Genomic DNA, 57,671 nt, shown 5'->3' with positions numbered 1-57,671 from the left:
CCATTTGTACCCAAAAACGTAAATCTCCCCCCAAAAAGGCATCTTTACTATCTGTTGAACTCAATGGTAAAGCTGTGAGAAATTTAACCGCCGCGCTAGGGTTTAGACAAAAACCTTCAATTCTCCAAGGTTGTAAATATTGTGGTGAATTGAGATCAATTCCTAAACTAGCAGAATGCACGGGATAAATTACCGTATCATTTTCTATAAAATTAGTTATTGACGCTATTATTTGTGAGTCGGTAGGTATAGTTTTTTCTGTTTTAGTGGCACTTTTACGAGGTTTTAATTTACTAACAGTAATCGGCGATGTTTGATTATTTCCCAGATATTGAGAAAGTGCTAAATTATTTGCTTCAAGCCATTCATTTAACTCCGTTGGTGACATTGCCAAGGGATTTAATGGTATTTCTGCTGAGGTAATAGATTCAATGTTAATCTGAAAAGTACGCCAAGTTTCTCCCCATACAAATAAACAATTATTGTGTTTTTTGTTCAACCAAATACCGTGTAGGATTGCCATATTTCTAGTACGCTAATTTTTGGACAGAGCTAATATTTATTTATGAAATAATTTAAATTTATTAATTTAGGAATTAAATCTGCTTCCTGACTCCTGACTCCTGTACGGGCGTATCCCTACGACTCCTGACTCCTGCCTCCTGCTGCGATGTTCAATTTAGTCTGTGAAACTAATATATCTAACAGAAGCCGTCTATAGTGCATAAATGTTAGGATTGCCACAGAGAGAGAATAGCGTGCATAGAAGGAAAAAAAACTGAATGGCAGAAGTTGATAAGTCAATATCCTTTGATGGACGGGATATTCGGCTGAAGGTTGGACTGTTAGCCCCCCAAGCTGGTGGGTCGGTGTTGATACAATCGGGGGATACAGCTGTTTTAGTCACAGCTACGCGATCGCAAGCCAGAGAAGGCATTGATTTTCTTCCCCTCACGGTAGATTATGAAGAAAGATTGTATGCAGCGGGGAGAATCCCTGGTGGGATCATGCGCCGAGAAGGTCGTCCACCAGAAAGAGCGATTCTTACCAGTCGTCTGATCGACCGTCCCCTCCGTCCTCTGTTCCCTTCATGGTTACGGGATGATTTGCAAGTCATTGCTTTCACCATGTCAATGGATGAGCAAGTACCACCCGATGTGTTAGCTGTCACTGGTGCTTCTATTGCCACCCTGATTGCCCAAATTCCCTTTAATGGACCAATGGCAGCAGTGCGGGTAGGCTTAGTGGGTGATGATTTCATTATTAACCCCACTTATGCAGAAATTGAAGCTGGAGACTTGGATCTCATTGTCGCCGGTTCACCAGATGGTGTCATCATGGTGGAAGCGGGAGCAAATCAGCTACCAGAGCGAGATATTATCGAGGCGATTGATTTTGGTTACGAAGCAGTGCGGGATTTAATCCAAGCGCAGTTAGATTTAGTGGAAGAACTAGGTCTAAAAATTGTCAAAGAAGCACCACCGGAAGTAGACCAAACACTAGAAAACTATATCCGCGATCGCGCAAATGCTGAAATTAAAAAAATCCTAGCGCAATTTGAGTTAACCAAAACTGAACGTGATGCGGCTTTAGATGTTGTCAAAGATGGCATCAAAGCTGAAATAGAAGCCCTACCCGAAGAAGACCCAATTCGAGTAGCTGCTACAGCAAATAGTAAGGCACTTGGTAATACCTTTAAGGATATCACCAAATACTTTATGCGCCGTCAAATCGTTGAAGATAACGTGCGCGTTGATGGTCGCAAACTAGATGAAGTCCGTCCAGTTTCCTGCCAAGTTGACGTTTTACCCAAGCGGGTACATGGTAGCGGTTTATTTAACCGGGGACTAACCCAGGTCTTAAGCTGTTGCACTCTCGGCACACCAGGAGATGCCCAAAACCTCAATGATGATCTGCAAGTAGATCAACACAAGCGTTACCTGCATCATTACAATTTCCCCCCCTTCTCAGTTGGGGAAACCAAACCGATGCGTGCGCCAGGAAGACGGGAAATTGGTCACGGGGCTTTAGCAGAAAGAGCGATCTTACCGATATTACCGCCAAAAGAACAATTCCCCTACGTGATCCGCGTAGTTTCAGAAGTTCTTTCTTCTAACGGTTCCACCTCGATGGGTTCAGTCTGCGGTTCTACCCTCGCCCTCATGGATGCTGGTGTACCCATTCTTAAACCCGTCAGCGGTGCAGCAATGGGCTTGATTAAGGAAGGAGACGAAGTGCGCGTTCTCACCGATATTCAAGGCATTGAAGACTTTTTGGGTGACATGGACTTCAAGGTTGCAGGTACTGATGCTGGTATCACAGCTTTGCAAATGGATATGAAAATATCCGGTTTGTCTATAGACGTAATTAAACAAGCTATCGAGCAAGCTAAAGCTGCCCGGTTGCACATTCTGGACAAAATGCTCCAGACTATCGACACCCCACGTCTTGAAACCTCACCTTTTGCCCCACGCCTGTTGACGATCAAGATTGATCCCGACATGATTGGTTTAGTCATCGGGCCCGGAGGTAAAACCATCAAGGGAATTACTGAAGAAACTGGTGCAAAAATTGACATCGAAGATGATGGCACTGTCACCATTTCTGCTGTTGATGAAAGCAGAGCGAAAAGAGCTAGAAACATTGTCCAAGGCATGACTCGCAAGCTGCATGAAGGTGATGTTTACGTTGGTCGTGTGACACGGATTATACCTATTGGTGCGTTTGTGGAATTTCTGCCCGGAAAAGAAGGCATGATTCACATTTCTCAATTAGCTGACTATCGTGTTGGTAAAGTTGAAGATGAAGTAGCAGTCGGTGATGAAGTGATTGTCAAAGTGCGCGAAATTGACAATAAAGGTAGAATTAACCTGACACGCTTGGGTATACACCCAGATCAAGCAGCTGCTGCGCGGGAAGCTGCGGCGGTGAATCGTTAATAACGATTAAGGATTTTAGATTTTGGATTAGAGATAAATCGCAAATCTAAAATCCGCGATGCCTTTACATTAGGCATCGCCGTATGATTTTTTTAATTATTATGAATAGAGTCCGTTAACTGGCGGTTACGTGAATTAAGCCTACTCAGAGACTTCTTAAAGAAGTAGGGGATCTCGTTATTCACAAATGATTAAGGATTGCTATAACTGACAACTGATAACTGAATATTTACCTTGGCCTGCCCAAAGTCGTGATATAAAGAACAGCTTCATCAGCAGGAATACCCAAAACATCATTAACTTGATCATCAAAGAAGCCACCGATACCACTAACACCTAAATTCAAGCGGATGGCTGCCAAATTGAGCTTTTGTCCTAAATGTCCAGCATCTAGATGTAAATAACGGTAAACGCGATCGCCATATTGAGCAATAGCCGTTTTCAAATCAGCAGTATGAAATATTACTGCTCCTGCATCCCGTCCTAGTTCCTGCCCCAAACAAAGAAAATGTAACTCACGACGAAAATTCTTAAAGCGAATTTGTCTTAATTCTTGGGCTTTAGGTGCATAATAGTAACAACCTGAATCGAGTCCTTTCACACCAGACACAGCAATAAATGTTTCAATTAAATTCAAGTCAAAGTAATCGGGAGTAGTATCTAAATTTTGATCAAGATAATTTTGTGTTTGGTAGGTGAAATCGAGCAAAGATTTAAGTTCATCAAAAGTTAAGTTATCGCCACTATAAGCGCGAGTAGAACGACGTTTATAGATAGTATTTTCTAACTCCAAAAGATTTTTACCCCAGTCAATTGGGGCAGTGACAGTAGAAATTTTGTCACAAAACGGGAAATTATATTTATCCTCTAAGGTTTTTTCTGGTTTGGTTGTTGTTAAATTATTTTGTGCAGTAGTGCTAGATTGAATTTGGGTATGAAAATGAAAATATTTTAACAGTTCGCCATCGGGAATGGAGGGATAATTAGTGTCAGTAGACGAAGGTAAAGCAGTTTTTCCCAAGGGCAAATTTTGCTTAACATCTAATAAATCTGCTAAAGCTAGAACAACAGTTGCACCTTCTTGTTCTGGATCAATATAAAGTAGATCATTGACGGCTTCATCAACAAAACCACCGATTAAATGAGGGCGATAATCAGTAATTGCACCAGCTAACTCTATGTTACCTAGAAGATGTCCTGTATCTAGAAAAATCCGCCGATAAGCCCGATCTTCATAACGCCATGCTGAACGATAAAAAACAGCAGTAGTAATAATAGCCAGTTGGGTATTTTCTAAACTAGGATGCCATAAACAAGCTGTTTGTAAAGTCGTCCAAACATCATTTTCCCAAAACTGCATCAGAGAATGAGTTCGACACTGATAATTGTAGAGTCCAGCAGGTAACAAAGGCGTGCCACGAGAAACTAGATATACTTCAGCCGGGTATAACCCCCCTGCACTGGGAGAAGAGCGCAAATATACCGCACTGCCCATAGAAGGCATTTTCGCAGTTAGTCCATAACTGTGAAATAGCAGTTGAGAAAGTCTTTGCCACCATTTAGCATCTGGGTTATGAGCAAACACCTCTGGTTTTTCTTGCAGATAGGGTTTAAGGTCAAAATCAGAGCCAATTTTGTACTCTTTAAACGGTACAGGCTGTTTAGCCCAGTCTAACCTTTGACTTTTAGATGCCAGCGTCTCTGGGTCATATTTAGTACGCTCATGGTAATGTTGGGCAATAGATTGGTGTATTTCTGGCATAGTAATTTTAATATCCTCAGAAAGTTCTATTTTTTGATCTTGACATTCATCTACCTTATTATTTCGTGCTGATGGGTACAATCTTTGGAAGAGATGGGGAGCAGGGGAGCAGGGGAGCAGGGGAGATAATTTTCAATTACCAATTACAGATTATGAATTATCAAATGATACCTGTACGTAAAACTTTATCAACAGCGGATGTAGAAATTTCTTACCTGGAATGGAACCAAGCTGAAGAACCATTACTACTGTTACATGGTATGGCTGATAATGCCTTAGTTTGGTCTAGCTTGGGAGACTATTTAGCGGCTGATTATCATATAGTAGCTCCGGATATGCGTGGTCATGGTGAGAGTAGTAAACCGGAGCAAGATTATAGTTTTGAGAGTGCGATCGCAGACCTAGAAGCATTAATGGATAAACTAGGATGGACTGCTGCTCATGTTGTTAGTCACTCTTGGACAGGGAAATTAGCCGCTATTTGGGCAAGACGAAACCCAGCACGCTTAAACAGTATCACTTTGGTAGATCCTATTTTCATCTGGAAAATGCCCCGTTTCCTGAAATTAACCTTTCCTCTGTTGTATAGCGTCTTACCCTTCCTGAAAACTATGGGACCATTTGCCAGTTACGAAGAAGCAGAACAAAAAATCAAACAACTCAGTCAATTTCAAAACTGGAATTCTGTACAACAGCAAGTTTTTCAAGCAGGAATTGAACAAAAACCCGATGGAACTTGGGGTAGCAAATTTACTATTGCTGCCCGTGATGGTATTTTTGATGCAGTATTAGAAGTCCCAGGTTTTATTACTCCAGTTGATATACCTGCCCTCTTTATTCAACCCGACAAAGGAGTAAACCGCCAAAATTGGCAAATTCAACCCTACAAAACCAACCTCATAAACCTCACATTTAAGAAAGTTCCTGGAAATCATTGGCCATTTTTAACCCAACCAGAAGAATTTAATCAAACAGTAGCTAAATTTTTAGCAGAACAAAAATGAGTTTGGTCATTAGTCATTGGTCATTAGTCATTAGTTAATAATTATCTTATTACTTATTATCTGTTCCCTGTTCCCTGTTCCCTGTTCCCTATTCCCTATTCCCTATTCCCTGTTATGAGTCTTTGTATTAATCCAGTTTGTCCTCAACCCAACCACCCAGACAACGACGAAAACCGCTTTTGTCAAAGTTGTGGTTCTCAATTGGAATTATTAGGACGTTATCGGGTACTGCGTTTATTGAGTGATAAAACAGGATTCAGTAAAGTGTATGAAGCCTACCAACAAGACACACCAAAAATTCTGAAAATTCTCAAAGAAGAATTAGCAAATGATAACAAAGCAGTATCTTTATTTCAGCAAGAAGTAAACGTTTTAGAACAATTACATCATCCGGGAATTCCCCAAGGAGAAGGGTATTTTTCCTATCAAACTAGAGCAGGTTTAACTTTGCATTGTATGGTGATGGAAAAAATTGAGGGACCAAACCTAGAACAATGGCTAAAGCAACAACAAAACCGCCCCATTTCTGAAGGACAAGCTATAGCTTGGTTAAAACAATTAACGGAAATTTTATTATTAGTACATAACCACCAATATCTACATCGAGATATTAAACCATCTAACATTATGATTCGCCCAGATGGACAATTAGTATTAATTGATTTTGGCACAGCCAGAGAAATTACTAAAACTTATATAGCGAATAATGGCAGCATGACATCTATTTCTTCATCTGGTTATAGTCCCAGAGAACAAATGAATGGTCAAGCCTTACCCCAATCAGATTTTTTTGCTTTAGGACGCACCTTTGTATTTTTATTAACTGGATGTCAACCTGCTCAATTATATGATGCTCATCTGGATGTCTTAAAATGGCGACATTTAGCAAATCATGTTTCATCATCGCTATTAAATTTTATTGATTGGTTGATGGCGAATGAAGTTAATCTACGTCCTAAAAATGCCAGAGAAATATTAGACAAATTGACGGATTTAGAAAATCCGTTAACAGGAAGTAACGCAGCAACAGTAAATGTTGTCGGTGGTTTTTCTACAGAAATTCTTAACCAAACAACCACCAACAAAACAGTTAAACCACCACAAAAACAATCAGAAAAATTACCATTATTAGCCCTGTTCACTGCGTTAATTGTTTCCTTATTACTGCTGTGGACAGTAGCACTAGCCAGCCGAAATACTAAATTTACAGTTCTTCCTGCTGATTATGGACAACCACCAGTTAAAAAAGGCAACGTTGATTATTTTCCTTATGAAGAAGGTAAAGATAGTCAAGGTAGAGTTGCGGAATTTAATATAGCAGTTCTATCTGTAGAATATAAATGGCAGTTAGGCAGTACATACCAAATAAAATATAATGATGAAACGATTACCCTTGATTCCTTAAAATCTAAGCTAGAGGAAGAGGGAATACAGAGAATAATGGAAAATCCTAGCGAAATTATTTCTGTAGGAACAGCATCTTGTGAGGGTGATATAACAGCAGAACAAAGTAGGGCTTTAGAACGTTCTAAACAAATTCAACTTTTAGCCAAGAAGTTATTTAGTAATACATCTAGCGTTAAAAGTTATCGCTTATTAAATCTTGGTCAATTTCAGAGAAAAGATTGTCAAGCAAGTCAAGATTCAACCGCTTATCAACGCAGTATAATTATCATTGGAGTCAAGAAACAAGCCGAAGGAGTAATATTAGATGAAGCTTTAAAAGATAGATTAGAGAAAAAACCATTTGCTGATTTTAAATTAGAAGATTATTCATTAGGTTCGACAGATAAATTTAAAACCATACCCAGTAATTTGTAATATTCCTCATCCGCTGGTTTCTCTGCTTGAAATAAATCTTATTCCCATTATGGTCAAAAAAGCAGATATTAGCACCAAAAAACTAATCAGCCTCGCCCCGGAAAATTGGGTAAAATGGGTGACACAAATTCCCGATATTATCACCGGAGAAATCCTCAATTCAGAATTTCAATGGTTAAGCAGGGAAAGTGATGTATTAGTTAAAGCTACTAGTCCGCAGTACGGCGAATTTCTCTTACTCAACGAGTTACAATTACGATATAAGCCAGAAATGCCTAAACGAATGCGGGCTTATGCAGCACTAGCAGAAGAAAAATATGATCTTCCTACCTACCCGGTATTAATTAACATTCTCAAAGAAAGCGAAGCAGAAATTCCTACCTGCTACGAATCAGAATTTGCGGGTTTACAAGCGTGTCAAGACTACAGGGTGATCAATCTTTGGGAAGTTGATGTTGAAATAGCGTTGAGTCTACCCATTCCTTCACTGCTTCCCTTTGTACCAATTCTCAAAAATGGTGGTGAAGAATCAAAAGTCAGACAAGCTTTACAAATGCTTCGTGCAGATGAACAATTAAGCCAATTAGAAACTGTCATGGCTTTTTTTGCTACCTTCGTATTAGATAGCGTTTTAGTTCAGCAAATCATGAGGTGGGATATGGTGGTATTACGCGAGTCTCCCTGGTATCAACAGATTTTAAAAGAAGGTGAACAAAGAGGTGAACAAAGAGGCGAACAAAGAGGTGAAAAACGGGGTATAGTGTCAGCTATTGAACTAAGTTTAGAAATAAAATTTGGTAATGAAGGTTTACAACTAATGCCGGAAATATCACAACTTGCTGATTTAGAAGAGTTAAAAAATATTCAAAGGGGCATTCTGACTGTAAATACTGTCGATGAATTGCGAGAATTTATGCAGAGAAATTAAACTTCTGCAATTTCAGGTAGGGTGGGCAATGCCCACCCTATGAAATAATCATGGTTATAGGATTTTATTTTCGCAATACGATCATGGTGCAAAATATCAGGAAGTTAGATTTAAATAAATAATTAGGTGGAGGATAACAGTGTTAGAAAAATCTTTCTTCTATCAGGAAATTCTGCACAAAGGTAGAGAAGAAGGACGGCTAAAAGAAAGGCTGTCAGGGATTGAGTTAGCTTTAGATGTTAAATTCGGTGCTGAAGGTTTAGCATTAATGCCAGAAATATTACAGTTTTCTGATTTAGACATTTTAAGAACTATTCAGAAAGGCATTCTGATTGTAAATACTCTAGATGAATTACAAGAAATAATTCAAAGTATTCAGACACCACCAAACGAAATCACCGAACATGAACACTCTTAATTATAGTGATCCGATTTGATTTATGAATTTTTCGTAGAGGCAGGGAACAGGGAACAGGGAACAGGGAACAGGTAAGAAGAGTTTCCGTGTGTACTGAGTCTTGTATGGCTACGCCACGCAAGCTATCAAAAATCAAATAGTAGTCCTATATAAATTATCAATTATGAATTATTCAAGCTCCCATTCCTGAATACTGCTTTAATCCTGCACGCCATAACAAGCGATTTGCACCTAAAAATATGAGTAACCAACCCAAAATTGACAAAAACCCCCTGGTTAAATCTACTGGTAAACCTACCAAAATACTGGCAGGAAAATTAATCAAATAGGGGAATGGTGTAAACATGACCACGTTTCGCACAGCTTCTGGAAAAACTTCTAAAGGTGCAATCATACCTGATAAAAACATAAAAAACAAATACCAAAAATTTTCTAAAGCTGTTGCTCTTTCTGTCCAAAAAGCAAACATCGCAAAGGTATACTGAATTAAAAACCTCAACGCAAAAGCCAGCAACGCCGCTAAGATAAATAAAAATAAATTAGATACACTCGGCAACCAAAAAGCTTGGGGATATAATAAAAAAAATAATCCTATGAATAGAAATACAAAAGGCAACCGGGCGAATCTTTCAGAAACATGGTTGGCAATATGATGAAATACTGGATCTATAGGTTGTAATAACCGGGGTGATAGTTTACCTTCTACTACCTCTTTTTCAAACTCATAAATCACCCACACAACAGTAATTTGTCTAACCAGAAAAACAGCAAAAAAGTACCGGATAAAATCTACAGATGTCAAACCAAACTTTCCTCCTTCTGCGGCTTTTATCCAGACACCCATGAGAATTATGGGTAAGGAACCAGATAAAATCCATAATATGAGTTCTGAGCGATATTCCAGCATATAGGCATAATATACGGTTAGGAAAATCAGTATTTTTTTGAGAATTTTTTTCATTTTTAATGGGTAAATTCTGGTTAGGAAAACATAAAAATTCAGCACTGATTATACAACACCAGATTGAAAAACTCTGCCTATTACTTCTTCTATGGGTGGTTCAGTGACTGTTAAATCGACCACATCTAAATCAGCTAAAATCTGTGATACTGTGCGAGTTAGTGCTTCTCTCTGGACTATAAATCTGACTGTTCGTCCTTCTAAAAGTTGAATATCACCATAAGACATTAGTTTTTCTGCTGGTAATGCTTGAGCTAATTCCACATATATTTCTCGGTAAGGTGCGAAGTTTTCTAATAGTCCATCTAATCTACCATCATACATTAATTTTCCTTGATGAATTAATAGCACGCGTTGACATAAAGCTGTGATATCTGCCATGTAATGGCTTGTTAATAATACTGTTGCTTGATAGAGTTGATTGTATTCTCGTAAAAAATCCCTTACTCCTACTTGAGCATTTACATCTAGTCCTAAAGTTGGTTCATCTAAAAATAATACTTGGGGACGGTGTAAAAGTGCCGCTAATAGTTCGGCTTTCATCCGTTCACCCAATGAAAGTTTTCTAACTGGTTGGTTAAGCTTACCTTCTAGAGATAGCATTTCTGTTAATTCACCAACTCGTCGATGAAATTCTTGATCAGAAATATTGTAAACTGCGGCATTAATTTTTAAGGAATCTATTGCTGGTAAGTCCCAAATTAATTGCTGTTTTTGTCCCATGACTAGGGTGATTTTTTGCAAAAATGCTTCTTGACGACTAAAGGGAATCTGTCCAGCAACTTTGACTTTTCCACTAGAGGGATGAATTAACCCGGTAAGCATTTTTAAAGTAGTAGTTTTCCCTGCGCCGTTAGGTCCCAAAAAACCGACTACTTCCCCTGGTTCGATGGTAAAAGTAACATCCTGAACAGCATTAATATTGCGATATGTACGGCGAAAAAAGTGGGTGATAGTTCCACGAATACCAGGCTCTTTAATCGCTACTGGATAGGATTTACTGAGGTTTTCTGCTATGATTATTGACATAAAAAATATTTCCTTCTACTGTCTGTTTTTGAGTTTCTACCTCCTACTTAAGGATCACACAGATGGCGATCAGAAAGCTTCTCTCTGGGGGAATCATTTTTTGCTAATTCTTGATTATTCTGTAAATAATCCCTGATCCAATTACAAGCATAATTTAATTCATTGAGAGCAAGAATTTTGGGTAAGTCCCAGATAATTGCAGTGCGATCGCCACTAACAGAAACTATATTTTTACCATCAGAAGTAAAGGTTAAGGAAGACACGACCGCACGATGACCAAATAGGGTAATTATTGGTGTACCATCAAGATTCCAGAGATTGATTGTGTTATCGTCACTAGCAGCAGCTATCATTCGTCCATCTGGACTAAATTTGAGCCTGTTCAATCTGGTTTTTGACTGGACTAATGTTTTTAATAACTGACCATTGCGTTGCCATAATTTGATAGTACCATCCTCACTTAACGATGCAATTAGGTTGCCATCGGGACTAAAGACAACATCAAAGACTTGGCTATTATGTCCTTTTAAGGTGTTTAATAGTTTACCCTCTCTATTCCATAGACCTACTGTTTTATCATAGCTGGCAGTTGCTAATATCTGACCATCAGGACTAAAGTCCACACGAGCAATAGGTTCTCTATGTGCATTGATAGTTGTTTGTAACCGAAAGCTAAACGGTTTTTTATTATCTCTTTGCCAAAGTCGTAGGGTTTGATCAAAACCAACTGAAGCGAGAAATTGACCATCAGAACTTAAGGCAATATTTTCGATTGGTGCAGTGTGTCCTGGTAGAGTCTCTATCAGAGTGCCATCTATGTTCCAGATTTTGATAGTTTTATCATAACTGGCAGTTACTAAATACTTGCCATCAGGACTAAAGAGAACGGAGGTAACTCCATTTTCGTGTCCTTTAAGACTTCTAAGTAATGTACCATTAGGTTGCCAAAGATTAATGACATAATCCCAACCTGTGGTAGCAATGATTTTACCATTAGGAGTAATGGCAGCTTCTGTTAAGTTGAGTTGATGTCCTCTTAAAACTGTGAGTAAGGGATTTTCTAACTGCCAAAGTTTAACGCTACTATCTAAACTACCTGTGGCTAAAATTTTACCATCAGGACTCCACGCGATCGCCCAAATTGCTTGTTGATGTCTTTCTAAAGTTCCTAAATCTTTACCATCCAGACTCCACATTTTTACTACTTTATCCCAACTGGCAGCAGCAATGGTTTTACCATCAGGATTAAAGGTAATAGCAATTACTGAATATTGTCCTTCAAAAGAGTTTATTTTTCTACCATCAAGACTCCAAATCTCAATCTTTTTATTATTACCACCTGTAGCTAAAAATTTACCATCAGGAGAAATTGCTAAACCTCTGACAGCATCTTTACCACGATTAAAGGTAACTAATTTTTTCCCGTTTCTACTCCAAAGTATTGCTGTGCCGTCAAAACTACCTGTTACTAATTTTTTCCCATCAGGAGTAAATATTACCTTATAAATATTTAATTTATGAGCTTTAATAATAGTCAGTTTTTCCTCTGCTAAATTCCACAATCCTAAGTTACCATCATTCATGCCAATTGCCAGCAGTTTACCATCAGGACTAAAAGCTATGCTTTGAACTTGTGCATTAACAGAAATAGTTTTCAACTCTTGTCCATGCAATGACCAAAGTTTGACAGTTTTATCAATACTACCGGAAGCAATAATCTTACCATTAGGACTAAAAGCAACTGTCAAAACAGTGGAATTATGACCTTTAAATGTGCGTATTAGTTTGCCATTTTTCTGCCATAAAGAAACTCCATCTCGATTAGTAAGTGCTATAATTTCGCTATCAGGACTCCAAGATACATCCCAAATCAAACTGAGATTATGCCCTGAAAAACGATTCCATTCTTGCGCTCCATAACTCGCTTGACGCAAAATATTATTTGTTAGTTGTTCCAGGTCAGGATGATTAATTTTTAACTCCTTAAATTCTCTTTTGGCTTTAATTGCATCTTGTAAAGCTTCTAATCCTTGATGAGACTTAAATCGAGCTTCTGATGAAGATGTTAGTGCTTCAATTTCACTGATTTTTGCTAATCTTTCGCTCTGACGAGACTGACGATATAACCAGAAAGTTATCCCTCCTAAACCAACAGCAGTTAAAAAAGCTATACTAATTACACCCAAGAGGAATTTTTGTAAGCGAGCATTTTTTTGTTGTTCAAGCAGTTGAATTTCAATACTTTTAGCTCTTTCTGCTACTAAAATAAGTTGTTGTTCTCGGTGTTGCAATTCTGCACTTTTAGCTAAAAATTGATGATCTAAATTGGTTAAACTTTTATCCCAAGCCCAAGCTTGAGCATCTACTAGTGCTTGTCCTCTCAATAAGCGAGATTCATCAGTTTGTTGGGAAGTTAACCACGCATCAAAAGTCTGAGAGTAGGGACGTAAATTAGCTAATTGTTTTTCTACCCAATTTAAATTAAATACTTCTGCATAAAGGCGATTTTTAACAGTTAATAATCCTTCTTTTTTGACTACCAAACCAGAAAGGAGCAATTCTATTTGCTCTCTACTCTCATCAGTGGTTACTTGGAAATCTTGCAAAATTTGCTGGTAAATTCCCAGTAATCCTCCTGCACGTTGTTGATTGTAAAGTATTCTGTCTCTTATAGTTCTTAAATGTTCAGGTTCATCTTGAGATTCCCAATCGTTAATAATATATTTATTAATAATATTATCTATCCAAAAGTCTTCACTACCTCCAAGAAAATCAAGGAATTTAGCCTCTGCTTTAAATTCTAGCCCAGTAATTAAATTACATATTTTTTGAGTGAGAAAAGGCTGTCCTCCTGTCCAAGCTAACACTTGTTTTATTATTGCTTTTGGATTCGGAAAAAATGCTTCAATTCCTCTAATTAAAGACTCTATTTCTTCTATATTAAATCCTTTTAATTCAATAGCTTTACCAATATTAAAAGGTGTTCTTTGCGGATCTTGAATTAAATCAGATGGTGTGGCTACTCCAAAAATCGCAAATGTCAGTCGATTGTATTCTGGTTCAATTGCTCTTTGATTGTAACAATATCTAATTAGTGCGAAGAAATCGTCTACACTAAAATCTAAACTGAGAATACTATCAATTTCATCAATAAAAATAATTAGTTTTTCTTCGGGAAAATGAATCAGTAAATCAGCAATAAACCTGCTTAAATTTTGCAATAAAGAAATATCATCTCCTGCTTGCCACCATAATTTTAAATTTAATTTACCTAATAGTTTAAATCCTCTCCATAAATCGGCAACTATACCTTTATACCATTGACTTGGGGTAATATTCTCACTGCCAATATTAGTCATATCAACAGTTGTACATTTAAATCCTTCCTGTTCTAAACGATGTTTTGTTCTCACCAATAGAGATGATTTACCCATCTGACGACAGTTGAGAACATAGCAAAATTCCCCTTGTCTTAAAGCTTGATACAATTCTATATCTGCTGCTCTTTCCACATAACTAGGGGCGTTATTTGTCAGGCTACCACCAACTTGATAGATGTAATTATTCATATAGTAATTCTATTTTATTTGTGATAGATTGAGTGGTTTAGCTATACTTAATAACCAAGGGAATAGCTCACATAGAAATATCATTGCTAACTCAATTGACAATAACCAAATTGGGAACTCAAAATAGTGCAATCGCGCCCCATTTGCTTGGCTTGATATAGTGCTTGATCGGCTGCTTCAAATAATTCTTGAAAACCAAGAGATGTTTGAGGAATAATACAAGCAATTCCTAAGCTAATGGTTACTCTAATTATATTTTTTTCTTGACTATATTTTGTGAAACTAGGAATTTTAATTTCCCATGATCTGACTTTTTCTCTAATTTCTTCCGCAATCATCATCGCTCCTTTAGCGTCAGTCTGTGGTAAAATTAAAGCAAATTCTTCACCACCATAACGAGCGACTAAATCACCTGGACGTTTAATTACTGAATCAATTATTTGAGCAACTTGACGTAAACAATCATCACCAGCTTGATGTCCATATGTATCATTAAAAAGTTTAAATTTATCTACATCTGCTAATATCAAAGATATGGGTTCTTGGATACGTTCCATCCTTCGCCATTCTATGAGGAAACGATTATCAAAATACCTCCGGTTAGCAATTTGAGTTAGTGTATCAATATTTACTAACATTTTTAATCTTTGATTTTCTTCTTCTAGTTGTTGTAAACGAATAACATTCTTGTTTTCTATAATTAAGTTTTCTTTTTGGAAAAATAAACGATACATTTCACAAGCAGGTTGAAAATTATCACCTTCTAATTTTTTAATAAGTCCCAAACTGTCTAATTTATAAATTAAATTAGCAGATATATGGGGACACTCTTGAGAATTTATAATTTGATAATATGCCTTAGATAATTCTGGATCGCTTTGTAATATCGTCAACAAACATAGTAAATGATTGGTATAAATGCCGTTGTAACTGATAGCAGTTGCCAGTAGTTCTGGAAAAGAAATTTTTTCTTGCCGGAGATGATATAAACCTAGATGAATTAAATAAGGATGTCCACCAACAAGCTGCATTAATTGTTGTACAGCACCACTATCAAACCAATTCAGTTCGTGCTGTCTAGCGAATTCTGTTACTTGATCCGCATTAAATTCGGAAATTTTTATGGACAACCCCACATTAAATGGAGATTGATTTACATTTAAAGGAATATAAACTTCTGTAGAGTGAATTACTACCAGACGCAATTTTTGCCAAATTTGAGTTTGTTTAGCTTGTTCATGCCAACTTCTTAACAAAGACAGAAAATCCTGAGCAATTTGCGGATGTTCAAAAATATAATTTACTTCATTTAACACTAAAACTAATGGACTCTGAATTTGTTCTAATAAATACCCCTCAAAATAAATTGAAGCACTAATCTTACTCCCGATCTCCTCATCCCAATAATCGTTTAGATTTGGTGCAAGGGACAACTGACGAGCAACATTAATACAAAACCAACGTAAAAATTTGTGAAGACTCACAAAAATTTGGCTATCTGCCTGTTTAAAATCTATAGTAACTATTGAGTATCCCTGATTTATAGCTTGGTGAATCAGCCGTAACATCAAGGAACTTTTGCCCATATTGCAAGATGCTTTAATGCGAAGTAACCCCCCTGGTTTGAGTAATTCTGCATAAGCATCGCTTTCCATTGGAGGACGTTCAATATAAAATCGGGAATTGGATGGTAGTGGATCACCAGGTAAAGGGATATTTTCCTCATCAATCTGGAATATACCTTGTTGATTTAACATGAATATTTATTTTTGGATATCAGAGCTAAATACCTAAATAATGCGCTATCTAATGATACAACTCGTAAAAGGTAATTAGGAAAAAGCAATTTGATACCAGAGGAAAATCTAATCATCACTATAATTTTCTAGTGATATTGCAGCACCATCCTTTTATGACTGAAAATAAATTTAAAATAACCGTTAAAGTAACATTATCTAAGTATTTTGAAGCTTCCGTAAGCCGCTTGGGAAAATTAGATATAAAACTTAACAAGTCACAATCTGGCACTGCTCACCTTACCTGAGTTAATATCGCTACCTTAAACGCCCTGAGCGTAAAATACTAATTATTAACCATAAACCTAATAAACTAGCGGCTGCAAATAACACACTGCTAAGATAAGATAATTGAGATGTTGTAGCTCTATTAGAAATAATGGCTGCTCCCATTATCAGTGAACCTACTAAGATACTAAAAGAAAGGCGATTGGCGGCATCGTCCATTGTCCGCCGCACACCGTCTAATCCTCGCAATGATAAATTCCACTGGAGAGTTTCCGATGTTACACGGTCTAATAATAGTTCAATTTGGCGGGGAGATTGTAAGGAGAGACTTTTGATATCTAAAGCAGTGCGTAAGAGCGATCGTAGAGGACTATCTCCTAATAACTGACGACCAAACAAATCTGTAATTAATGGTTTAATTTCATCAAATAAATTTACTTCTGGGTTAAAAGTACGCGCTACCCCTTCTAAGTTTGCTAATGTTTTGGCATATAAACCCATATTGCTGGGTAAGCGAATTTTATTATTGCGGGCAATTTGTAAAATTTCATAGATTATTTGACTGAAATTTATCTCAGTCAGGCTGACATTATAATACTTTCGCAGCATTCGCTCATAATCATTTTCTAACCGAGATAAAATCACTGGTTGAGCAGAATCTGAGAGTTGCAAAGTTAACTGAGCGCATCTTTGAGCATCTAAATCAACAATTGCTAACAACATTTCTGTTAAGATTTGCTGAGTGCGGGGATCAAGTCTGCCCACCATGCCACAGTCTAAAAGAGCAACACGCCCATCCGTGAGATAAAATAAATTGCCAGGATGGGGATCAGCATGAAAGAAGCCATCAATATATAGTTGCTGAAAAAATACTCTAAATAATAAAGTAGTTACAGCTTTTCGTTTGGTGATGAGGTCTTGACCGTTGTCGTTTATACTTAAATCTGCGGACAGCAAAGGTACACCATCTAACCACTGCATCACGAGTAGTTTTTGTGTAGTCAAATGCCAGTAAATTTCTGCAACTACAATTTGTGTGGGATCATACCAACGACTTTGGGATAAGTTGCGTCGTAGTTGGTCTGTGTAGCCTGCTTCTCGTGTAAAATCTAATTCTGCTTCCAAAGCTTTAGTAAATTCTTCAGCAGTAGATTTGATGTCATAAGTTTGCCCAAAATCAGTCCGGGCGACCAAATCCGCGATACCTTGAATTAAGGCGATATCCTGAGCGATGGTAGTATCGATCCCCGGTCTTTGGACTTTGAGAGCAACTTCCCTGCCATCATGGAGAGTAGCGCGATGGGTTTGGGCAATTGATCCCGCTGCTACAGGGAAATGATTAACTATGCGAAAAGTTTCTTCTAGTGGGCCTTTTAGCTGTTTGCGGATAACGACTTCTACCTCTGACCAAGGAACAGGGGGTACTTCATCTTGTAGAGTTGACAGTTCTTCTATATACGCAGCACTTAATAAATCTGGACGGGTAGAGAGTAGTTGACCGAGTTTGACATAAACCGGACCCAAATCCACTAAAATATTTTTTAATACCGCAGGTGTAGGTAGTTGAGGTTCATCAGTTTTGCCACCAGTCAGCAGGCTTCGCATATAGTCCCAGCCGTTGCGGAGGACTACTTCAATAATTTCACGTTGTCTGGGTACAGTTTGGGTTAAGAACATTTCTGGGGACTGGGGATTGGGGATTGGAGATTGGGGATAGGGTTATTAACCTCCCCGTCTCCCCTTTCTTGGCTCAATACTGTTGATCAAGCTGAAAGTAGCAGAATAGAATAGATTGTCTATTTATAATTGAAAACAGGACTATTGAGCCTCTACCAACAGTTTTAACTTTTACATGAGATCAGTAAATCGGGGATCACTTTGTAGGGTTTTGAGGATCTGCTTAATTTCTTGAGTACGTTCCTTTTTAACTATCAGCGTAACATTGCGATCGCGCACAATTACCACATCCTCTAACCCAATCGTCACAACTACATCATCTGGATTGGCAGCATAAATAATTGCCCCTTGAGTATCTAGTCCTACATGGGTAGCTAATTCAACATTAGGATTATCCTCTGTTTTCAGTAGGCGTTCGATCGCATTCCAGTCGCCTAGATCATCCCAACCAAATTCCACCGGCAAAACGTATGCTAGACTTGTCTTTTCCATCAGCGCATAATCTATACTTTTTTTAGGCAACTGCGGATAAATATCAGGGCCATACTGTTTTAAAGGTTCGATAATTTCTGGGGCATGGGTATGCAGTTCGTGCAGAACCACTCCAGCCCGAAACACGAACATACCACTATTCCAGCTAAACCGTCCCGTTGATAAAAAATTCTCGGCTGTTTCCCGGTTGGGCTTTTCAGTAAAGCGGTTGACGTGATAAGCTGGCAACTCATTAAAGCTACCAATCTTTTCACCTTGTTCAATGTAGCCGTAACCAGTGGAAGGGAAAGTAGGCTTGATCCCCAAAGTGACAATCGCTGCTGTGCTAGTCGCTAACTGGGTAGCCGCACTTAAGGTATGTGCAAATACCTCTTGATCCGCAATCCAGTGGTCAGCAGGGAAAAAGCCAATTACAGCGTCTTTTCCGTAACGCTTGTTAATTTCCAAACTTGTCCAAGCAACGGCTGCGGCTGTATCCCTACCCTCTGATTCAATCAGCAAATTTTGCTCTGGCAGATCGGGTAATTGTTGTCGTACTCCTTGCGCTATTTGACTAGAAGTAATGACCCACAGGTTATCCCAACCGCCTGCGAGTGTTAGCAGTCGATCAGCGGTTGCTTGTAGTAGGCTTCTAGAACTGCCATCGAGACTTAAAAATTGCTTAGGTCGGTCTCGGCGACTAAGAGGCCAAAAACGCTCACCTTTACCACCAGCAAGAATTACAGGGATAAATGAACTATTCATGTTGTCATATACACCTACTTCAGAACAATACAAGTGTACAGTCATTCAATTTTAGATTTTGGATTTTAGATTTTGGATTGTCTCAACTAATAAATCAGTATCATTGAAACTAAAACTGCTGGGACAGCAACACCCGAAAAATCTAAAATTTGCACAGATAGATACCTCTAACTCTAGCGACAAGATTTGTAGCTTGCATTAACATACCTTTAGGGAGTGGTTGAGTGGGGAGAGAATTGTGATAAAACAAGTTCAATGGTCGGAAAATCAGGTCATACCTCAACAAACAGGAGCCTTAGATCAAGAGGCACAACCGCAACAATTTCAAAGAATAGAAAATCAGGTTATACCTACCCCAGCACCAGGATCGGAGACAGGGGTTAAACCAAAACAGCCAGCAAATAATCCGCGTAACGTCGTCGATTCAGTGGGTGCTATCCCTAATGAACTCTACGATCGCTTAGGGTTGACAATGCCCCGCTGGCTATTGTGGATATTAACCTTTGTTGTTGGCATCATTTTATCGGGGTTACTGGTATCAACTTTGGCGCTATGGACTCCCCTATGGAGTAATTTAGATCAGGTCAAAGATGACGATTTTGGATCTACCAGCAAAGACCAGCTAAAAGTACCAGGGGATTTATGGAATAAACTTTCCCAGTACCAGCTATCAAAACCCATGAATATTTTAGTCATGGGAATTGAACCAGTGAAAGGAACTGTTGACGGTTCCCCAGAAAGTTTTGCTGGTAGCAGCGATACCATGCTGTTGATCCGACTAGATCCTAGTGATAAATCTATCCGGGTACTCTCAATTCCCAGAGGGACAATGATTGCCCTGCCAGAACAGGGATTAACAAAGGTGTCTGAAGCTAATGCCAAAGGTGGTCCAGTATTAGCCGCAAGGGTAGTTAGTCGCACCTTGAGTAATGCCCCTATTGATCGCTATATTCGCATCTCTACTAGCGGCTTGCGGCAATTAGTTGATCAGTTGGGTGGGGTAGATGTATTTGTACCCCAAGCGATGAATTATCAAGATAATTCCGGTGGTTTATCGGTGAATTTAGTTAGCGGTTGGCAAACCCTCAACGGTGAACAAGCAGAACATTTTGCTCGTTTTCGAGAATCAAATGTAGGTGATCTGCCCAGAGTGCAACGGCAACAAGCACTGATAACCGCTTTAGTTCAACGTCTCAATAGTCCGACCACTTTACCCAGGTTGCCCCAAATTACTCGCATTATGCGAAAGTATTTTGACACCAACCTCAAAATGGAAGAAATGATGGCATTGGCGAATTTTTCCGTGAATGTAGAACGGGATAATTTCCAAATGGCCATGCTACCCGGTACGTTCAGTAAATTCAGTAAAGATCCTGATAGCTATTGGTTGAATCTCACTGGACAACAAAGCTTATTGAATAATTATGTTGGGGTGAATATACCTGGTCTTAAACCAGATTTACGTCCAGTTTCTCGCCTCAAAATCGCTATTCAAAATGCTTCCAATCAACCTCAGTTAACGGAAAACGTTATTACCTATCTCAAATCAAAAGGTTTTACAGATATTTCCACAATTCCTGATTGGCCTGATACCCAGCGCCAAACTCAGATAATTGTCCAGAAAGGAAACCCACAACCAGGAGTGGAACTGCAAGGAGTTTTAGGCTTGGGTCAAATTGAGGTTTCCGCAAATGGTGATTTAGGATCTGACCTGACAATTCGCATTGGTAAAGATTGGAAATAGTCATTAGTCATTAGTCAGTATTGGTCATTTTTCTCGTTCCCATACTCTGTATGGGAATGAATTATAGAAGGCTCTGCCTGATATTAAAGCAGAGGCAGAGCCTCTGTAACGACATTCCCAGTCTCAGACTGGGAACGAGACAAACGAGATAACTGAACAACTGACAATTAATAAACTTATGAAAAAATTTTTGTTGAGATTTTTTAGTTTAATATTGATTTTGATATTAGCTTGGTTGTGGATAATTATTAATCCTAAACCTGCTTTCGCGCAAATCAATACCATTAACTATAACAACGCTTCTTTAGAAAATCGTGACTTTTCTCATACTGATTTAACAGGAGTCAATTTTGTGTCCGCAGAAATGCGCGGGACAAATTTTCAAGGTGCGAATTTAACTAACGCCATGTTAACAAAGGGTGTGTTATTAAAGGCAAATTTACAAGATGCGAATTTAACAGGTGCTTTAGTTGATCGAGTTACCCTAGATGGTGCTAATCTAAAAAACGCTATTTTCACAGAAGCCACTTTAACCCGTAGCCGCTTTTATGATGCGGATATCACAGGTGCTGATTTTACAGACGCTTTGATTGACCGTTATCAGGTGTCGCTATTGTGTGAAAGGGCTGATGGTGTTAATCCTGTAACTGGTATTTCTACAAGGGATAGTTTGGGGTGTAAGTAGGTGACAGGTGACAGGTGACAGTGAAGAGAGCAGGGGAAGAATATTGATCTTTTGCCTCTTGCCTTTACCCAATGACTAATGACTAATGACAACTGACTATTAATATTCGTGACTCAACAACAACAAGATCAAAAACCCTCTCGTTCTTTTGCTGGCATTGCTGGTATAGTTGCCGCAGCTACCTTAATTAGTAAAGTATTTGGTTTAATTAGGCAACAAGCCATAGCGGCTGTTTTTGGTGTTGGTGCTGCTGCTACGGCATACAGTTACGCCTACATTATCCCCGGTTTTCTGCTAATTTTACTCGGTGGTGTCAATGGTCCCTTACATAGTGCCATTGTTAGCGTTTTAGCCAAGCGCAAACGAGAAGAAGCTGCACCCTTAGTAGAAACAGTCACAACCATAGTCGGTGGGTTATTGTTGGTGGTGACAGTTGCTCAGATTTTTTTGGCAGAACCAATTATTGATATAGTTGGTTATGGTTTAGAACCTAGCACGAGAGCGATCGCCATTCGTCAACTACAAATAATGGCTCCCATGGCCTTATTTTCCGGTTTAATTGGCATTGGTTTCGGTACTCTCAATGCAGCAAATCAATATTGGTTACTATCAATTAGTCCTTTATTATCCAGCATTACCGTAGTTGCAGGTATTGGGATTTTGGCTTTGCAATATGGCAAAGATATCATCAAACCAGAATTCGCTTTAATCGGTGGCATGGTATTAGCTTGGGGAACTTTGGCCGGAGCAATTTTGCAATGGTCAGTGCAGTTAATTGTGCAGTGGCGGTTAGGTTTAGGAACATTAAAGCTGAGATTTGATTTTAAATCTCCCGCTGTTCAAGAAGTAATTAAAATCATGACTCCGGCAACAGTTTCTTCGGGAATGATGCCGATTAATGTTGCCACAGATTTATATTTTGCCAGTCCCATTAAAGGTGCAGCCGCAGGTTTTAACTATGCCAATTTATTAGTACAAACTCCATTAGGGATTATTTCTAATATTATTTTACTGCCTTTATTACCAATATTTGCCAAATTAGCAGAACCGGAAAACTGGCCAGATTTAAAATTACGCATTCGTCAAGGACTTTTATTAACTGCGGTAACGATGCTACCTTTAGGGGCATTAATGATAGCTTTATCTGAGCCAATTGTGCAGGTAGTTTATCAACGGGGTGCTTTTAAACAAGAAGCAACTGAGCTAGTTTCTTCCTTATTAATTGCCTATGGAATTGGAATGTTTGCCTATTTAGGGCGTGATGTTTTAGTTAGGGTATTTTATGCTTTAGGTGATGGACAAACACCTTTTAGAATTAGCATTTTTAATATTTTACTCAATGCTGGTTTAGATTTTATTTTAGTTAAACCTTTTGGTGCGCCTGGTTTGGTGTTAGCTACAGTTGGGGTAAATTGTAGTTCAATGTTAATGTTGTTGTGGTTGCTAAATCGTAAATTGAACGGTTTACCTTTGCGGGAATGGAGTTTACCAATTATGGGTTTAACTGCGGGTAGTATGGGTGCTGGATTTGCAAGTTATGGGACTTTGGTTGCTTGTCAGCAGGTTTTGGGGAATAAGGGTTTAGTTGTTTTAATAGTTGAGTTGTGTGTTTCTGGTGCAGTGGGAATTGGGGTGTTTGCTGTTTTTGCAGCTTGGTTGAGAATACCGGAGGTTAATAGTTTTGTGGTGAAGATGCGGCAGAAGTTTTTGAAGAGGTAGGTTTTGTTTTTAGATACTATATTTACCTAGAGATAAAGTTTGAATAAAAGTGCGAGATTCAGGAACACTCTGAAAAATTCTGCCTATGCTTTCTGAGTTGATAAAATCTAATGCTTTTTTATTAAATTCTTCATCGCTTAAAGTTTGCAGTTCAGTAGTACCATAAAGTAATTGTTTCAATTCTCTTGGTTTTTTACCATAAGCTTCCTTAATTAATTTTTGGGTATCTATTTTGGCAGCAGCTATAAATATTTCTGTAGAGGGAAAAACAACAATTGGAATTACTACAGGTAGATATTCGTGGGTATACCCTTCTCTTGCTTTCGCTCGATAAAATTCTTCTATACTTCCTACTAATATTTTAGATATACTAAATCTCCAATCTTTAAAATAGTCATCAGGGTTAGAAAATGTATGTTCACTATCAGCAGTAAGTAAGATAATATCTCGATTAGAAATTAGTTCTAGTTCACTTTCAAAGTCTGCAAAAGCACCATAAAGAGTGTTTGTGACTGAATTTTTAAAATCTAAAGCCTGTTTACCTGTTAAATAGCAACCGTCTGTAATTTTATTGGCTTCTCGACAATATTTTTCTACAGCATCATGAATAGTTTGCCTCCTTAACTCGATATAGTTAAGAGTTACATTGTTTTGCTCTCCATCAGATAAAATACACTCAGAGATTTTTCTAAAAATTGCTATATCAGTTGCTCCATCTCCAACAATGCCTATATTTCTTTCTAGCATCACATTTGCCCTAATTACCCACCTAATTAACCAATTGTCCCTGAATACCAAAGTTCTGCTAATTGATACTTTGGTATCTCAACTATCTTTTTACCTGTAGTTTCATCATCTATGATCTCACCTTCTACAGTGCCTATACCTACAAGTGTTTCCAGAGATGTATTAAGATTTCTGACATCACTCTTCCTATTACGTTTTTCCAACCGCACTGTATAGACATGATCTAAATGATTATGAAATTCGCGTAAAACAGAGGGACTATGGGAAGTAATGATAAATTGAGATGTTAACTGTTCTGAATTGGGAGATGTCATTTGCCAAATCCAACGCATTAATTCTTGAATATTTCCAGGATTTACACCATTTTCAATTTCTTCTAACAGTATCAAACTTGGTGGTATATCAAGAGAAGCAAGAAGACTAATAGCTGCTGCTTTCATAAATCCATCTGAAACTGATTCAGGATTAAATGCCTCAATAATTCCTGTTCTACCTAAATCAAAATTCCACAAAAGTTTTGAAGTTTTCTCGTTATATAGAACTCCTTGAAAGCTATTTTCAAATCTCCTCATTAAAGCTGTAAATCTTGTAAATATCCGTTCTTCTTTGTCTTTGATATATTTAATTACTGCTTGCAGTCCACAACCTGTACTACCTAATTCAGCAGGAATTTGAATAAAATCACTCTTTTCTATTTGATCATCTTTAACTAACCCTTTTAAAAAATCAGGTTGAAAGTGATAAGTGTATGTGTTGATAAAATCTAGAAAAAAATCTTTACATATTTTTTTTTCTTCTGGTTTTAAAGATGTACTATTTTCAATATCTTGACTTAAACTAATGAAATGAGTTTGCTGTTCATATCCACTGGTAATTACCTTTTCATTATTACTATCTAGTCTGATTTTTATTTTTTCCTTACATCCACAGCTAACAACATTTTCCAAGTGTTGATTTTCATACAATTCTATTTCATAAATAATACTTCCATTGGAATTATGCCAATGTATAGTAAACCCCATTGGTTCATTATCAGCAGCTAGTCTATAACGATGAGGATATAAATCTCCGTAGAGATTAACAGTTTTTTTATGATTGTTAGGAAAACTTCTTCTGACAAGGTTAGAAAAGTGTTGTATACCTTCTATAAGATTAGACTTACCTGAATTATTATTACCAATCAACAAAGTAACTGGATGAAGCTCTACATTAGTCAGCTTATGGGTTTTAAAGTTTTTAAGTGTAACTTGCGTAAACATAATTATTTTCTCGTAACGACTATAATTTTACATTATTGCAGTCAATAACACAATTGTTTAGTTATTAAAATCCCTACTGCTTACCATTTTTTCCATATTTCTTTATATTGGCTGAGGAAAGTTAATAGGAGTAAATGCAAAGTGCTTGACAGTGTAATTTTACAAAGATATCACTATCATAGTCTTTTACTCCCCCTTTAACCTCTGTCCATACAAATTTAAAGCATTTTCTCGCAAAATTGCTAGTGCGATCGCTTCCGCTTCCCTAACATTAATATCTGTACATTGAATTGTGGGTTGAGTGAATTGATTTTACAGTTAATATCAATCTTCCATAGCATCTATTCAAAATTTTTAACTATTTTTGATAAAAAGTTGTAAAAATAATTCTTATACCAGATTGCTATATTTATTTAATAATTGGCGATCTGGGATATATTTTCAGCATTTTTTTGAAATTAAAATACCGTATTCACTGCTACAGTTAGGCTTCATCAGTTCACCTAACATTTGAAGCTAATAACAAGTCGGCAGAAATAAATACAAAAATGAAGTTAAGGAATATCACATCAAGCTTCCCGATGTTTATCAATTTTTTAGTCGTACTCCAATTCTGCAATCGGAATGATATGGAACTCTAGCCAACAGAAGCCAGGATGTTCCGGAATATATGACAACAGACCTAACACAGGTAATGCGGGCAGCAATTAGAGGTATGTTGCCAATAAATGGCACGTATTCCCTGATGTTGTAGCCCAAGCTTTTCATATCTTTATGAGATATTCCCTCTTTGTGAGTGGGTTAACTCGGTATCTTCCAAAAGTTTAGAAAATAGTCAAGTAAAAATTCAGAATTATGTTGGACACTACTCACAAGCATTTAATTCTTGGGGCTGGTTTTGTAGGATTGGGTATGGCTGAAGCACTCAAGAGTGCGAGTATTCCCTACGATCAAGTTGATGTCAGTGATGACATTGGTGGAAATTGGTATCATGGTGTGTATGAAACCGCACACATTATTTCATCACGGAAGATTACCCAATTTACCCATTTCCCCATGCCGGATAATTATCCGGACTTTCCCAGTGCTAAAAATATACGGGATTATTTAAACTCCTTTGCTGACCATTTTGAGTTACGTAAAAATATTGAACTAAATCGTCAAGTTAGCTACGTGCGACCTGTTGAAAATAATCTCTGGGAAGTTACCTTTGATAATGGGGAACAGCGAATTTACAAAGGGATTATCATTTGTAATGGTCATCACTGGTGCAAACGTTTTCCCACATTCTCAGGAGAATTTGATGGGGAGATCATTCATTCCAAAGATTATAAAAATCCCCAGCAAGTACGTGGTAAGAGAGTTCTGGTGATTGGTGGAGGGAATTCAGCTTGTGATATAGCCGCAGAAGCAGCTAGGGTGGGAGCTAAATCTGTGTTGAGTATGCGTGAATCTGTGTGGTTTATTCCCAAAACCTTTGTAGGTGTTCCAGTTTTAGATTTAATTGAATGGTGGATGCCAGAATGGTTTCAGCGGTTTATGGCTTATGTAATTATTTTGCTGACCTTCGGTAAGCACAAAGATTATGGTCTACCCGAACCCAAATATCGAATTTTTGATAAGCACCCGACCTTAAATAATGAGGTGCCTTACTATATTAAACACGGTCGCATTACCTATAAGCCAGAGGTACGACATTTAGATGGTGGGGAAGTTGAATTTGCGGATGGTAGTCGAGAAACTTTTGATTTAATTGTTTGTGGAACTGGTTTTCATGTTGCTTATCCATTTTTACCTCCAGAACTGCAACGGGTGGAAGGAGCAACAGTACAATGTTATGGAGGGTCATTTCTTGAAGATTACAAAGGGATTTACTACATCGGTTGGGGACAAGCTAGAGGAGGTGCTGGTTCTTTAATTTCCGCTTTTGCCCCCATATTTACCCGTTTTCTTAAACTCCAGGATGAAATTAAAATTCCTATGGGTTTAGTCCTCAAAAAAATGGGACAGCAACTACCCACAACCCATCTTGAAGATCCGCAAAAGATTTTTCGGGAATTAAAATTAGCCAATCTGTTTTTTCAACGGACGGTTCAAAAAGCTCACCGAATTGATTCCCAATATTCCCAGTTTGAGAATCATCCACTCCCACCCTTACTACAAAAATTAGTTAGTAAGACTTAGACTAAAAGTAGCCAGTAAACAACTTCAAATGTATATAAGTAGGTAGGCGTTGAAAATTGTCGTTATGGCAAGGCAAGAGGGCAGGAGGCAGGAGGAAAGAAGTATCAATAAAAACTTTAATTCTGGGTTTAAAGCCCAGTTTAAAAAAAGAATTGTATCGAGATGCGTAGCACGAAATACAAAGCGTCCTTGCTTCAATCCTACGTTTTTAAATGTGGGTTCCTCCTGCCTCCTGCCTCCTATCTCCTGCCTCCTGAATTGCTAAAGGGTAAATGGATATTCATTCACAGAATTAGAAACAGAATCAGATATTTTAAAACTGGAAACAATAGATTTTTAGATTGATTTTAGTGACTTATACGAACAGGTGAATTTTTACCAAAGCAATGATGAACGACTAATTAAACCATGCAATATCTCCGACTTATCTCAAAATTAGGGGTTATAAATTTAAAAAATTAAGTTAAAATAACTAAAAATTAGCAGGAGATAGCAGTTTTTAGTGAATAAACCTCAAATCCCCAATTTACCACTACCAGCACCCCTTGTAGGCTCAGATGCTGGCTCTTTTACTGAGTTTACAGTAACTCAAAGAATGCCAGATATTGCACGTCGTGTAATTAGAGAAAATAGCTTCACCTCCGAGATAAATCAAAGCTTGGAAAAATTAGCATTAGAATTACCAAGCGGATATCTACAACCTTTAACAAATGACAGTGGTGTAGATTTTAACGACTGGGAAAAATATCTAGAACCCTATAAAAATCAGCGTTGGGTAGATGTACCTTGGTTTTTTGCAGAAACTTATTTTTATCGTCTAATTCTCAACATTACTAATTACTTTCAATCAGAAAAATGGCAAGGTGTTGATCCATTTTTATTACAAAAAGAACAAGGTTTAGAAGCATCAATTGATCCGATTATTTCTTTGTGTACTCAAGTACAAGAATGGTTGGATGAGTCCATAAAAGCAGGTAAACCTAGCAAATCATCTCTAATTGCTTTATTATATTTTGCATTGTGGGGAAATCGAGTTGATTTAAGTTTATGGTCAGCTTTTGAGGATGATAGGAGTAGTTTTAATATTCAGACTCAATTAAGTAACATTTTAGTAGATGAATCCTTTGCTGTTACTAAGCTATTAACTAAATATCCAAATAATCGCATTGATTTTGTGGTTGATAATGCAGGTTTTGAGTTAATTTGTGATTTATGTTTAGTAGATTTTCTCTTGGGTAGTGGCTTTGCAAATCAGGTTTATCTTCACTTAAAGCCCCATCCAACTTTTGTATCTGATGCGATGATAAAAGATGTGCATTATACTCAGGATTTTTTAGAACAATGCAGTCATCCTCAAGTTCAAGCTTTGGGACAGAGATTAACACAAAATCTGACTTCCGGTAGGTTAGTGTTAACTGAAGACTATTTTTGGACTTCACCTTTAACATTTTGGGAAATTCCAAAATCACTTACAGATGAGTTAGGGAAGTCGAATTTAATAGTTGTCAAAGGTGATGCTAATTATCGGCGTTTATTAGGCGATCGCTATTGGAATTTTACCACAAAATTTGCAGATATAGTTTCTTACTTACCAGCACCAATGGTAGCTTTACGCACCTTGAAATCTGAAGTTGCCGCAGGTTTGAAAGCCGAAGTTTTGGAGGAATTAGCAATAGCTGATCCTAAGTGGTTGACAAATGGACAGTGGGGGGTAATTCAGTTGGTAGACTAAGGAATTTTTTAGATCCCCGACTTCTTTAAGAAGCCGGGGATATTAGGAATCTGAAAAATCTGAAAATTAAATTGTCATGGGTGACTCAACATAAAGAGTCGGTTCTTGCATCTTAAATTCTATACCGTAACCAAGCAATTTTTTAGAAATATGTTCATTTGCTAATTCTAGTAACCGCTTGCGAAAGTCAATTGAATTTTCATGGGAACCCAAAATAAAGAAACTCACCCTAGCCCGAATTCCTGGTTGATTATCTTGAGGAAATAAGTTAATTTTTGTACTGTTGGGGTCAATTCCAAATAAAGTAATGGTACTTTCCTTAATCACTTTTTCTAATAATGCTTCTTCAGGTTTTTCTAGAATTCTCGGAAAATCAAGATAAAGCAAGACCATTAACTTTTTTCCTCTAGTGATATTTTCAATATCAACTTTTGCCATCACTGAGTTAGGAACAATTACCAAGGTACTTTTAGCAGCAGTTCTCAGCTTGGTGGAACGCAAACCAATTGATTCTACACGAGCAAATAATGTACCTTGAGAACTTAAATTGACGCGAATGTATTCTCCGGGAACAAAAGGACGATCTAGATATAAAACAATTGTGCCAAAAATTTGTTCCAAAGTGCTTTGAGCCGCAAAAGCAACCGCTATACCCCCAATACCTAAACCTGCAATTAAACCTATTAAATTGACATTCTGACTTTGAGCAAAAGCTAAAGCTGCTATAAAACCAATAAAGACATTAGCGACTGTTTCAACAACGAGTAATAATTCATCAACTTCTAACCCTACTTTGCGAATTAAATCAATTCCATAGACGCGCAAAACTTGACGAAACAAGCGAGATGCTAAAGCCGCAAAACTGCTAATTACTGCGAAATCTAGAAAAAATTTTAGAACTTGATAAAGTCCTGTATATTGTTGCAGCAAATTCCAAGATACAGAAACAAGAACTAACGTCCCTGTAATTTCCAGGAGTTTTTCTAGAGGGTTAATTAAGCTTTCATAAAGCTTAACTATTTGATGTGGTGTAAATTTATGAATGATTATTGTTAATAACCCAGGAGTATATTTACCCACTAGCAAAGATACGATAAAAAAGAAACCAAAAATTCCCAAATTGATTCCCAATGAGATCAGAAATTTGCGTGTTTCTGCGTCAAGTGGCAACCAATTTTGGATATCGACTAAAATCTGCATTTTACTTATTTAGATGGTGATGGGTGCATCAATATTCACTGCTTCATCTGCAACCTCAAAATTAATACCAAATCCTTGAAGTTGCATGGTAATCTTTTGTTTAGCTATATCTAGCAATTGATGACGCATATCCATACCTATGTCACCAGCACCGAGAATAAAAAAGCTAATTTGTGCCTGAGTAGTATTAGTTTTTTCATCTTGGTATATATCCTTAAAATTTACTTCGGTATTGCGCGAATCAATACCAAATAGATCCTTGGTACTTTCTAAGATAACTTGACGAATCAAAGCTCTTTCATTTTCGTTGATTTTTTGATAGAACTTCAAATAAATTAAGGAAACAACTTTTCTTCCTCCTGTGAAGTTTTCGATATTTAATTCAATGAGGGAATCATTGGGAACTATAGTTACAGTTCCCTTACCGGAATTTCTAATTTTAGTAGAACGTAAACCTATGGATTCTACTCTACCAAATGTCCCATCAGGTAAACCGATATAGTCATCAACTACAAAAGGTCTATCAATATAAATGACAATTCCACCTAATAACTGTTGCAAGGTTTGTTTAGCTGCAAAAGCTAAAGCTACCCCTCCGATTCCTAAACTCGTTACTAAACCCAAGAGATTGATTTGATGAGTCTGAGCGAAAATGCAGAAGATGATCAGAGAAATAAGACCATTGGCTATAATATTACTGACTACTAATATTTCCCCATTCATTTTTTGCTTAATAGCTAACTCTAACAAATAATAATTGAAGAATTTATCAAACAGCCTAGAGGTTAACACACCAACCATGATGGCTATTGATAACCCAAGGGGAATCTCTATATACTTAAGCCAATTTTGTTGCAAAACAATTAATAAAAAGATATCAATTACTATCAAGAACAAAACAAATACCAGCCATTTCTGGTAAGGTGTAATAACTTGCTCATAGATTTTCTGTAGTTGAGGAGATAAAAACCGAGTAATGATTGATTCATTCATTTTCTACAAATAGTCAGAGACAATAAATTAAAAAGCCACGTCAATATTTGACAACTAGGCAAAATTTGCCCAATTAGTTTTTGAGCAATGCCATCTCGGATGACACTATATAATATTCCCTATAACTTTTGCTCACAGGAGTTGAGTCTATAGCATAACTCGGATAATTAATTTTCTCAGGAGATAAAGATTAAAATCTGTTTCCTATTTTTCGTAAATGTCGATATTATACCAACTTGAAGATAGTCATCTGGTTATTTTCATGAAGGAAAACTCATCAAATATGTTAAAATCATACGAAAGACTTAGGTAAAAATATTCATCTACTAGATAACGGTGTTATGCTAAATGAAAGATAAATATCAGATAGCTCAGTAACATCACTAGCATTAGATCAGATATTTGATTTTCAAAGATTGATTAACTCGTTAGAATCAGCTTAGGCGTTAGCTAATTTCAGCTATGAAATTGATTTCTGAACCATCGGTTCCTGTAAAAATTCAAAAGATGAAACAACGGGTGCGATGGCTGCATCCTAGTATTAAGCAACGAGGAATTGACCAAACCTCGATGATTTTAGATGATGGCCGAGAGGACAGTCCAGATTTTTCGTTTATGGTAATTGGCGACACTGGAACTAAATCTCAGTACACTTCCCATCCTCAACGCCAAGTTGCGGAAATGATGTTAAATCATGGGGATGATTGCCGTTTTGTCTTACATACTGGTGATGTAATTTATGTGGTGGGTTCCCGTGAGTATTATCCGGCTAATTTTATTGAACCTTACCGGGAATTTATTGTAGGTGGTGAAAACCCCAAAAATATTACTTATGACCGGATGGTTTTTAAGTTACCAATTTTGCCAGTTTTGGGTAATCATGATTACTATGATGTGCCTTTAATGTATCGGTTGGTGACAGGTTCTACCTTGCCTTTGCGTCGGATGTTACGCTACAGAGATATTGAGATTGGTTGGCATGGGTCAAATCAAGGCGACGCTTATACAAGGGCATTTATTGATTATTTAGCTGCTCTTTCTCCAGCAGACTTAGAAAATCATTTAGATGCACATTACACCGCTAAAAGTAATACAGGTCGCTGTTTGCATTACCAACCGGGACAATTTACCCGCTTACCTAATCGGTATTATAGTTTTCATTATGGCGGGATTGACTTTTTTGCCCTTGATTCTAATACTTTTAATACACCAGAACCCTTACCAGAAACCCAAGCAGGAGATATTTACCGTCGGGAGTTGCTACAGCGTCGTCAACAGATAGAACAAGAAGAGTTGCAAATTTTGGCAGAGTGTGACAAACTCAAATCCGAAAATGCAGACGAATCTGAACAACTGGCTGACTTGGGTGCTAAGGTAGACCAACTCAACGAAGTCAAGATGGATATTGAAAAGCAATTAGAATCTCATACACCTGCTGATATTGATTTTGAACAACTACAATGGTTGCAAAATCGATTAATTGAATCTTGGCATAATTCAGAAGTGCGGGGACGGGTAATATTTTTCCATCATCCTCCTTATGTTACAGAAGCAACTAAGTGGCATCAAGGACAAACTTTAGCTGTGCGTCATCGCTTGCGGGGAGTATTTGAGCAAGTAGCGGCGACTTTGGGTAATATAACTCAAGGTAGACCGTTGGTAGATGTGATTTTCAATGGTCACGCGCACTGTTTGGAATATCTGCGGACAACGGACACAGGATATGCTGATTCTCACCTTAATTATATTGTCTGTGGTGGCAGTGGTCGTCGTCCCCGTCGTCAACGGGAGGAAGGGACAGAACTGATGGAAACTTTTACTGATGTTGCTGGTGGTTCTACGCGCAAAGTTGCAGATTCACTGCTTTATGTGGGACGCAGCGGTTACGGTTCCCAGAGGAAAAAGCCTTATTCCTGTGTGCGGGTGGATGTGAAAGCAGGTTTCCCTGCTAAGTTTATTATTACACCACTAGTTACAGAATTAATAGAGGGGAAATGGTGCGATCGCTCTTTAGAACCATTTATAATTTAATACTCATCCTTCTTCTCAGTTGGGGAATCTTACTTACTTTCTCCAACCTTCCCACAGCAGCATCTCCCATTTACGAACAGCGACAAAATCACAGCCATGATGGTATCGGTAAATACTACTTTGGTCGTGAAATTGCTCAAGTCATGGGTTATACAGGTGCAGGTTGGTTAGAAAGACCCAGCCGGGAAGCGGAAGAAAAACCTAGTCAAATAGTCAATCTCCTCAATTTAAAACCTGATGATGTAGTTGCAGATATTGGTGTTGGTACAGGTTATTTAAGTTTTTTAATATCACCTTCATTACCACAAGGTAAAGTTTTGGCGGTAGATATTCAGCCAGAAATGTTAGAGATTATTGAGTATTTTAAACAACAGAAAAATATCAATAATGTTGAACCAATTTTAGCAACTTTAACTAATCCTAACTTACCACCAGAAAGCATAGATTTAGCAATTATGGTTGATGCTTATCATGAATTAGCATATCCTCAAGAAGTGATGACAGAAATTGTTAAAGCCTTAAAACCAGGTGGTAGAGTTGTTTTAGTAGAATATCGGGCTGAAAATCCCTTTATTATGATTAAACGTTTGCACAAAATGACTCAAAAACAAGTGAAAAAAGAAATGCAAGCAGTAGGTTTAGTTTTGCAGGAAAGTAAAAATTCATTACCGCAGCAGCATTTTCTAGTATTTGCGAAACAATGATTTTTTTATCTCACGCAAAGACGCGAAGAAAGAACGCAAGAGTTTGGTCTAAATAAATGAATAATCCTGTGATATGGGAAATATCAATCTATTTGTCAAAACTTCTTCTATTTCTCTTTCTTCTCTTTCTTCCCTTCGTTTCTTCGTTTCTTCGTGGTTCGTTAAAAAAGATTTATGTGCTATCGTGCAGACTAAACTAACATGATCAAGATTTTGTTGGGTTGCGCTGTTGCTTAACCCAACCTACTATAATATTATAACATTTGCGGAATTAAACTGACTTTTTTAGCTGCACCATCCCACACTATCCAGTTGATATTATCATCCAAATCAACCGCATTATTGGTAACTTTAAAATACAGCTTTCCTCCTCCTTTTACTTCCACAGCAAAATCACCTTTTTGGGCATATACAACAATAAAACCTCTATCGCGTAAGCAATACATCGCCCAATTTTTTAAAGATTGCTTATAGGGTTCGTGAGGAATTGGTGGGTTAGTAATTACGTCTTCAATAACTTTTAAAACTTTTTCCATTTTCTCATTTAATGAGGATCACAACGAATTTCAATCATAAACCCATCGGGGTCATAAAAGTACACCCCTCTACCTGTAGGACGGGTAAGGGGTCCATAAGCAATTACTAGATTATTTTCTCTGATCACGGACACAGCTTGATCAAATAATTCTGGATCAATATCAAACGCCAAATGATATGCTCTAGTAAAGGACTTCTTGGGGTCAGGGTCTGGTGGTAATAATTCCGGTTCCCCAAATAAGTCTAATATTGTTCCATCTGGGGTGACAAAATTAGCGACTTTTCCCGCATTCACAAGTTCCACCAAAGTTGCTGGTACTTCCTCCCCTGTGAGTTCGTGTAAACCCAAAATATGACCGTAAAAATGACGGGAAGCTTGCATATCCCGAACATTTAGGGCAATGTGATGAACTTTACGCAGATTACCTGGTGCAAGGACATTGCTGGGTAGCATAACCAACAAAATTTATTTACTAGGATAGAAGTTAAAAAAGATTGTACCTTTTATTTTAACTTTTATATTTAGTATAAACTCATCATGGCTTTTGATTATTCTTTAGATTTTAAGTCCATAGACTTTCGTAAAAATCCAGAACTTTATCAGGTAGGTAAAGGCGAACAGGGAGTATTGTTGGTTGAACCTTATAAATCAGAAATTCTGCCTTATTGGCGCTTTAAAACTCCTGATATCGCCAGAGAATCTAGTGAAAAAATTTATAGTATGTTTCTAGATTATCTGCAACAGGACGATTTTGTGGGAGCAGATATGGCGAGGAAATTCTTGCAAATGGGATATACCCGCTCCCGTCGCTATGCTAATCATAAAAGCGGCAGAAAATATAATCCTCATAGCACATCATCAGATAATAAAAAAGAGATATTGCCTTATGATACAGATCCAGTTAAGGCTGAATCAGCGGCAATATTTAAAGCTAAATGGATAGAAGCAAAAAATAATGATAAATATCGTCAAATGTTAGCCAATCATAAACCTAAGTAGCCATTGGGAATATTTTTTTGATAAATCATAATCCATAAATTTAGAATCTATGGATTTAAAATTATCTGCAAATCGAGAATAAAGCCAGGTAAAATATCTTCGCCAGAAAGTTTTGGTGGGTTGTGAAAATCAAAGTTGATAATTTCTACATTTTTTCCTGGTCGATAAATTTCTACTAGGGGTGTTTGTGGATCAATTAACCAACCTAAAAGTGCGCCATTATCTCTATATTCTTTCATTTTAGTGCGTAGTTTTTCTAGAGTATCAGTTTCCGAACGTAGTTCAATTACAAAATCAGGACAAAGGGGGGGAAACCGTTTTTTCTCTTCTGGGGTTAAAGCTTCCCATCTTGATAATTTTACCCAAGCTGCATCAGGACAGCGATAAGCACCACTAGGTAATTTAAATTCGGTGGAGGAGTCAAATACTTTACCTAATTTTGTTTGACGATTCCATAAACCTAGTTCTATGTTAATATCTGAGTTTCTAATTCCGCTTTCTCCACCTGTGGGGGGCATAATTATTAATTCTCCTGTTTGGCTAAGTTCTAATTTCCAGGGTTCGTTAGCAATGCAAAGTTGATAAAACTGCTCATCTGTTAAACCTACTGCGGGAGGTATGTTTAAGGTGAGGGTTTCCATAGGTTTTACTCAAAGAGGTTATTTTTATTATCAGCTAATATCAGCCAAGTCAATAATTCAATCTATCAATACCAGTATTTTTGCGTTAATATTATACTAAAGGGGTAAATTTTCTACTATGCCTACATTTGACAATGATCAATGATCAGGAATTCCTTCATGGTGCTGCATTTTTACGACTAATTGATCATGGGGAACAGATAACTATTACTCACGCATCCTGGATACACCCGTCAATTTACTTGGTTGACACTGGTAACAGTCAGTCAGCTATTCTTTTTAAAGTTTCTAAGAAACCTAAATCTGCATGGTCTTTCACTTTAAGCAGTCAAGAAGAATCATCGTTAGAGATTCTACCCAGTAAATATGATGGGATTTCACTTTTTTTAGCTCTCATCTGTCATAAAGATGGTATCTGCTGCATACCCCAAAAACGTCTTTGGAGTGTATTGGACACAGATACAGGGATTGCTGGTCAGCATATATCTGTGTTTCGCAAACCACATGGTAGTTATCATGTCAGTGGACCTGGTAGACAGAAGATGGAACAAACAGTTCCTCAGAATGACTGGCCTCGTGTACTTTTTTGCAAATAGGATAATTCCGATGACTAAGATAGATATTGCAACCGATGGATATTGTATAAATCAGCTTATTCAGAGAATTAAAAATAAAATTGGCGATATAGCCGGAGAACAATTAAAACAAACTGCTGTTGAAGTAGTCCAGAATTGTGTTGATGTCTACTCAAAAACTTTCGGATTTGGTGATGTTGGTGCTGATGGTACAGGTCTTGTGAGTAAGTCTCATAAGGGAAAAATAGCTGATGGTACTACCGGCTTAATTTACGGCAAAGTTCAAAGCGGTAAAACTAATACTACCATTGCTACATTAGCACTAGCTCAAGCTAATAATTTCCGTTGTTTTATTGTTTTGACATCAGATAATACTTGGCTGGGTAAACAAACTGCTGATCGTTTTGCTAATCAACTTGAAGGTGGTCCTGTTGTTTTTAACTGGGAACAATGGAGAAATGATCCAGAAGACTTCGCTAATAATCAATTACTTGACTACATAGAAGATACTGGCGTTGTTTTAGTATCTACCAAAAATGTACGTCATTTAGATAATTTGCTGAAAGTTCTCAAATCTTCTCGTGCTTGTAGTGTACCTACTCTTATATTTGATGATGAAGCTGATAATGCTAGTCCAAATACTAACGAAGCTAAACAAGCAAAAAAAGGAAAAGATATAGTTCCAGATAGTGCAGTTTTTGAGAAAATAGGCAACATTAGGAAAGAAGTCGCTAATCATGTCTATGTACAAATTACTGCTACTCCTCAAAGCTTATTACTACAAAATTTAGATCATCCTTGCAAACCTGTTTTTTGTGCTGCTCTCCCTAAACCTGGAAATAATTACATTGGAGGAGACTTATTTTTTGCGGATGATAGTAAATACTGTTGTACAAAAGTTGATATCGAAGAACTAGATCAACTAAAAAAACAAGGTGGCAAGATAAATCCTGGGAATAATTGGGATATTCCTCCTGGTTTGAGATTAGCTCTTTGCTGTTTCTTCTTAGGTTCAATATATAAGATCCAAACTGCAAATAATCCAGATGCTAAATACTCTTTTCTGGCTCATATTGACCATAAGCGTATCACTCATAGCACTTTAGAAAAGGTTATCCGCAGTTTTGTTACAGAAATGGATAAGGCTATTAGAGGAAAAATATCTATAGCAAAAAAAGAACAGGCTTTGAAATGGCTAAGTGAAGCATATCAAGAATTAAGCAGTACAGCAAATTTACCACCATTAGATGATTTGGTAATGCAATTAGAGCATAAACTCAGAAATGCAATCCCAAAAGTTATTGATGCCAGCAATCCTGATAAAGAACCAAAATACAATTCTGGTATGAATATTCTCATTGGAGGTAATCGACTAGGACGTGGTGTAACTATTGAGGGATTAATGATTACTTATTATGGACGTGATGCCAAACAAAAGATGATGGATACAGTACATCAACACGCACGAATGTTTGGTTATCGTCAAGAATTATTAGATGTTACTCGCCTTTTTATTCCTGAACATATTTTAGAAGATTTCCGTGCAATTCATGAAGCTGATGAGGGGATGCGTCAAGCAATTGGTGACGACCCCCACAATATTAAGATTAAGCCAGTATGGGTAGGTCGAAAACTCCAACCTACCCGTTCTAATGTTTTGAATTTAGCAGACATTAACGCTTTCATACCAGGATCGCATATTTTTCCTCGTGACCCTTTGTGGAAAGCATCAGAAATTAGCAGAAATGTGGAAGAGTTAGATAGGCTATTGGCTAATTATGAGAGTATAGGTGAGAAAGGTGAGTATCACGAAGTAGAAGTTGACTTTCTTATCAAAATTCTTGCTTATATACAAAGCCGCTATTATCCTGGATACCCCTGGAAAGATGACAGAGTTCAAGACTTGCTTGTTCAAATGAAGACAAAAGGCATCTCAAAGGGAAGGCTCAATGTTGTTCGACAAAGAAAAACGGGTGAGGGACTAGAATTGACACGACAAGAGCCGTCTAGATGGCTAGGTGTTGGTTTTATCAATAATAGGGTGCTAAGTAAACCTAAAAGAGAGTATCCAGATGTTCCTACCCTTTTACTTTACTATTCAAAAGGTGAGAAGAAAAAAGGTTGGGATGAGCAACCACTTTATCTTCCAACATTAATTTTACCTAAAAGCAAGTTTGTCTTCATGTTCAATTACTCAGATAAACCTGAAGAAATAGACGATAGCCAATTAGAGTAATACTAAGCAAGTAATTGAAAACCTAAAAACAGTAAATGGTGGGTGACACTATCGCTAACCCACCTTACAAATATAACTTATTAATTAACGTCGATACTCATCCCCACAATCACCAATTAACTGATACAAATCCCGTGACTGTTGCGAAACCGCATCTATTTTTTCAATATCCTCACCATCCAAACTAAACCCAAACACCCGCGCATTATCTTCTAGATGTTCCGCAATTCCTAACCTTGCACCCACAATTACACCCCCTACCGCTGGCTGATTTAAAATGTAATTCACAGCCACATTAGCAATACTCACTTGATGCTTATCAGCTATTTGTTTCAGGGTAGAAAGTAAGATTTGAAATAATGTCCAACCACCCCAGTTATCAATCATATTTTTGTATTTCTTCAAACTGGTGGTATTTAAATCAAAACCCCGTGGTTCTGGTTTACCTAAATATTTTTCTGATAACAAACCACCGCACACACTACCATAGGTAAACAATTTAATGTCATGTTCCTGACAGAATTTAACCATGTTTACTTGTGGTCTTCTGTCAACCAATGAAAACTGCACTTGGTTAGAAACAAGTTTGATTCCTGCTTCGGTGATAATTTGCAAATGTTCAGTATCAAAATTAGTTAAAGCTAAATGTTTTATTTTTCCTTCATCTTGCAATTCTGCCATATATTTGAGAGCATCTAAATAATTAGAGTCTCGATATTCCCACCAATGGAACTGCATTAAATCTAATGATTTAACATCCATTCTTCTCAAAGAAATATCAATATTATCCTCAACCAGTTTTTTCGTCATCTTTCCCGGACGAGGAACCCATTTTGTAAAAGCTTGAATATTATTAACTGCTTCTTCTCCACCAGTCGCAATTAATTGACGACGAAATTCACCAATTAAATCTTCTGCTGGTCCATAATGGTCTGCTAAATCCCAAGTCGTAAAACCAGCATCCACATATTGAAACATGGACTCAATCGCAGTTTTAGGATTAATGCGTCCATGTCCACCGGAAACTTGCCACATTCCATTTAAAATTCGGCAAATTTTTAAATCAGGAGTAAATTGTAAATAGCTTTCTTGAGGTAAAGTCATATATTTTAGTGTATTGTTATTTCCAGTTTTTTTCAGCTTGTTCCAAAACATAAGCTGCCACATTTTGAATTTCTTCAGTTGTCAATCTTTCTTTGTATGCCGACATATTATTTTTACCATTGGTGACGATGTTTGTAATCGACTCTAGAGAATCCATACCATATTTTTTCAGTGCATTCTTTTTTAAATTCTTTCCCCTTCTAATAATGTTACCACCATTGATATGACATCCAGCACAATGAACGCTAAAAATCTCTGCCCCATTTTGGGTATCTAAAGCGTTAGCAGCTAAGGTAAAATTGATTATCCACAAGCAAAAAGTGAATAATATCAAAGTCATTAGTTTTTTCATTTTTATAAAGATTCAAAATCAGATGTAAAGCCTGGAAAATTGGCACATTTTTCTTGAAATTCCTCTGCATCACTGACATCCTCAATTTTGTAAGACATGATGCGAGTGCCATCTGGAAGTTTTTTAGAACCAATCAATTCACCTTGATAATTTCCCGCCATCGTCTTAAATTCAGCACCATAACGTTTCCACGCTTCCCCATCACAGGTGATATTGACACGCCACATAATTAATTTCTAATTATTACCACTAATATTCATTATCTCACAAATAGGTAATTTAGCACAATTCACCCATTTGATGCTGTGTTTTCTATCTAAAGGAGGTGTCTGGAGAAAAAATACTACGCCATAATGTCAATGTAGCATTATGTCCAATTTCTATCCAAATTAGCTAAATTCTAAGGGGTAAAAATGACTAACAACATCAAAGAAAAAATCCAAGCCGATTTACAGGAAGCCAAAGCAACTGGACAGTTAAGAACAGAGAACATTCGCGAAATTGTCAAGTCCGCAGTTGCTCAGGTTGCTGGTGAATTAAAAGAAGGTTCTAGCGAGTTACGCACATTAGTTAAAGATGCTGTTTCCACAGTAATTGACAACCTCCAAGACAAAGGTAGCGAAATCAAAGAAGAAGTAACCGCTTCTATTGAAGGTGCATTAGAAGCAGTAAATAGTAAAAGACATGAAGCTATTGTTAAAACCCAAACAGAACTAAAGCAAATCCAGGCGAAACTAGATAATGAAGAAGAACAACTTCAACAAGAAGTAGATGGAATGTTAGCAGAAATTGAAAACACCAATCAAGATAAATCAGCTAATATAAAAGATGCGATCGCATCAGCCGTTAATGCCATCCAAGATAGTGAAGAAGTCGGTTTATTAAAGAAACGCTACGCACAATTGCAAGCACAGGTAGCCATTATCCGCGCCAATTTAGCTGCACGTTATGGCGGACGTTCTGGGGAAGTCAAAGACTATTTAGACGATGCCAAAACCTGGTATAATCAAGCCCGTCCCAAAGCTGAAACAGTCGCTACACAGGTAGAAGAAAAACACTCTCAGTTAGAAACTAAAATGGGTGAAGCAGGTTCAGCATTAGCGAAAAAAGAACGCCAATTAAAGCAAAGTTTGAGAGAGTTATTATTAGCAACGGCAGACTTATTCAAAGATAAGGAATCTACTAAGCAAGAGACTCATGTTAAATAGATTTAATGTTGTTTCTCAATAGGTAAACATCATTAAATGTCAGAGGTTGTTTGAAAAGTATTGTATGAAACCAGCAATTGCCAGAAACCTAACCCCCCTACCCCCCTTCCCTACAAGGGAATGGGGATTTTAAAGCCTCTTCCCTTGCAGGGGAGAGGTTTGGAGAGGGGTTAATTTATACATAAAAAACTTTTAAAACATCCTCTAAGAGCAATTTTTGTTCGTAGTGTCTGCATAGCATCTTGTCGAGAGCGTTCTATCAATCTCTAAAGTGCTAAAGCCCTAACTACGAACTTTTTTTACAATGGTAAAACTTGAATTAATTGATAATCTTTTACACTACCAACAACGCGATAATTTTTAGCTAAATCACCAGCTTTAGGCGTATAAATCCAAGCATAACTCAAAGTTGGTAATTGAGAAATTGACTCTACATTCTGACCATGAATAGGAGTATAAAAATTAATTAATACAGAATTTTTATCATCTGATTTCACAAAAGCTACCGGATGATTTTTGAGAATAGCCGCAATAGATTCTTGCTGAAAAAACATTCTAAATTCAGGATTCAAGTCTGCTAATAACCCTAAACTACCAGCCGTAGCTATAGACAACCAACTGGCAATTAACCAACCACCAACCCAGTAACGAGCAGTGAGAAATTTTTGATGAAAATGATAACGTCCAATCCAAATTAAAGGCACAATTAAACAACCTAAGCCCGAAATTACAGCTAGAATTGCATACCTTTGAATATCAACAAAATTTGCAACTAAAGCAACTATACCAGCCAGAACAAAAATAATACCTAAAATACCAAAGGCATAACTAATATTTCGGGGAAGATATGCTTTAATTTTAGTCGATTTTCCTTGGTGGTAAATTTTTCCTAACCAGTCTAGACCTACAGCCGCAAACATAGCAACAAAGGGATAAAGACAAAGACTATAGTGAGAAAACCGAGTAGAAAATAAACTAATTTCTGTCAATAGGATGAGCGGAAAACCCACTAATAAAAATTGGTAGTTGGGTATGGGTTGACGAATTACCAAACCTAATCCTAAAAGGCTGAAAAATAACCAAGGAAAAGATTTTAAAGGTAGATTCCAAAAATAGAAAAGTATGCCATTTCCATGTTGTTCCCGACTACCAAGTTGCACCACAAAACCCAACAACTGGCCAACACTATCACCACCATAACGCAGCCAGTTAAACCACACCCAAATCAAAGTAGGAATTAAACCGACTAAAAACCCCAAATATAACATCGAGTTGGTAAGATGACGATGACGGCGATGTTCTCCAATTAAATAAGGTAATAATGCTACCATCGGCAAAAATATCATAAAGCTTCTCATCAAGAAGCCTAAACCGAAACTGATACCGACAATCAAACCATAAATAAGCCTATACTTGGGATATAATTCAGCTTGTAATAAACACAAAATAGCTAAACATACCAATAAAATCATTGGTACATCAGGTGCTGACAAGCGACTATATTGCAGCCAGAGAAATTCCACACTCAAAATAGCAGACGATAGGTAAGCTAATTTTTTACCAAGTAATATTTTAGCTATTTCGTATATAACTAATATGCTCAAAATTCCAGCAATCATACTAGGTATTCGTGCTGTAGTATCACTGACACCAAATGACTTATAAAAAATAGCAATTAACCAATAAAAACCAGGGGTTTTATGATGGGCATTTTCCCAAGGCGCTATCCAGTCACCAGAATCAAACATCAAACGCGCTCTCCACGCATAAAGAGCCTCATCATGAGCCATCAGGCTATTTTCACCAGAAGTAAAAAGCAATAAAGGTAGTAGCCATATTAACAAAGTAGTATAGTGAGATTTTGATAATAAATGAATTGGCTGCCAAATTGAGGCAAATAATGGTGATTTAGAAAACATTCAATTAATACGAATAAAAGGCTGAACTGTAGATTTTGTGTCGGTTTTATTCTAAAATTATTTCGGTTAGTATACACAATCTCAAATCAAAATACTAACTAAATTCACCCAAATCAGGCGAATTTTTTTTCTCACATAAACTTCTCAAACAAATTTTTATGCTGTTGCGACCAAATCAACGTCTCAAGTTAGATGACACAGATGACAAGTTGTTTTATGACTACCCACGCTTTGTCACTCATGTTGATGAAGGCTTCATTCAACAATTAACAGATTTATATCGTCAGCGACTCCAACCCAACACGCGCATTTTTGATATGATGAGTAGTTGGGTCTCTCATCTACCAGAAGAAATAGAGTTTGACCATGTTGAGGGACATGGACTCAATGCTGAGGAACTAGCACGTAATCCTCGATTGAACCATTATTTTGTACAGAATATCAATGAACAGCCTCAGCTACCCCTGCCAGATCAAAATTTTGATGCTGTTGTCAACTGTGTTTCTGTCCAGTACATCCAATATCCAGAGGCTGTATTTTCCGAAATTCACCGCATTCTTAAACCTGGTGGTGTGGCTATTATGAGCTTTTCTAACCGGATGTTTTATCAAAAGGCGATTCAGGTCTGGAGAGATGCCTCAGAAACGTCTAGAGTCGAGTTAGTTAAGCATTACTTTGCCTCAGTACCGGGATTTACCACTCCTGAAGTGATTGTTAATCAATCAACAGCCCCGAATTTCTTGCAGTGGTTGGGTTTACCTAGCGGAGATCCTTTCTATGCGGTGATAGCTTATCGCCTTAAATCATAAAGCTGCGGAAAAATTAGTCATCTTCAATACCAATCATGATCAAAATGTAAATTTTCTGGTACAAAGACTAAACTAGAGCAGATAGTTGCCTCAACCTCAAGCATAGAAGGAGAACAAACGTGATCTTATCTCGTAGTCGCAGGATTTTAGCCGGTTTATTACTTTCTGTTTTATTGCTGACTACAGCTTGTGCTACAAAAGCACCCAGTCGTTTTGATCAGGTACAACAGGAAAGCACGAAACAAAAAAGCGGTCAGGCGGTCGCTAAAAATGCTACTCAGGGCAGCACATTAAACGCATTCTTTCCTGAAGGGGAAGATGGCTATGAGCGAGTTTATACCCAGGAGAAAAAAGGCTTTGCGGAAGCGAATTTGAAAAAAGACGGTAAAGTTGTAGCCCAATTAGCTATTTCTGACACCACCAGCACGCCAACAGTAGCATCAAAATATGCCAACAGCACTAAGAAAATTGATGGTTATCCCGCTGTAGAACAGGGTAAAACCCAAACATCTGTTTTGGTTGGTAAGTATCAAGTCAAGGTGATTTCTAAAGATCCATTGTTTAACGCCAGCGATCGCGAAGATTGGATAGAGAAATTTGATCTTGATGATTTAGCCCAGTTGAAATGACCTGTACTCTAAATTTCAGATAACAAAAGATCAATCAGGAGATTTTTGTGAGTAAATCAATTTTCGAGTTAGTTGATGAACTACCCACCGGTGGCTTAACTGTTTCCATGTTGAACGCTTTAGATTTTATTGCTCCCGGTGAGTGGCAAAATCCTGTGGGCTTTGTTAATACTATTAAAACCGTGACTGGTGAAGATGATGAGGATTTAATTCAGCAAATTGGTGAACGGGCGATTTATCTTTTCAATGACAAATCCCAAGGTTATCAAACAGCTTTATGGCTTTATCAAACTGTTGATGGTACTGATAAAGCTCTTGGTGCAGCAGCTTTGGCTAATAAAGTTGGTGAATCAATCCCCCTCTTCGGTTTTTTAAACTCCATCACTCCCAAACCAGACAAAGCTCAAACTATTGACTTAACCTTAAAAATAGTAGCTGAATTAGTCGCTTTTTGCCAAATTAACGGTATTCCCGGTGATAGTATTGGCGATTTTGTCGGTGCTTTAGGCGAATATAGTGGTGAATCAATGATTCGCATGGCAGCATTAATTTGTGTTGATGGTATCATCCCTCTTGGACCAGATTTCATCCAAAAATCTTTATCTATGATCAGTCAGATGAATCCCCAAGAGTTAGACCAAAACTCCACTTTCAGAGCGATGAGCAATGTAATTCCTGGTAGCGGTACTAGTGGTAAACTAGACTTTATTGGTCAAAGCCTTGATTCTGTTAAAGGTTGGATGAATGGTATAGTTAGTGGTAATGCTTTAACCGCACAGAAAGTCCTTGGTCACTTTCACGGTTTTCTAGAATTTAGTGATGACAAATTAGACTATGTAGCGGCGTTTCTAGATATGTCAACTAATTACTATGAACATACTGGAACCCAAACTTTAGCTCGACGCTTGATTGAACGCGCAGTGGCGGAAATTTAGCTTATTTTCTAACCTAAATAGGGCTTGCTGAAAAAATACCAAACCTAGATAAATCAAGGCATGGAGGCTGATATACAGGAAAATAGGTGCAGGGTTTTTGAAGGGTAGAGTACCAAAACAGTGCATTTTAGGTCTGATAAATCAGAAAATTTGGTAATGTGAGATAGTTCAAACTGTTCCCTGTTCCCTGTTCCCTGTTCCCTGTTCCCTGCCTTCACGAAAAGACTTTCTCAGCAAACCCTAAATACAACTTGTAGTAGTGCCGAAAACAAATACAGCACTACTACAAACAGGTTTTTCTATTAATCTGTACTAATTACTTGTGGCTGTTATAATACGTCACCACAAAGAACAGAAATTAAGCGGAATAATGAAGGGATGCTAACTGGTTTTTACAGTTGCAGTAAACATTACTCTGGAGTCATAACAACGGACAAGGCGCTTGGAACATCTACTAATGATAAAACTTAGAAACCAAAAGATTTTAGTCCTGTCACCTGTCACCTGTGAGACTACTTGAAGCGAGAACGTTGTTGACGACGTTGCTTGTGTCTAGCTATTGCTTTACGCTTCTCTTTTTCTAAAGGTGTTTCAAAATGGCGATTCTTCCGCATATCTTGGAAAATTCCGGCTTTAGAAACTTCACGCTTAAATCTCCGCAAAGCTGATTCAATACCTTCATTTTCCCCTAAAACTACTTGTGTCATTCCTATTCCTCCTTTTTTGGGTTAATACATACAAACTAGAGTTAAAAAAATATCTCAGCAGAGTCGAACTTTTGGCTTTATCTGCTGGAGACTCTAGATTTAAAAATTTTTCAGAACAGGATTAATAACGGCGATCTCCACGACCACCACCGGAACGACCACCGCCACCCCAACTCCCGCGAGGACTTCTTTCTTCACGGGGTTTAGCCTTGTTCACTTTTAAATCTCTCCCCATCCACTCAGCACCATCTAGGGCTTCAATGGCGGCTGTTTCTTGTTCTTCAGTCTCCATTTCCACAAAGGCAAAACCACGTGGGCGGCCTGTTTCCCTATCAGTCGGTAACTGCACACTTTTAACTTTACCGTACTCAGCAAAAGCCTGTTTCAGGTCTTCGTCTGTCACCTGATAGGATAAATTTCCAACGTAAATCGACATAGATGGATGGTCTCCCAAACCAGAGAGTGTAGAAAGTTAGATTCGGAGAGACGCATTTAAATGAAATTAAAACGACTTACTCAACCGAAAATAATCCTTATATCCACAAGTATAGCACAGCCTTTGAATATGAACTCCTGGTGACTAAAAAACTATAGACTTGCTCAAGCCAAATCGCAAAGCATCTGCTGATGCGGCTAGATGACATGATTATGTGCAAACTAGTGGTTTCTTAGCGATCGCCACTGCTACTGCGCTTAACGCCACAGCCTCCGAGTTTTGAGAAAATCAGGCTGAAAACTAAAAGAAAGGATCTAAGAAATTATCACTCTCATTTATGGTGATTTCTAACCATAGCATAACTAATGTCTCCCTTAAAAGAAATTTATAAAACTAGGGTGTAGAATGCAGGGTGTGTTCACCTACATCACACACTCGATACTTCACATCTCTCTTAACGCTTTTATCCTGGCTTCATTTAGCCACAAACTCAGCTAGAGTTTGCTCTGCTTTCTGACACAATATTTCATGATCTTGAGAACTACTAGCCAGCAAACCACCCCATTGATTGATATCACCAGTGTTATACTCTAGTGGCTTACCGTCAAAGTGCGTAAATTTACCACCAGCTTCTGTTAAAATTAGTTCAGGTGCAGCCATATCCCAATCTTTAGGGGCAGACTTACCAGAAAGGGAAATGTAAATATCCGCCTGTTGTTCCACAATAGCAGTAACTTTACAACCTACACTTCCAATCGCTTTTTGTTTTTGACAGGGTAGATTTTTGAGTAAATATTCTAACCTTTCATTACGATGAGAACGACTGACAACCAAGGTTAAATCTTCCATAGGTTTATCAGCAGCCATTTTCAAGGGACGAGAACCATCAACGGTTTCCACAAAAGTCCCACCGCCTTTGGTAGCATAATATATCTTTTCAGCTTCTGGTATTGCCACTACTGCTAAAATCGGTCTTGTATCTTGGACTAAAGCAATGTGAATTGCATATTCCCCAGTTTTATCAATAAAATCTCTTGTACCATCCAACGGATCAATGATCCAAACCAACTCAGCAGAATTTTTACCCTGTTGAGATTTATAGGTTTCTTCGCTGATATAACCAAATTCTTCATTACCGAAAGCTGCCTGTAGCTGGGATAGGATATATTCACTAACAGCGACATCGGCAACAGTAACAGGCTCATTCTGCTTATACTGTACGTCTAGGTTAGGGTTTTGGGCAGTTCCGTGATAATAAGAACGCAGTAACTTAGCTGCACCCCAACCTACTTCACGAGTAATTTTTAGTATTTCTTGTAAATCTTTCATCAAAATTATGTCTAAAAACTAGATTGTACTACATCAGGAGGAATTTAAACCTTCTTGGATCGGGAAAAGCAAGTGGCAGTTAAGTATTTAATATTAATGTCAACTTTCCCCTTTTAGCTATGTTAAAGTACCGCATTAAAAAACCAAGACTTGTTCTGATGGCACTTAGCTTGGTATCTGCACTATTTTTAGCGATCGCCTCTATAGCTAGTAGTATATATTTTTATGGTAACAATCATACTCATATTCAGGCAGATGCAGCAATTATTCTCGGTGCAGCAGTTTGGGGAGAAAAACCATCTCCTGTGTTCCGAGAACGTATTAACCACGCTATTAATCTTTATAAAAATGGTTATGTTCGCACTCTCATTTTTACTGGGGGAGTGGGTTCTGGTGATGAACTAGCAGAAGCGGTAGTTGGTAAACGTTATGCTGTCAATAAAGGTGTGAAAGCTGCTGATATTTTTATGGAAACGACATCTCGAACTACTCACCAAAATCTTCAAAATGCTTCAGAATTAGCTGCTGCTTACGCATTAAAAAAGGTGCTTATTGTTAGTGATCCACTGCATTTAAAACGTGCGGTTTTAATGGCTAGAAATTTAGGTTTAGATGCACAACCATCTCCTACACCCACTACTCGCTATCAAAGTTTAAATAGTCAGTTGCCTTTTTTGATGCGAGAAACTTATTTTTACTTTGTTTATTTATTATTTAAAATCTAATTTAACTTTCCATCCAACGGCGTGTACCAAAATATTTACAAGCCTCAGCCGCAATATTACTGGACAATTCAAGAGCATCAGTGAAAGTAGTTTGTAAAATATAATGACAGAAAGCACCGTGAAAAATATCTCCTGCTCCTAATGTATCAACAGGTTGAATTTTTGGCACATTGATAAAACCTCTCTTTTCATAACTTAAATATTCTATAGGTTTTGGTCCTTGAGTAATGGCAATATGGGGAATATTAAAACTTTGTAGATACTTAAAAACATCTTCTTGATTTTTACAGTCTGGAGGATAAAAATTAGCCGAACAAATTGCATAATCTACAAAAGGTAAAATTTCTTCAAAGCCTGGTTTCCAGCTACCTCCATCAATAACAATAGGGATATTCTGAGTTTTAGCTTTTTGGGCAATTATCTTACTTACTGCTATTTGATGTCCGTCAATTAAAACAATATCAATATTCTCTAATATATCGGCGGGTATAGAGGTAATATTAGCTTGGTTTTTCACAGCGTTGATAGAAATTACTGCTCTTTCTCCGGTACTTTGGGTGACAATAATTGAAGATACTGGTGGTGATGTTTGTTTATTAGCATCTAAATCAATAATTGGGACTTGATAATTTGCTAAGTCGGTAGTAATTAACTGTGTCATCAGATGAGAACCCAGCACCCCTAAAAGCTGAGATTTATTGCCTAAGTAACTAAATGTAACAGATGCGTTTGTTGCTGGACCTCCTGCTGCTACAGTATAATCATCAGCAACTAATTTTTGATTATTCTGGGGCAGTGATTGGGCAAGGTAAATTAAGTCTAAGGTAATTAAACCTACAAACAATGCAGATTTGGTCATTGATGATTAGTGATTGGTAATTGGGAAATTATACAATATTTTATCTATGAAGAAAACTACTCATGACAATGATTTTTATGCTTGGACACAAGAACAAGCATATCTACTAAGAACCGGACAATTTAATCAAATTGATGTGGCTAATATGGCGGAAGAAATTGAAGACATGGGACGTTCTGAAAAACGCGAGTTAGAAAGCTGATTAGAAGTATTAATTATACAGTTATTAAAATGGCAATTTCAGTCTAACTTACGTTCTCGTAGTTGGCAATTAACCATCAAAGAACAACGTATACGTTTAGAAAAACTATTGAAACAAAATCTTAGGCTTAATTCATTTTTATCAAATTCTTTAGAAAAAATTTATCAACTGCCTATTATTAGTGCAGAAAGAGAAACAGGTTTATCTTCATTCCCTGAAAACTGTCCTTACAGCTTAACAGAAATTTTTTTATCCGAATTTTTACCCAATGATATTTAATTTACAGTATAATAGTAAAAATCTTTTCTTTTGGGAGATATAGAAATATATGTTTAAGAACATGGCAATGGATGCACTGGGTTTGAGTGATATTGGTGCTGTCATTAAACCTGAAGATTACAACAAAGTTGATAGTGATGACTATGTAATGCACGAAGAAGGGGAAAAAATTTACTTTTTAATTAAATCAAAAACCGATGAATACTGTTTTACAAATCTGGCTTTAATTCATCTTGATGGTACTTCTGCGGTGAGCAAAAAACGCCTACTCAAGCGTTATAATTATAGCCATAATATCATTAAAGATGTGGCTTTAGAAACGGCTGGAACAGTAGACATGGATATTGAAATCAAGTTGAGTATGGGTGATCAATACTATTCTATAGATGTTGCCAAAGCCTACATCGCACAATTGAAAGACTTGTACAAAGCTTTACTGAAAATTTCTGCCATTCAAAAGGAAAATTCTGTTTATTACCAATATGCTCAAACTAGCTTAAATACAGCTTCTAGTACCGTTGGTCGTGCCACAAATGTTTCTACTTCTGAAGAACAGTTTAAGGCTATTAACTGGTATGCTTTTACTTGGTTAAAGTATGCCCATGATACTTATGTGCGTAAGGATTTTGGGGAAGTGTTTGAGAAGTTTATTAATAATTAATTGACTTGCTCAGGTTGAAGTTTAAATAATGTGATTTGTGTTTTGTCTGTGTCATTTTTGATTATTCAATGTTTAAATACGAGGTTGACTGAAAAAATAGAACAAAAATTAATTGATATCGGTCAACCAAATTTCTAAATTAGAAATTTTGTTAAATTAATCAAGATGCAATTGCAATTATAATATTAATAATAATTATGGCAAATGAACCAAAACCAGGGACATTATATATTGTCGGTACACCGATTGGCAATCTCGAAGATATGACTTTTCGGGCGGTGAGAATATTACAATCTGTAGATATGATTGCGGCAGAAGACACCAGACACACAGGTAAATTGCTGCAACATTTTCAAATTAAAACTCCGCAGATGAGTTATCATGAACATAACCGTAATAGTCGCATTCCTGAAATATTAGAATATTTAAAATATGGAAAAGCGATCGCATTAGTTAGTGATGCAGGAATGCCAGGAATTTCTGATCCGGGATATGAATTAATTAAAGCTTGTGTGGATGTGGAAATTGATGTTGTACCTATTCCCAGTGCTACTGCTGCCATTACCGCTTTAAGTGCCTCCGGTTTACCCACAAATAGATTTATTTTTGATGGATTTTTACCTGCAAAAAGTCAACAAAGAAGAGAATATTTAGAATCATTATTAACAGAAACCAGGACATTAGTATTTTATGAATCTCCCCATAGGTTGAGGGAAACATTGCAAGATTTGGCAGATATTTTAGGAAGCGATCGCCAAATAGTTATAGCACGAGAACTAACTAAATTATATGAGGAATTTTGGCGGGGAACAATAGCCGATGCGATCGCCCATTATCAACAAAAAGAACCCCAAGGAGAATATACCCTGTTAGTGGCAGGAATAGAACCGAGTAAACCACAAATTACAGAATCAGAACTCAAAGCCGAACTATTAGCAATGATAAAACAGGGTATTTCTCGTTCTCAAGCTAGTAGACAATTAGCAAAAGAAATATCAATTTCTCGGAATAAATTATATCAGTTGGCTTTGACGATTGAAATAGATTCGGAATAACGAACCACGGAGGCACAGAGAAGCCAGTGCTGTGGGCGGGTTTCCCGACTTGTAGCAACTGGCGCGACACAGAGATTAAGAGATCAATAGACCTCTGGTGAAAATGATTGTAGAGACGTTCCGCCGGAATGATTGTAGAGACGTTCCGCCGGAACGTCTCTACAAGGGTTTCAAACCACGCACATTTAATTACCACCAGATATCTAATATATAAAATTAATCTGCGTTTATCTGCGTTGAATATCAAAACAAAAAAACCAGGAAAGAATTTTCCTGGTTCATAGCTACTAACACTTATTTCTCTGCGTTCTCTGTGCCTTTGTGGTTCGTTTCTTGCCAAAAATTAGGACACAAACGCAAAATCTGTATTTACATTCAAACCAGTCATACCATTAACAACAGCAACAGTTTGACCAAGCAAACCAACTTCCGTATTACCATTAACAACATTAAGAGTCAAACTATCTGAAGAAATACCCAAAACTCCAATGACATCAATACCTTGCTGGAAGTCAACAATAGTATTAGCAGTATCAGGTAATTCAACATTAGCGATCCAGAATTGATCCGCACCTGCACCACCGACAAGCAAGTTACCACCACCCTCTTGGACGTAGAACTGATCGTCACCATCTCCACCCAAAGCGCGACCATTTGCACCCAGGTAGAAGATATCATTTCCTGCACCACCAGAGAGACGATAGCCAGTAACATCGGTAGCATCAAATTCATCATTACCACTGCTACCAAAAGCGCGATCGCCCTTGTTCACATAGATGGTATCATCACCGCTACCAGTATTGATCCGGTTACGGCCTGCAATCGGAGAAGTTGCTGTTTGTGCGTCTACCTCATCATTTCCAACACCAGTAAACACAGTATCATTGATACCATCAAAGTTAGTATCATCATTTCCAGCTATTAATTCATCACCCTCTGTAGTTCCTGATACCAGTTGGGTTTCCTGTTGTGCTGCTGCTTCCTCTGGAGTTACACCGAACAAAGTCTGATACATGAGATCATATATCTCAGTGTTGTCCACAGTAGTAGGTAATTTGTCCGCATTCATCCCATACGCTTTAGAAACAATGCTACCAGGGAAGTCAGGAGTACCCACCCAAGCAACACCAAAATTACCCATTGGACCATCTATACTATCTTCAGATGTAAAAGGTCTCCAAGGTGCTTCAGGTGTACCTGTACTGCCATTAACACCATCTAAAACTGCACGGTTGCTATTACTTGTAGTGGGGTTAACATTAATAAATGGCGCACTAGGTTCGGTATTTGCTAGAGGGGGATTAGTGGTAGAGTTGCCAGATGGACGCACATAAGGCACATATTGGAAAACCTGCATCCCACCAGCATCACTATCAGCAGCAGTGATCACCAAAGTATTAGGATCTTCATTATTCACATAATCCATCGCTACACCGATAGCAGCATCAGCCCGACGTAAAGCTTCAACAGTACCGACAGCATTGTTAGGATTACCGAAATTATCAGTACCCTCTTCTTCAATTACTACAAAGAAGCCATCAGGGTCTTTGCTGACAATCTTTAAAGATGCCTCCAACATCTCTGCTACTGTGGGTGCGGTAGCCACATAGAGAGGTAGGGGATTAGAACTATTTAGTCCTAGTTCTTCTTCGTTGCGATCGTCAAAGGTAGCATCAGCAGCAAATACACCCAAAAGCTTGGTCGGTGGGTTTTGGCTATTTACCACCTGATTCATTTGCTCTTCGGTGTAAACTACCGTATAACCCAAAGATTTCGCTAGATCAATCAGGTTGATACTGGGACGGCGTTCTGCTCTAGTTTCTGAAGCATCTATTTCAGCTGTAACGTGGAAACCTGTAGTGCCTATTGGCAACATATACAACTCACCACCACCCATGATGATATTTGTCCCAGAACGGATGGTTTGTTCAATAATCTCGGCGTATTTATCCCGCGCCCGAATATTGTCACCTAAACGGTTGGTGGTGTCCGCAGCAAAAGCAGCAGTACCAGGTTCTGCTAAGTGTCCAGACTGTAATAATGCTGTCGCTTTACCTGCTGCGATCGCTTCTTCTAAAATTGTATAGCCAACTTTCCCAGAAGCCGGGGTGACAGTGGTGTTATCCTCATTTAAACCAAAGGATTCATTAAATACCTTGACACCATTAGCATGAGTTACCGCCCCAGCGTTGGAAGTACCAGTTAACTGGTTTTCCATGTGTCCCAGGTAAACACCCGCATTGGACATATTATCCCAGTTCAATCTGCCATCGGGACCTTTGTCTACGTTGCGAAGCGCCATGAAGTGAGAAGGACTCGCCCCATCTGGATGGATAAAAATTACATTTCCAGTTTGTTTGGTAGCTTGGGGTGCTGGTGTGGGTTCAGGGTTACGAGATTCTAGTTCCACATTGAACAGAGTCTCATACATCAACTCATAAATCTTGGTATTGTCTAGAGTTGCAGGTAATTTATCTGCATTTAAACCATGTGCTTTAGAAACTATAGAACCACTAAAATCGGGTGTACCTGCCCAACCAATACCAAATTGGAAGACATCACCATTAACATCTGGCGCAGCTACAAAAGGTGCAGTGTTAGCCCCAGTTTGTCCATCTAAAGGCACATTACGGGATTCTGTGGTGGGGTTGTTGTTAATATTCCCTACAGTTGCACCAGTGCGGGGATCTACTACTTGTAAACCACCAGCATCACTATCAGCAGCAGTCAACATCAAGGTGTTAGGATGCTTTTCGATGAAGTCCAACGCTACGCCAATGGCCGCATCTGTCCGACGCAAGCCTTCTAAAGTACCAGGAGCGTTGTTGTTGTTACCAAAGTTGTCTGTACCTTCTTCTTCCACAATGGTAATTGAACCATTGTTAAAGTTGGGGTGCATTTCCATCAACTTCTGGGTGACATCCAACATTTCGGCAATGGTGGGCGCTGTTTCCCGATATAAAGGCAAACCCTGTGCGGCTAAAACTTCTTCAGGGCGATCGTTAAAGGTGTGAACAGGAGCAAAAACACCTAATACTTTAGTCGGTGGTACGGGTAAATCAAGTAAAGCTGTCAGTTGTTCTGCTGTATAAACAACTGTGTAACCTAAGCTTTGAGCTAGTTCAATCAGGTTTTCCGTAGGGCGTTGCAGAGAACTGGTACTAATAGCATCTAGTTGAGCCGCAGTTCCGTGGAAACCATTAGTTCCAACTGGTAAAAGGTTGAGTTCACCACCACCCAGGATAAAATCAACACCTGACATGATTACCTGTTTGGCAATTTCTGCGGCTTGGGAGCGGGGTACAATGCGACTGCCATCAGGGTTAACAATCTCTTGTGTCTTAGCAACAAAGGCGGCTGTACCAGGCTCAAAGATCGCTCCAGATTGAACTAAAGCAGTGACTTTACCTGCATCTCTGGCTTCTTCAACAATGGTTTTGTTAGTTCCTGAAAGGGAGGTAATTGGTAGATTACCTTGTTCATAACCAAAGGATTCTGCAAAGACCTTAGCACCGGTTGCATGGGTAACAGCACCACCGTTAGATGTTCCACCTAGCTGGTCTTCCATGTGTCCCAGATAGACACCAGCATGGCTGAGTTTGTCCCAATTCAAACGTCCATCGGGACCTTGATCTACAAACCGTGCAAAAGCAAAGTGAGATGGACTTGTACCATCTGGGTGCATGAAAATGACGTGATTACCTGTTGCCATAAAACCTCAGTATTAATCTGCGCTGTTTTTGGTCGTCATTCTCACTTAACTATGGTTATGTTAAGAAAAGTTACGGCAACTGGTTAACTCAAATTTATTAATTGCTTAAATTTCTGCGAGTAGTCTGTTTACAGATTGGGATCACTTAACTATGGGATTGAGAACATCTAAACCACGTCTACTTTGAAACCCATAGTTTTTTCTTAATCGGGTTTTGTTCCTAAATCCTATACTCTTCCCTGTTCCCTGTTCCCTGTTCCCTGTTCCCTTTTGACAAACTCCAGTTCTCAACTTGGACGAGGTTTATATTAAAATTACTAATAAACTAGATTAAACACGAATAAGCTCAATTGAATATCTAAAAATTCCCAATCCCAAACTTGTACCAAACCCGTTCTGGAGTAGGTGGTTTTGCTAAGTTTGAGGCTAATATTACAATGGAGTGTATTGAGAAATTGAGGACAGACTTAGAATGACCCAAGTGGTTCTAGGAGAAAACGAAGGAATAGATTCAGCCCTACGTCGGTTTAAACGCCAAGTTTCCAAAGCAGGTATTTTGGCTGACGTAAAGTATCATCGTCACTTTGAAACCCCCCTGGAAAAGCGCAAACGTAAAGCAGTTGCAGCTAGACGGAAACGTCGTTTTTAAATTAACCTATTAGGTATGGTATTGGCGTTGCTTGAAGAAATTAATTGCAACAAGTAAAATCGCTTTACCATTTTCTTAGAAAAAATCAGCCAGCTGCGACACACCCCTTATTGGGGTGTAATCTTATTTGTGGAACTTCGTGCGGAAGCCTGTTAACTTGGTTAGATGGAGCAAGCGAAAATAACTGCCCATCAACCAAAACCAAGACAGTCGAAAAACCAACTTAAGTTAACTCAACAGTCGAGCTATTACAACGATTCATAGCCTTTTCTACTCCCTGTTTTAAGGTGAGTGCCACACACTCAACCACAAAGTCCAGCACCAGAGACATTAATTTGGTTTCCGTAGCAGAAAACCGCCCCAAGACATGAGAAACAGTGTCAGCATTATCATCATTAGCTGCACCTTTGGGTTTACCGATACCGATTCGCAACCGGGGGAAGTTTTGGCTATTTAAATGTGAGATGATGCTTTTCATGCCGTTGTGTCCCCCAGCGGAACCAGACAAGCGCAGACGAGTTTTTCCCAAAGGCAAATCCATATCATCATAAATTACCAGCACTGACTCAGGCGGCAATTTATACCAACTTGTTACCCCTTGGATGGACTGTCCTGAACGATTCATATAAGTTAGCGGCTTCAAGAGACGAATTTTACCGCCATCTGATGCCATACCTTCACCAAACTGTCCTTGAAACTTGCGATTTTCCGCTAGGGAAATTTGCCAAGCACGAGAAAGAGTATCT

At 37.8% G+C, this 57,671-nt stretch carries 48 protein-coding genes and 1 pseudogene (2 of these 49 cut by a window edge); 24 read left to right on the top strand and 25 right to left on the bottom strand.

Annotated features, from left to right (window positions below; genetic code table 11):
* A protein-coding gene (locus tag H6G06_RS19935; protein ID WP_190563267.1) for a DEAD/DEAH box helicase crosses the window boundary here: on the bottom strand, positions 1-523 show its start. It extends 2,699 nt beyond the left edge of the window; 523 of the gene's 3,222 nt are visible here — the first part of the coding sequence; the start codon lies at positions 521-523; the stop codon falls past the left edge of the window.
* Positions 524-782: 259 nt separating this feature from the next.
* Between H6G06_RS19935 and H6G06_RS19930 the strand changes: the two genes are divergently transcribed.
* Positions 783-2,939 carry a polyribonucleotide nucleotidyltransferase gene (locus H6G06_RS19930; protein WP_190563265.1) on the top strand — a complete coding sequence of 719 codons (2,157 nt, stop codon included), beginning with the start codon at positions 783-785 and terminating at the stop codon, positions 2,937-2,939.
* Between the two features lie 229 nt (positions 2,940-3,168).
* Here H6G06_RS19930 and H6G06_RS19925 read toward each other — a convergent pair whose 3' ends face one another.
* On the bottom strand, positions 3,169-4,701 hold the full coding sequence (locus tag H6G06_RS19925; protein ID WP_190563263.1) for a SagB/ThcOx family dehydrogenase: 1,533 nt from the start codon (positions 4,699-4,701) through the stop codon (positions 3,169-3,171).
* Positions 4,702-4,865: 164 nt separating this feature from the next.
* Here H6G06_RS19925 and H6G06_RS19920 point away from each other — a divergent pair, with 164 nt between their 5' ends.
* From H6G06_RS19920 to H6G06_RS19905, 4 genes are all read left to right on the top strand, one after another.
* A complete protein-coding gene (locus tag H6G06_RS19920; RefSeq protein ID WP_190563304.1) occupies positions 4,866-5,705 on the top strand; it encodes an alpha/beta fold hydrolase in 840 nt (279 codons plus the stop codon).
* 114 nt (positions 5,706-5,819) lie between these two features.
* Positions 5,820-7,526 carry a serine/threonine-protein kinase gene (locus H6G06_RS19915; protein ID WP_190563261.1) on the top strand — a complete coding sequence of 569 codons (1,707 nt, stop codon included), beginning with the start codon at positions 5,820-5,822 and terminating at the stop codon, positions 7,524-7,526.
* A gap of 49 nt (positions 7,527-7,575) precedes the next feature.
* Positions 7,576-8,454 (top strand): Rpn family recombination-promoting nuclease/putative transposase, encoded by an 879-nt coding sequence (locus H6G06_RS19910; RefSeq protein ID WP_190563259.1) that lies wholly within the window; start codon positions 7,576-7,578, stop codon positions 8,452-8,454.
* Positions 8,455-8,593: 139 nt separating this feature from the next.
* Positions 8,594-8,872, top strand: coding sequence for a hypothetical protein (locus H6G06_RS19905; protein ID WP_190563257.1), 279 nt, complete (start codon positions 8,594-8,596; stop codon positions 8,870-8,872).
* A 172-nt stretch (positions 8,873-9,044) separates the two neighbouring features.
* On the opposite strand, the gene H6G06_RS19900 is transcribed toward H6G06_RS19905, so the two are convergent.
* From H6G06_RS19900 to H6G06_RS19875, 6 genes are all read right to left on the bottom strand, one after another.
* Entirely contained in the window at positions 9,045-9,833 is a 789-nt protein-coding gene (locus H6G06_RS19900) for an ABC transporter permease (RefSeq protein ID WP_190563255.1), read from the bottom strand.
* Between the two features lie 48 nt (positions 9,834-9,881).
* On the bottom strand, positions 9,882-10,862 hold the full coding sequence (locus H6G06_RS19895) for an ABC transporter ATP-binding protein (protein ID WP_190563253.1): 981 nt from the start codon (positions 10,860-10,862) through the stop codon (positions 9,882-9,884).
* 47 nt (positions 10,863-10,909) lie between these two features.
* Positions 10,910-14,431: a WD40 domain-containing protein gene (locus H6G06_RS19890; protein ID WP_190563252.1), complete on the bottom strand. Its 3,522-nt coding sequence runs from the start codon at positions 14,429-14,431 to the stop codon at positions 10,910-10,912.
* 86 nt (positions 14,432-14,517) lie between these two features.
* A complete protein-coding gene (locus H6G06_RS19885) occupies positions 14,518-16,188 on the bottom strand; it encodes an AAA-like domain-containing protein (RefSeq protein ID WP_190563250.1) in 1,671 nt (556 codons plus the stop codon).
* Positions 16,189-16,485: 297 nt separating this feature from the next.
* Positions 16,486-18,132: an ABC1 kinase family protein gene (locus H6G06_RS19880; protein ID WP_190563248.1), complete on the bottom strand. Its 1,647-nt coding sequence runs from the start codon at positions 18,130-18,132 to the stop codon at positions 16,486-16,488.
* Positions 18,133-18,303: 171 nt separating this feature from the next.
* Positions 18,304-19,368, bottom strand: a complete 1,065-nt coding sequence (locus H6G06_RS19875; protein ID WP_190563302.1) for a mannose-1-phosphate guanylyltransferase — start codon at positions 19,366-19,368, stop codon at positions 18,304-18,306.
* Between the two features lie 238 nt (positions 19,369-19,606).
* Between H6G06_RS19875 and H6G06_RS19870 the strand changes: the two genes are divergently transcribed.
* The 3 genes from H6G06_RS19870 to murJ all read left to right on the top strand — a co-directional run bounded on the left by H6G06_RS19870 (position 19,607) and on the right by murJ (position 23,516).
* Positions 19,607-21,112, top strand: coding sequence for an LCP family glycopolymer transferase (locus H6G06_RS19870; RefSeq protein ID WP_190563246.1), 1,506 nt, complete (start codon positions 19,607-19,609; stop codon positions 21,110-21,112).
* A gap of 178 nt (positions 21,113-21,290) precedes the next feature.
* Positions 21,291-21,797: a pentapeptide repeat-containing protein gene (locus tag H6G06_RS19865; protein WP_190563244.1), complete on the top strand. Its 507-nt coding sequence runs from the start codon at positions 21,291-21,293 to the stop codon at positions 21,795-21,797.
* Between the two features lie 108 nt (positions 21,798-21,905).
* Positions 21,906-23,516 carry a murein biosynthesis integral membrane protein MurJ gene (murJ, locus tag H6G06_RS19860; RefSeq protein ID WP_190563242.1) on the top strand — a complete coding sequence of 537 codons (1,611 nt, stop codon included), beginning with the start codon at positions 21,906-21,908 and terminating at the stop codon, positions 23,514-23,516.
* Positions 23,517-23,525: 9 nt separating this feature from the next.
* On the opposite strand, the gene H6G06_RS19855 is transcribed toward murJ, so the two are convergent.
* Both H6G06_RS19855 and H6G06_RS19850 read right to left on the bottom strand, forming a co-directional pair.
* A complete protein-coding gene (locus H6G06_RS19855; protein ID WP_190563240.1) occupies positions 23,526-24,263 on the bottom strand; it encodes a hypothetical protein in 738 nt (245 codons plus the stop codon).
* Positions 24,264-24,289: 26 nt separating this feature from the next.
* Positions 24,290-25,522, bottom strand: coding sequence for an AAA family ATPase (locus H6G06_RS19850; RefSeq protein WP_190563238.1), 1,233 nt, complete (start codon positions 25,520-25,522; stop codon positions 24,290-24,292).
* An 855-nt stretch (positions 25,523-26,377) separates the two neighbouring features.
* Between H6G06_RS19850 and H6G06_RS19845 the strand changes: the two genes are divergently transcribed.
* Together H6G06_RS19845 and H6G06_RS19840 are read left to right on the top strand one after the other, a co-directional pair.
* A complete protein-coding gene (locus tag H6G06_RS19845; RefSeq protein ID WP_190563236.1) occupies positions 26,378-27,706 on the top strand; it encodes a flavin-containing monooxygenase in 1,329 nt (442 codons plus the stop codon).
* 502 nt (positions 27,707-28,208) lie between these two features.
* Positions 28,209-29,438, top strand: a complete 1,230-nt coding sequence (locus H6G06_RS19840; RefSeq protein WP_190563234.1) for an ARMT1-like domain-containing protein — start codon at positions 28,209-28,211, stop codon at positions 29,436-29,438.
* A gap of 66 nt (positions 29,439-29,504) precedes the next feature.
* Here H6G06_RS19840 and H6G06_RS19835 read toward each other — a convergent pair whose 3' ends face one another.
* Positions 29,505-30,638, bottom strand: coding sequence for a mechanosensitive ion channel family protein (locus H6G06_RS19835; protein ID WP_190563232.1), 1,134 nt, complete (start codon positions 30,636-30,638; stop codon positions 29,505-29,507).
* Between the two features lie 9 nt (positions 30,639-30,647).
* On the bottom strand, positions 30,648-31,631 hold the full coding sequence (locus H6G06_RS19830) for a mechanosensitive ion channel family protein (RefSeq protein WP_190563229.1): 984 nt from the start codon (positions 31,629-31,631) through the stop codon (positions 30,648-30,650).
* A 462-nt stretch (positions 31,632-32,093) separates the two neighbouring features.
* On the opposite strand from H6G06_RS19830, the gene H6G06_RS19825 reads away from it, so the two are divergent.
* Together H6G06_RS19825 and H6G06_RS19820 are read left to right on the top strand one after the other, a co-directional pair.
* Positions 32,094-33,662, top strand: a complete 1,569-nt coding sequence (locus H6G06_RS19825) for a metallophosphoesterase family protein (RefSeq protein WP_190563227.1) — start codon at positions 32,094-32,096, stop codon at positions 33,660-33,662.
* The gene (locus tag H6G06_RS19820) at positions 33,626-34,366 is read left to right on the top strand and encodes a class I SAM-dependent methyltransferase (RefSeq protein WP_190563225.1); all 741 of its coding nucleotides are present in this window, start codon (positions 33,626-33,628) and stop codon (positions 34,364-34,366) included. The genes H6G06_RS19825 and H6G06_RS19820 overlap by 37 nt, the downstream gene beginning before the upstream one ends.
* Positions 34,367-34,620: 254 nt before the next feature.
* Here H6G06_RS19820 and H6G06_RS19815 read toward each other — a convergent pair whose 3' ends face one another.
* Positions 34,621-34,902 carry a hypothetical protein gene (locus H6G06_RS19815; RefSeq protein ID WP_190563223.1) on the bottom strand — a complete coding sequence of 94 codons (282 nt, stop codon included), beginning with the start codon at positions 34,900-34,902 and terminating at the stop codon, positions 34,621-34,623.
* An 8-nt stretch (positions 34,903-34,910) separates the two neighbouring features.
* A complete protein-coding gene (locus tag H6G06_RS19810; protein ID WP_190563221.1) occupies positions 34,911-35,357 on the bottom strand; it encodes a VOC family protein in 447 nt (148 codons plus the stop codon).
* Between the two features lie 84 nt (positions 35,358-35,441).
* Here H6G06_RS19810 and H6G06_RS19805 point away from each other — a divergent pair, with 84 nt between their 5' ends.
* The gene (locus H6G06_RS19805) at positions 35,442-35,903 is read left to right on the top strand and encodes a DUF4385 domain-containing protein (RefSeq protein WP_190563220.1); all 462 of its coding nucleotides are present in this window, start codon (positions 35,442-35,444) and stop codon (positions 35,901-35,903) included.
* Between the two features lie 47 nt (positions 35,904-35,950).
* Here H6G06_RS19805 and H6G06_RS19800 read toward each other — a convergent pair whose 3' ends face one another.
* Entirely contained in the window at positions 35,951-36,544 is a 594-nt protein-coding gene (locus tag H6G06_RS19800) for a Uma2 family endonuclease (RefSeq protein ID WP_190563218.1), read from the bottom strand.
* Between the two features lie 134 nt (positions 36,545-36,678).
* Here H6G06_RS19800 and H6G06_RS19795 point away from each other — a divergent pair, with 134 nt between their 5' ends.
* A complete protein-coding gene (locus H6G06_RS19795) occupies positions 36,679-37,140 on the top strand; it encodes a hypothetical protein (protein WP_190563216.1) in 462 nt (153 codons plus the stop codon).
* A gap of 10 nt (positions 37,141-37,150) precedes the next feature.
* Positions 37,151-39,355, top strand: a complete 2,205-nt coding sequence (locus H6G06_RS19790; RefSeq protein ID WP_190563214.1) for a Z1 domain-containing protein — start codon at positions 37,151-37,153, stop codon at positions 39,353-39,355.
* An 84-nt stretch (positions 39,356-39,439) separates the two neighbouring features.
* Here the strand turns inward: H6G06_RS19790 and H6G06_RS19785 are convergent, their stop codons facing one another.
* The 3 genes from H6G06_RS19785 to H6G06_RS19775 are packed head-to-tail and all read right to left on the bottom strand — an operon-like array spanning position 39,440 to position 41,038.
* Positions 39,440-40,459 carry an aldo/keto reductase gene (locus H6G06_RS19785; protein WP_190563212.1) on the bottom strand — a complete coding sequence of 340 codons (1,020 nt, stop codon included), beginning with the start codon at positions 40,457-40,459 and terminating at the stop codon, positions 39,440-39,442.
* A 16-nt stretch (positions 40,460-40,475) separates the two neighbouring features.
* A complete protein-coding gene (gene petJ / locus H6G06_RS19780) occupies positions 40,476-40,811 on the bottom strand; it encodes a cytochrome c6 PetJ (protein ID WP_190563210.1) in 336 nt (111 codons plus the stop codon).
* 2 nt (positions 40,812-40,813) lie between these two features.
* Positions 40,814-41,038, bottom strand: coding sequence for a hypothetical protein (locus H6G06_RS19775; RefSeq protein WP_190563208.1), 225 nt, complete (start codon positions 41,036-41,038; stop codon positions 40,814-40,816).
* Between the two features lie 186 nt (positions 41,039-41,224).
* Here H6G06_RS19775 and H6G06_RS19770 point away from each other — a divergent pair, with 186 nt between their 5' ends.
* Positions 41,225-42,019: a histidine kinase gene (locus H6G06_RS19770; RefSeq protein ID WP_190563206.1), complete on the top strand. Its 795-nt coding sequence runs from the start codon at positions 41,225-41,227 to the stop codon at positions 42,017-42,019.
* A gap of 299 nt (positions 42,020-42,318) precedes the next feature.
* Here H6G06_RS19770 and H6G06_RS19765 read toward each other — a convergent pair whose 3' ends face one another.
* Positions 42,319-43,938, bottom strand: a complete 1,620-nt coding sequence (locus H6G06_RS19765; RefSeq protein ID WP_190563204.1) for an ArnT family glycosyltransferase — start codon at positions 43,936-43,938, stop codon at positions 42,319-42,321.
* Between the two features lie 158 nt (positions 43,939-44,096).
* Between H6G06_RS19765 and H6G06_RS19760 the strand changes: the two genes are divergently transcribed.
* From H6G06_RS19760 to H6G06_RS19750, 3 genes are all read left to right on the top strand, one after another.
* A complete protein-coding gene (locus H6G06_RS19760; protein WP_190563202.1) occupies positions 44,097-44,747 on the top strand; it encodes a class I SAM-dependent methyltransferase in 651 nt (216 codons plus the stop codon).
* A gap of 119 nt (positions 44,748-44,866) precedes the next feature.
* Positions 44,867-45,376 carry a hypothetical protein gene (locus H6G06_RS19755; protein ID WP_190563200.1) on the top strand — a complete coding sequence of 170 codons (510 nt, stop codon included), beginning with the start codon at positions 44,867-44,869 and terminating at the stop codon, positions 45,374-45,376.
* Between the two features lie 47 nt (positions 45,377-45,423).
* Entirely contained in the window at positions 45,424-46,311 is an 888-nt protein-coding gene (locus tag H6G06_RS19750) for a hypothetical protein (protein WP_190563198.1), read from the top strand.
* A 512-nt stretch (positions 46,312-46,823) separates the two neighbouring features.
* On the opposite strand, the gene rpsU (H6G06_RS19745) is transcribed toward H6G06_RS19750, so the two are convergent.
* From rpsU (H6G06_RS19745) to H6G06_RS19735, 3 genes are all read right to left on the bottom strand, one after another.
* Positions 46,824-47,018 (bottom strand): 30S ribosomal protein S21, encoded by a 195-nt coding sequence (gene rpsU, locus H6G06_RS19745; RefSeq protein WP_013192888.1) that lies wholly within the window; start codon positions 47,016-47,018, stop codon positions 46,824-46,826.
* A 121-nt stretch (positions 47,019-47,139) separates the two neighbouring features.
* Positions 47,140-47,454, bottom strand: coding sequence for an RNA recognition motif domain-containing protein (locus H6G06_RS19740; protein WP_190563196.1), 315 nt, complete (start codon positions 47,452-47,454; stop codon positions 47,140-47,142).
* Between the two features lie 474 nt (positions 47,455-47,928).
* On the bottom strand, positions 47,929-48,783 hold the full coding sequence (locus tag H6G06_RS19735; RefSeq protein WP_190563194.1) for a 3'(2'),5'-bisphosphate nucleotidase CysQ family protein: 855 nt from the start codon (positions 48,781-48,783) through the stop codon (positions 47,929-47,931).
* A 119-nt stretch (positions 48,784-48,902) separates the two neighbouring features.
* Between H6G06_RS19735 and H6G06_RS19730 the strand changes: the two genes are divergently transcribed.
* Positions 48,903-49,508, top strand: a complete 606-nt coding sequence (locus tag H6G06_RS19730; RefSeq protein WP_190563193.1) for a YdcF family protein — start codon at positions 48,903-48,905, stop codon at positions 49,506-49,508.
* 1 nt (position 49,509) lies between these two features.
* Here the strand turns inward: H6G06_RS19730 and H6G06_RS19725 are convergent, their stop codons facing one another.
* Entirely contained in the window at positions 49,510-50,367 is an 858-nt protein-coding gene (locus H6G06_RS19725) for a sugar kinase (protein ID WP_190563191.1), read from the bottom strand.
* Positions 50,368-50,413: 46 nt separating this feature from the next.
* On the opposite strand from H6G06_RS19725, the pseudogene H6G06_RS19720 reads away from it, so the two are divergent.
* The 3 genes and pseudogenes from H6G06_RS19720 (at position 50,414) to rsmI (ending at position 52,564) form a co-directional block, all read left to right on the top strand.
* Positions 50,414-50,848: pseudogene (locus H6G06_RS19720) on the top strand (DUF29 domain-containing protein).
* A gap of 49 nt (positions 50,849-50,897) precedes the next feature.
* Complete coding sequence (locus tag H6G06_RS19715; RefSeq protein ID WP_190563189.1) at positions 50,898-51,509, top strand: PH domain-containing protein; 612 nt, start codon at positions 50,898-50,900, stop codon at positions 51,507-51,509.
* Positions 51,510-51,706: 197 nt separating this feature from the next.
* Positions 51,707-52,564 (top strand): 16S rRNA (cytidine(1402)-2'-O)-methyltransferase, encoded by an 858-nt coding sequence (rsmI, locus tag H6G06_RS19710; protein WP_190563187.1) that lies wholly within the window; start codon positions 51,707-51,709, stop codon positions 52,562-52,564.
* A gap of 343 nt (positions 52,565-52,907) precedes the next feature.
* On the opposite strand, the gene H6G06_RS19705 is transcribed toward rsmI, so the two are convergent.
* A complete protein-coding gene (locus H6G06_RS19705; protein ID WP_190563185.1) occupies positions 52,908-56,276 on the bottom strand; it encodes an alkaline phosphatase in 3,369 nt (1,122 codons plus the stop codon).
* A gap of 472 nt (positions 56,277-56,748) precedes the next feature.
* On the opposite strand from H6G06_RS19705, the gene rpsU (H6G06_RS19700) reads away from it, so the two are divergent.
* Positions 56,749-56,925: a 30S ribosomal protein S21 gene (rpsU, locus tag H6G06_RS19700; RefSeq protein WP_013191026.1), complete on the top strand. Its 177-nt coding sequence runs from the start codon at positions 56,749-56,751 to the stop codon at positions 56,923-56,925.
* Between the two features lie 223 nt (positions 56,926-57,148).
* On the opposite strand, the gene pth is transcribed toward rpsU (H6G06_RS19700), so the two are convergent.
* Positions 57,149-57,671: the 3' portion of an aminoacyl-tRNA hydrolase gene (gene pth / locus H6G06_RS19695; RefSeq protein ID WP_190563183.1), read on the bottom strand. Its footprint extends 113 nt past the window's final position; 523 of the gene's 636 nt are visible here — the last part of the coding sequence; its start codon lies off the right edge, out of view; its stop codon occupies positions 57,149-57,151.

Source organism: Anabaena sphaerica FACHB-251 (assembly GCF_014696825.1).
Taxonomy (GTDB): domain Bacteria; phylum Cyanobacteriota; class Cyanobacteriia; order Cyanobacteriales; family Nostocaceae; genus RDYJ01.
The sequence above is the reverse complement of the archived record's forward strand: the minus strand, read 5'-3'. Positions and strand labels throughout refer to the sequence as shown.

Coding starts and splice junctions, on each gene's coding strand:
- H6G06_RS19910 (WP_190563259.1), top strand. CDS start 7,576: ATGGTCAAAAAAGCAGATATTAGCACCAAAAAACTAATCAGCCTCGCC.
- H6G06_RS19885 (WP_190563250.1), bottom strand. CDS start 16,188: ATGTTAAATCAACAAGGTATATTCCAGATTGATGAGGAAAATATCCCT.
- H6G06_RS19760 (WP_190563202.1), top strand. CDS start 44,097: ATGCTGTTGCGACCAAATCAACGTCTCAAGTTAGATGACACAGATGAC.
- H6G06_RS19915 (WP_190563261.1), top strand. CDS start 5,820: ATGAGTCTTTGTATTAATCCAGTTTGTCCTCAACCCAACCACCCAGAC.
- H6G06_RS19875 (WP_190563302.1), bottom strand. CDS start 19,368: ATGAATAGTTCATTTATCCCTGTAATTCTTGCTGGTGGTAAAGGTGAG.
- H6G06_RS19725 (WP_190563191.1), bottom strand. CDS start 50,367: ATGACCAAATCTGCATTGTTTGTAGGTTTAATTACCTTAGACTTAATT.
- H6G06_RS19795 (WP_190563216.1), top strand. CDS start 36,679: ATGATCAATGATCAGGAATTCCTTCATGGTGCTGCATTTTTACGACTA.
- H6G06_RS19800 (WP_190563218.1), bottom strand. CDS start 36,544: ATGGAAACCCTCACCTTAAACATACCTCCCGCAGTAGGTTTAACAGAT.
- H6G06_RS19705 (WP_190563185.1), bottom strand. CDS start 56,276: ATGGCAACAGGTAATCACGTCATTTTCATGCACCCAGATGGTACAAGT.
- H6G06_RS19810 (WP_190563221.1), bottom strand. CDS start 35,357: ATGCTACCCAGCAATGTCCTTGCACCAGGTAATCTGCGTAAAGTTCAT.
- H6G06_RS19775 (WP_190563208.1), bottom strand. CDS start 41,038: ATGTGGCGTGTCAATATCACCTGTGATGGGGAAGCGTGGAAACGTTAT.
- H6G06_RS19735 (WP_190563194.1), bottom strand. CDS start 48,783: ATGAAAGATTTACAAGAAATACTAAAAATTACTCGTGAAGTAGGTTGG.
- H6G06_RS19845 (WP_190563236.1), top strand. CDS start 26,378: ATGTTGGACACTACTCACAAGCATTTAATTCTTGGGGCTGGTTTTGTA.
- H6G06_RS19805 (WP_190563220.1), top strand. CDS start 35,442: ATGGCTTTTGATTATTCTTTAGATTTTAAGTCCATAGACTTTCGTAAA.
- H6G06_RS19740 (WP_190563196.1), bottom strand. CDS start 47,454: ATGTCGATTTACGTTGGAAATTTATCCTATCAGGTGACAGACGAAGAC.
- H6G06_RS19785 (WP_190563212.1), bottom strand. CDS start 40,459: ATGACTTTACCTCAAGAAAGCTATTTACAATTTACTCCTGATTTAAAA.
- H6G06_RS19815 (WP_190563223.1), bottom strand. CDS start 34,902: ATGGAAAAAGTTTTAAAAGTTATTGAAGACGTAATTACTAACCCACCA.
- H6G06_RS19855 (WP_190563240.1), bottom strand. CDS start 24,263: ATGCTAGAAAGAAATATAGGCATTGTTGGAGATGGAGCAACTGATATA.
- H6G06_RS19930 (WP_190563265.1), top strand. CDS start 783: ATGGCAGAAGTTGATAAGTCAATATCCTTTGATGGACGGGATATTCGG.
- H6G06_RS19900 (WP_190563255.1), bottom strand. CDS start 9,833: ATGAAAAAAATTCTCAAAAAAATACTGATTTTCCTAACCGTATATTAT.
- H6G06_RS19865 (WP_190563244.1), top strand. CDS start 21,291: ATGAAAAAATTTTTGTTGAGATTTTTTAGTTTAATATTGATTTTGATA.
- rsmI (WP_190563187.1), top strand. CDS start 51,707: ATGGCAAATGAACCAAAACCAGGGACATTATATATTGTCGGTACACCG.
- H6G06_RS19825 (WP_190563227.1), top strand. CDS start 32,094: ATGAAATTGATTTCTGAACCATCGGTTCCTGTAAAAATTCAAAAGATG.
- H6G06_RS19850 (WP_190563238.1), bottom strand. CDS start 25,522: ATGTTTACGCAAGTTACACTTAAAAACTTTAAAACCCATAAGCTGACT.
- rpsU (WP_013192888.1), bottom strand. CDS start 47,018: ATGACACAAGTAGTTTTAGGGGAAAATGAAGGTATTGAATCAGCTTTG.
- petJ (WP_190563210.1), bottom strand. CDS start 40,811: ATGAAAAAACTAATGACTTTGATATTATTCACTTTTTGCTTGTGGATA.
- H6G06_RS19835 (WP_190563232.1), bottom strand. CDS start 30,638: ATGCAGATTTTAGTCGATATCCAAAATTGGTTGCCACTTGACGCAGAA.
- H6G06_RS19730 (WP_190563193.1), top strand. CDS start 48,903: ATGTTAAAGTACCGCATTAAAAAACCAAGACTTGTTCTGATGGCACTT.
- H6G06_RS19830 (WP_190563229.1), bottom strand. CDS start 31,631: ATGAATGAATCAATCATTACTCGGTTTTTATCTCCTCAACTACAGAAA.
- rpsU (WP_013191026.1), top strand. CDS start 56,749: ATGACCCAAGTGGTTCTAGGAGAAAACGAAGGAATAGATTCAGCCCTA.
- H6G06_RS19765 (WP_190563204.1), bottom strand. CDS start 43,938: ATGTTTTCTAAATCACCATTATTTGCCTCAATTTGGCAGCCAATTCAT.
- H6G06_RS19925 (WP_190563263.1), bottom strand. CDS start 4,701: ATGCCAGAAATACACCAATCTATTGCCCAACATTACCATGAGCGTACT.
- H6G06_RS19895 (WP_190563253.1), bottom strand. CDS start 10,862: ATGTCAATAATCATAGCAGAAAACCTCAGTAAATCCTATCCAGTAGCG.
- H6G06_RS19790 (WP_190563214.1), top strand. CDS start 37,151: ATGACTAAGATAGATATTGCAACCGATGGATATTGTATAAATCAGCTT.
- H6G06_RS19715 (WP_190563189.1), top strand. CDS start 50,898: ATGTTTAAGAACATGGCAATGGATGCACTGGGTTTGAGTGATATTGGT.
- H6G06_RS19770 (WP_190563206.1), top strand. CDS start 41,225: ATGACTAACAACATCAAAGAAAAAATCCAAGCCGATTTACAGGAAGCC.
- H6G06_RS19880 (WP_190563248.1), bottom strand. CDS start 18,132: ATGTTCTTAACCCAAACTGTACCCAGACAACGTGAAATTATTGAAGTA.
- H6G06_RS19890 (WP_190563252.1), bottom strand. CDS start 14,431: ATGAATAATTACATCTATCAAGTTGGTGGTAGCCTGACAAATAACGCC.
- H6G06_RS19920 (WP_190563304.1), top strand. CDS start 4,866: ATGATACCTGTACGTAAAACTTTATCAACAGCGGATGTAGAAATTTCT.
- H6G06_RS19820 (WP_190563225.1), top strand. CDS start 33,626: ATGGTGCGATCGCTCTTTAGAACCATTTATAATTTAATACTCATCCTT.